Origin of the sequence: Actinomadura flavalba DSM 45200 (genome assembly GCF_000374305.1) — a bacterium.
Taxonomy (GTDB): Bacteria; Actinomycetota; Actinomycetes; order Streptosporangiales; family Streptosporangiaceae; genus Spirillospora; species Spirillospora flavalba.
The window spans coordinates 1-43022 of record NZ_KB894106.1 but is presented as its reverse complement, the minus strand read 5'-3'; the positions used below and the strand labels follow the sequence as shown (position 1 = coordinate 43022).

At 73.4% G+C, this 43022-nt stretch carries 63 protein-coding genes; 47 read left to right on the top strand and 16 right to left on the bottom strand.

The window, feature by feature from the left end; all coding sequences use genetic code 11:
• On the top strand, positions 1–186 hold a 186-nt coding region (locus tag C229_RS0128340; protein WP_026314237.1), incomplete at its 5' end, for a peptidoglycan-binding domain-containing protein.
• 10 nt (positions 187–196) lie between these two features.
• Here C229_RS0128340 and C229_RS0128335 read toward each other — a convergent pair.
• Positions 197–370, bottom strand: a complete 174-nt coding sequence (locus C229_RS0128335; protein ID WP_155885107.1) for a hypothetical protein — start codon at positions 368–370, stop codon at positions 197–199.
• 53 nt (positions 371–423) lie between these two features.
• Positions 424–813 carry a hypothetical protein gene (locus tag C229_RS0128330; RefSeq protein WP_155885106.1) on the bottom strand — a complete coding sequence of 130 codons (390 nt, stop codon included), beginning with the start codon at positions 811–813 and terminating at the stop codon, positions 424–426.
• Between the two features lie 96 nt (positions 814–909).
• Between C229_RS0128330 and C229_RS34595 the strand changes: the two genes are divergently transcribed.
• Both C229_RS34595 and C229_RS0128320 read left to right on the top strand, forming a co-directional pair.
• A complete protein-coding gene (locus C229_RS34595; RefSeq protein WP_018658502.1) occupies positions 910–1071 on the top strand; it encodes a hypothetical protein in 162 nt (53 codons plus the stop codon).
• A gap of 30 nt (positions 1072–1101) precedes the next feature.
• Entirely contained in the window at positions 1102–1854 is a 753-nt protein-coding gene (locus C229_RS0128320) for a DNA-methyltransferase (RefSeq protein WP_018658501.1), read from the top strand.
• On the opposite strand, the gene C229_RS0128315 is transcribed toward C229_RS0128320, so the two are convergent.
• Positions 1851–2168 (bottom strand): hypothetical protein, encoded by a 318-nt coding sequence (locus tag C229_RS0128315; protein WP_018658500.1) that lies wholly within the window; start codon positions 2166–2168, stop codon positions 1851–1853. The genes C229_RS0128320 and C229_RS0128315 overlap by 4 nt on opposite strands.
• Positions 2169–2249: 81 nt before the next feature.
• Here C229_RS0128315 and C229_RS32145 point away from each other — a divergent pair, with 81 nt between their 5' ends.
• Entirely contained in the window at positions 2250–2576 is a 327-nt protein-coding gene (locus C229_RS32145; protein WP_018658499.1) for a hypothetical protein, read from the top strand.
• A gap of 174 nt (positions 2577–2750) precedes the next feature.
• On the opposite strand, the gene C229_RS34795 is transcribed toward C229_RS32145, so the two are convergent.
• The 3 genes from C229_RS34795 to C229_RS34785 all read right to left on the bottom strand — a co-directional run bounded on the left by C229_RS34795 (position 2751) and on the right by C229_RS34785 (position 3972).
• The gene (locus C229_RS34795; RefSeq protein ID WP_169513883.1) at positions 2751–3254 is read right to left on the bottom strand and encodes a PASTA domain-containing protein; all 504 of its coding nucleotides are present in this window, start codon (positions 3252–3254) and stop codon (positions 2751–2753) included.
• A 320-nt stretch (positions 3255–3574) separates the two neighbouring features.
• On the bottom strand, positions 3575–3826 hold the full coding sequence (locus tag C229_RS34790; RefSeq protein ID WP_018658497.1) for a hypothetical protein: 252 nt from the start codon (positions 3824–3826) through the stop codon (positions 3575–3577).
• Complete coding sequence (locus C229_RS34785; RefSeq protein ID WP_169513882.1) at positions 3826–3972, bottom strand: hypothetical protein; 147 nt, start codon at positions 3970–3972, stop codon at positions 3826–3828. Before C229_RS34785 ends, C229_RS34790 begins: the two co-directional genes overlap by 1 nt.
• Positions 3973–4234: 262 nt before the next feature.
• Here C229_RS34785 and C229_RS0128290 point away from each other — a divergent pair, with 262 nt between their 5' ends.
• Positions 4235–5098, top strand: a complete 864-nt coding sequence (locus C229_RS0128290) for a helix-turn-helix domain-containing protein (RefSeq protein ID WP_026314236.1) — start codon at positions 4235–4237, stop codon at positions 5096–5098.
• An 11-nt stretch (positions 5099–5109) separates the two neighbouring features.
• Entirely contained in the window at positions 5110–5325 is a 216-nt protein-coding gene (locus C229_RS33905) for a DUF397 domain-containing protein (protein WP_338029185.1), read from the top strand.
• Positions 5326–5514: 189 nt separating this feature from the next.
• Here C229_RS33905 and C229_RS32140 read toward each other — a convergent pair whose 3' ends face one another.
• The 10 genes from C229_RS32140 to C229_RS32125 form a co-directional block, all read right to left on the bottom strand.
• Positions 5515–5943, bottom strand: a complete 429-nt coding sequence (locus tag C229_RS32140; RefSeq protein WP_018658543.1) for a hypothetical protein — start codon at positions 5941–5943, stop codon at positions 5515–5517.
• Positions 5940–6578, bottom strand: coding sequence for a ParA family protein (locus tag C229_RS0128280; protein WP_018658494.1), 639 nt, complete (start codon positions 6576–6578; stop codon positions 5940–5942). Before C229_RS0128280 ends, C229_RS32140 begins: the two co-directional genes overlap by 4 nt.
• 83 nt (positions 6579–6661) lie before the next feature.
• Positions 6662–6931: a hypothetical protein gene (locus C229_RS32135; protein ID WP_018658493.1), complete on the bottom strand. Its 270-nt coding sequence runs from the start codon at positions 6929–6931 to the stop codon at positions 6662–6664.
• The gene (locus tag C229_RS0128270; protein WP_018658492.1) at positions 6928–7215 is read right to left on the bottom strand and encodes a hypothetical protein; all 288 of its coding nucleotides are present in this window, start codon (positions 7213–7215) and stop codon (positions 6928–6930) included. Before C229_RS0128270 ends, C229_RS32135 begins: the two co-directional genes overlap by 4 nt.
• Before the next feature lie 11 nt (positions 7216–7226).
• Positions 7227–7916, bottom strand: a complete 690-nt coding sequence (locus tag C229_RS0128265; RefSeq protein WP_018658491.1) for a SpoIIE family protein phosphatase — start codon at positions 7914–7916, stop codon at positions 7227–7229.
• 27 nt (positions 7917–7943) lie between these two features.
• Positions 7944–8069 carry a hypothetical protein gene (locus C229_RS35935; RefSeq protein ID WP_018658490.1) on the bottom strand — a complete coding sequence of 42 codons (126 nt, stop codon included), beginning with the start codon at positions 8067–8069 and terminating at the stop codon, positions 7944–7946.
• Positions 8062–8517, bottom strand: a complete 456-nt coding sequence (locus C229_RS0128255) for a hypothetical protein (protein WP_155885105.1) — start codon at positions 8515–8517, stop codon at positions 8062–8064. The genes C229_RS35935 and C229_RS0128255 overlap by 8 nt, the downstream gene beginning before the upstream one ends.
• Positions 8514–9107, bottom strand: a complete 594-nt coding sequence (locus C229_RS0128250) for a hypothetical protein (RefSeq protein WP_018658488.1) — start codon at positions 9105–9107, stop codon at positions 8514–8516. The genes C229_RS0128255 and C229_RS0128250 overlap by 4 nt, the downstream gene beginning before the upstream one ends.
• A 60-nt stretch (positions 9108–9167) precedes the next feature.
• The gene (locus tag C229_RS32130; RefSeq protein ID WP_169513881.1) at positions 9168–10082 is read right to left on the bottom strand and encodes a tyrosine-type recombinase/integrase; all 915 of its coding nucleotides are present in this window, start codon (positions 10080–10082) and stop codon (positions 9168–9170) included.
• A gap of 98 nt (positions 10083–10180) precedes the next feature.
• Positions 10181–10645 (bottom strand): helix-turn-helix domain-containing protein, encoded by a 465-nt coding sequence (locus C229_RS32125; protein ID WP_155885103.1) that lies wholly within the window; start codon positions 10643–10645, stop codon positions 10181–10183.
• Positions 10646–10749: 104 nt separating this feature from the next.
• On the opposite strand from C229_RS32125, the gene C229_RS34585 reads away from it, so the two are divergent.
• The 41 genes from C229_RS34585 to C229_RS32075 all read left to right on the top strand — a co-directional run.
• Complete coding sequence (locus C229_RS34585) at positions 10750–11046, top strand: hypothetical protein (protein ID WP_155885102.1); 297 nt, start codon at positions 10750–10752, stop codon at positions 11044–11046.
• 123 nt (positions 11047–11169) lie between these two features.
• Positions 11170–11760: a hypothetical protein gene (locus C229_RS33275; RefSeq protein ID WP_018658485.1), complete on the top strand. Its 591-nt coding sequence runs from the start codon at positions 11170–11172 to the stop codon at positions 11758–11760.
• A 103-nt stretch (positions 11761–11863) separates the two neighbouring features.
• On the top strand, positions 11864–12178 hold the full coding sequence (locus C229_RS0128230) for a hypothetical protein (protein ID WP_018658484.1): 315 nt from the start codon (positions 11864–11866) through the stop codon (positions 12176–12178).
• Entirely contained in the window at positions 12175–12525 is a 351-nt protein-coding gene (locus tag C229_RS0128225; protein ID WP_018658483.1) for a hypothetical protein, read from the top strand. Before C229_RS0128230 ends, C229_RS0128225 begins: the two co-directional genes overlap by 4 nt.
• Positions 12526–12883: 358 nt before the next feature.
• The gene (locus C229_RS0128215) at positions 12884–13273 is read left to right on the top strand and encodes a hypothetical protein (protein WP_018658481.1); all 390 of its coding nucleotides are present in this window, start codon (positions 12884–12886) and stop codon (positions 13271–13273) included.
• A gap of 77 nt (positions 13274–13350) precedes the next feature.
• Positions 13351–13713: an Lsr2 family DNA-binding protein gene (locus C229_RS32115; protein ID WP_155885101.1), complete on the top strand. Its 363-nt coding sequence runs from the start codon at positions 13351–13353 to the stop codon at positions 13711–13713.
• A gap of 339 nt (positions 13714–14052) precedes the next feature.
• Complete coding sequence (locus C229_RS33270; protein ID WP_026314234.1) at positions 14053–15561, top strand: hypothetical protein; 1509 nt, start codon at positions 14053–14055, stop codon at positions 15559–15561.
• Positions 15558–16217: a hypothetical protein gene (locus C229_RS0128200; RefSeq protein WP_018658479.1), complete on the top strand. Its 660-nt coding sequence runs from the start codon at positions 15558–15560 to the stop codon at positions 16215–16217. Before C229_RS33270 ends, C229_RS0128200 begins: the two co-directional genes overlap by 4 nt.
• A 26-nt stretch (positions 16218–16243) precedes the next feature.
• The gene (locus C229_RS0128195) at positions 16244–16960 is read left to right on the top strand and encodes a hypothetical protein (RefSeq protein ID WP_018658478.1); all 717 of its coding nucleotides are present in this window, start codon (positions 16244–16246) and stop codon (positions 16958–16960) included.
• Positions 16960–17310, top strand: a complete 351-nt coding sequence (locus C229_RS0128190; RefSeq protein ID WP_018658477.1) for a hypothetical protein — start codon at positions 16960–16962, stop codon at positions 17308–17310. The genes C229_RS0128195 and C229_RS0128190 overlap by 1 nt, the downstream gene beginning before the upstream one ends.
• Positions 17307–17714: a hypothetical protein gene (locus C229_RS0128185; protein ID WP_018658476.1), complete on the top strand. Its 408-nt coding sequence runs from the start codon at positions 17307–17309 to the stop codon at positions 17712–17714. The genes C229_RS0128190 and C229_RS0128185 overlap by 4 nt, the downstream gene beginning before the upstream one ends.
• An 89-nt stretch (positions 17715–17803) precedes the next feature.
• A complete protein-coding gene (locus C229_RS0128180) occupies positions 17804–18247 on the top strand; it encodes a hypothetical protein (RefSeq protein WP_018658475.1) in 444 nt (147 codons plus the stop codon).
• A 16-nt stretch (positions 18248–18263) separates the two neighbouring features.
• Positions 18264–18506: a hypothetical protein gene (locus tag C229_RS34580; RefSeq protein WP_155885100.1), complete on the top strand. Its 243-nt coding sequence runs from the start codon at positions 18264–18266 to the stop codon at positions 18504–18506.
• Between the two features lie 66 nt (positions 18507–18572).
• Complete coding sequence (locus tag C229_RS0128170; protein WP_018658473.1) at positions 18573–19556, top strand: hypothetical protein; 984 nt, start codon at positions 18573–18575, stop codon at positions 19554–19556.
• A gap of 9 nt (positions 19557–19565) precedes the next feature.
• The gene (locus C229_RS0128165; RefSeq protein ID WP_155885099.1) at positions 19566–19793 is read left to right on the top strand and encodes a hypothetical protein; all 228 of its coding nucleotides are present in this window, start codon (positions 19566–19568) and stop codon (positions 19791–19793) included.
• Positions 19794–19798: 5 nt separating this feature from the next.
• Complete coding sequence (locus C229_RS32100) at positions 19799–20224, top strand: DUF6221 family protein (RefSeq protein ID WP_018658471.1); 426 nt, start codon at positions 19799–19801, stop codon at positions 20222–20224.
• Between the two features lie 105 nt (positions 20225–20329).
• Positions 20330–20608: a hypothetical protein gene (locus tag C229_RS32095; protein WP_018658470.1), complete on the top strand. Its 279-nt coding sequence runs from the start codon at positions 20330–20332 to the stop codon at positions 20606–20608.
• A 220-nt stretch (positions 20609–20828) separates the two neighbouring features.
• Entirely contained in the window at positions 20829–21239 is a 411-nt protein-coding gene (locus tag C229_RS0128150) for a terminase small subunit (protein WP_018658469.1), read from the top strand.
• A complete protein-coding gene (locus tag C229_RS0128145; RefSeq protein ID WP_033424887.1) occupies positions 21199–22827 on the top strand; it encodes a hypothetical protein in 1629 nt (542 codons plus the stop codon). Before C229_RS0128150 ends, C229_RS0128145 begins: the two co-directional genes overlap by 41 nt.
• Positions 22828–22844: 17 nt before the next feature.
• Positions 22845–23183 carry a hypothetical protein gene (locus tag C229_RS32090; protein ID WP_018658467.1) on the top strand — a complete coding sequence of 113 codons (339 nt, stop codon included), beginning with the start codon at positions 22845–22847 and terminating at the stop codon, positions 23181–23183.
• Position 23184: 1 nt separating this feature from the next.
• A complete protein-coding gene (locus C229_RS0128135; protein ID WP_205624569.1) occupies positions 23185–24855 on the top strand; it encodes a hypothetical protein in 1671 nt (556 codons plus the stop codon).
• Entirely contained in the window at positions 24855–25343 is a 489-nt protein-coding gene (locus C229_RS32085) for a cell envelope integrity TolA family protein (RefSeq protein WP_033424886.1), read from the top strand. Before C229_RS0128135 ends, C229_RS32085 begins: the two co-directional genes overlap by 1 nt.
• A 5-nt stretch (positions 25344–25348) precedes the next feature.
• Positions 25349–27994, top strand: coding sequence for a phage major capsid protein (locus tag C229_RS0128125; RefSeq protein WP_018658465.1), 2646 nt, complete (start codon positions 25349–25351; stop codon positions 27992–27994).
• Positions 27995–28127: 133 nt separating this feature from the next.
• Positions 28128–28538, top strand: coding sequence for a hypothetical protein (locus C229_RS0128120; protein WP_018658464.1), 411 nt, complete (start codon positions 28128–28130; stop codon positions 28536–28538).
• Positions 28538–28825 carry a hypothetical protein gene (locus C229_RS0128115; RefSeq protein WP_018658463.1) on the top strand — a complete coding sequence of 96 codons (288 nt, stop codon included), beginning with the start codon at positions 28538–28540 and terminating at the stop codon, positions 28823–28825. The genes C229_RS0128120 and C229_RS0128115 overlap by 1 nt, the downstream gene beginning before the upstream one ends.
• Positions 28825–29799 carry a hypothetical protein gene (locus C229_RS0128110; protein ID WP_018658462.1) on the top strand — a complete coding sequence of 325 codons (975 nt, stop codon included), beginning with the start codon at positions 28825–28827 and terminating at the stop codon, positions 29797–29799. The genes C229_RS0128115 and C229_RS0128110 overlap by 1 nt, the downstream gene beginning before the upstream one ends.
• Complete coding sequence (locus tag C229_RS0128105; RefSeq protein WP_018658461.1) at positions 29796–30239, top strand: hypothetical protein; 444 nt, start codon at positions 29796–29798, stop codon at positions 30237–30239. The genes C229_RS0128110 and C229_RS0128105 overlap by 4 nt, the downstream gene beginning before the upstream one ends.
• A 45-nt stretch (positions 30240–30284) precedes the next feature.
• Complete coding sequence (locus C229_RS0128100) at positions 30285–30791, top strand: hypothetical protein (RefSeq protein WP_018658460.1); 507 nt, start codon at positions 30285–30287, stop codon at positions 30789–30791.
• Positions 30792–30802: 11 nt separating this feature from the next.
• Entirely contained in the window at positions 30803–31009 is a 207-nt protein-coding gene (locus C229_RS0128095; RefSeq protein WP_155885098.1) for a hypothetical protein, read from the top strand.
• Positions 31010–31498, top strand: a complete 489-nt coding sequence (locus C229_RS0128090) for a phage tail tube protein (protein WP_018658458.1) — start codon at positions 31010–31012, stop codon at positions 31496–31498.
• 26 nt (positions 31499–31524) lie between these two features.
• Entirely contained in the window at positions 31525–32031 is a 507-nt protein-coding gene (locus tag C229_RS0128085; protein ID WP_018658457.1) for a hypothetical protein, read from the top strand.
• A 2-nt stretch (positions 32032–32033) separates the two neighbouring features.
• Complete coding sequence (locus tag C229_RS0128080; protein WP_155885097.1) at positions 32034–32369, top strand: hypothetical protein; 336 nt, start codon at positions 32034–32036, stop codon at positions 32367–32369.
• A 155-nt stretch (positions 32370–32524) separates the two neighbouring features.
• Positions 32525–32701 (top strand): hypothetical protein, encoded by a 177-nt coding sequence (locus C229_RS34575; RefSeq protein WP_018658455.1) that lies wholly within the window; start codon positions 32525–32527, stop codon positions 32699–32701.
• 26 nt (positions 32702–32727) lie between these two features.
• On the top strand, positions 32728–36936 hold the full coding sequence (locus C229_RS36130; protein WP_018658454.1) for an NlpC/P60 family protein: 4209 nt from the start codon (positions 32728–32730) through the stop codon (positions 36934–36936).
• A 25-nt stretch (positions 36937–36961) separates the two neighbouring features.
• Positions 36962–37912, top strand: a complete 951-nt coding sequence (locus C229_RS0128065) for a phage tail family protein (protein ID WP_026314233.1) — start codon at positions 36962–36964, stop codon at positions 37910–37912.
• Positions 37909–39153, top strand: coding sequence for a Gp37-like protein (locus C229_RS0128060; protein WP_169513879.1), 1245 nt, complete (start codon positions 37909–37911; stop codon positions 39151–39153). Before C229_RS0128065 ends, C229_RS0128060 begins: the two co-directional genes overlap by 4 nt.
• On the top strand, positions 39154–40080 hold the full coding sequence (locus tag C229_RS0128055) for a hypothetical protein (protein ID WP_018658451.1): 927 nt from the start codon (positions 39154–39156) through the stop codon (positions 40078–40080).
• An 8-nt stretch (positions 40081–40088) separates the two neighbouring features.
• Entirely contained in the window at positions 40089–41654 is a 1566-nt protein-coding gene (locus C229_RS34570) for a hypothetical protein (RefSeq protein WP_018658450.1), read from the top strand.
• 41 nt (positions 41655–41695) lie between these two features.
• Positions 41696–41944 (top strand): hypothetical protein, encoded by a 249-nt coding sequence (locus C229_RS0128045; protein WP_018658449.1) that lies wholly within the window; start codon positions 41696–41698, stop codon positions 41942–41944.
• 16 nt (positions 41945–41960) lie between these two features.
• Positions 41961–42200 carry a hypothetical protein gene (locus tag C229_RS0128040; protein ID WP_018658448.1) on the top strand — a complete coding sequence of 80 codons (240 nt, stop codon included), beginning with the start codon at positions 41961–41963 and terminating at the stop codon, positions 42198–42200.
• A gap of 172 nt (positions 42201–42372) precedes the next feature.
• A partial coding sequence (locus C229_RS32075) for an N-acetylmuramoyl-L-alanine amidase (protein ID WP_018658447.1) occupies positions 42373–43022 on the top strand: 650 nt, incomplete at its 3' end.

Here is a 43022-nt window from a genome sequence, read left to right as displayed (position 1 = left end):
GAGGCCGTGCACACCCTGCGCGGTCTCCTGCACGCCCGCTCCCACCAGGAGATCGGCCCCGTGGAGGGCGGCTTCGACGCCAAGGTCGAGGCGGCGGTCAAGGCCGTCCAGAAGTGGGGCGGCGTCCCCGCCGACGGCATCGTCGGCCCCCAGACCTGGCCCATCCTCCTGCGCGTCCACAAGTGACGCGGCGAGCTCAGGGTTCGTCGCGGATCTGGTAGCACCTACCGCGCGAGAGTCCGGCGGCTGCGGCGATGTCGCCGGCGCGTGGCCGGTGGGCGCGTGGCTGGGTGAGCGCGCGGCGGATGGTGTCGCGCAGGTGCTGCTCGGCTGCGTCGCGGGCGGCGCGTGCGGCTGCGACGTCGTCCACCGTGATGGGGCGTGGCCCCCGCTGGGGGCGGGGGCCACGCTCGTCGTCGGCCGTCATCGCACGCCCTCGCCGGCGTAGTGCTCGGCGTAGTGCTCGGCGATGGTGGTCAGGATCTCGGTGACGGCCTGGACGGTGGCGGGCTCGGTGATGGCCTCGACCGGGTTGGGCCCCCACTGGGACGCGCCCGGCTCCCACGTCTGCGGGCTGCACAACACGTTCCCGATGAGCCCCCAGCCGAGCACCTCGACCGGCTCGCTGCGCGACGCGCCGAGGGTGATGAGCACGCCCCCGGCAACGGGGTGAACCCCGAAGCGGGCGGGCTGGACGTGCAGGCTCCCGTGCCAGGTCTCGCCGCTCACCGCCTCGTAGGTGCGGTGCGCGGGCGCCGTCCCGGATCGGATCTCGACGGTCTCGCCGGCGAGCTGCACCGTCTGAGTGATCATCATCCCGCACCTCTTGGTGTCTAGTTGATTTGACACTTTGAACGGTACGGGCCCACGCGATGACTGTCAAGCCGATTAGACAAATAGGGGGTGAGCATGGGCGATGTAGACGAGATCGCACGCGAGGCGTACGCCCGCTACTGCACGACCCGCGGCGGCGGCCTTGCCTGGCAGGACCTGTCCGCGGACGAGCGGAAGGCGTGGCGCGCGGTCGTCAACCACGTCGTGGACCGCGCGCGGCCGCCCGAAGATCCCTGACCCTTCACGACCTCCCAAAGGGGGAACGTCATGCCCTCCCATGACACCTGGACGATCCACCACGGCGACGCCCTCGCCGTCCTGCCCACGCTGCCCGACGGCAGCGTCGACCTGATCCTGACCGACCCCCCGTACAACAGCGGCGGCAGGACGGCGACTGCGCGCCGCGGCGACTCCGCCCGCGGCAAGTACGTCAGCGGCGACGCCGCCCACGACCTGGCGGACTTCGCCGGCGACAACCGCGACCAGCGCAGCTTCGGCTACTGGCTCACGCTGGTGCTGTCAGAGTCCCTGCGCGCGGCGACGCCCGGCGCGTCCGCGCTCGTCTTCACAGACTGGCGGCAGCTCCCGGCGACCAGCGACGCGCTGCAGGCCGCCGGGTGGACGTGGCGCGGCATCATCCCCTGGCGCAAGCGCATCTCGCGCCCGTGCCGGAACGGATTCAAGAGCGAGTGCGAGTACGTGCTGTGGGCCAGCAACGGGCCGCCGCTCCGCCACGTCGAGCCGATCTATCTACCCGGCCTGGTCGAGGGCTCGCAGCCCCGCGGCCGCGAGCGGCGACACATCACGCAGAAGCCGACGGATGTCCTGCGGCAGCTCGTCCAGGTCTGTCCGGTCGGCGGGATGGTGCTCGACCCGTTCGCCGGCGCCGCGTCCACGGGCGTCGCGGCCCTCGCCGAGGGCCGCCGGTTCGTCGGCATCGAGGTCACTGAGCACTACGCGACGATCGGGGCCGAGCGGCTCGCGGCGAGCAGCTCGGCGCCGGTCACGGTCTCGGGCTAGGCCACGGCGCGCGGCCGGACGGCCCGCGGCCGCGCGCTGATCAGCCCGGCGGCGTACAGGGCCTCGACCACGGCGGCCGCCCGGTCGGCGGCCGTCGCGCTCGGCGTCCAGACCATGCCCGCCAGGGCGCGCTCGGCGACGAGCTCGGCGCGGCGCACGGCAGCGACATCGCCACGCGCGGGCAGCAGCCGCGGGCGCCGCGCCTCGTCCTCGTGCCGCAGGTCCGAGGCGGCGCCGACGACGGGACGGCCGCAGACGCTGCACGCCGGGCTCGTCGCATCGGGCGAAGTGTCCAACCGGGCGAGGTGGTCCATGCGATCACCGCCTGCAGGTAGATCGACTACTACGAGTGTAGACACGGCGATGACGCTGGTCAGCGCCATTTTGGAGGCATCATGTCCGACCTCATGACCTCGATCGTCCGGGACATCGCGGGCAAGATCGTCGGGGGCGGTGTCGGCCTGGCGCTCGGCGCCGGCGTCGCCGTGCCCGCCGACCTGTCCGACCGGCTCACCGTCGCCCTGACCATCGCGCTCGCCGTCGCGGCCCAGACCGTCTACTACGTCGGGGTCCGGCTGCTGGAACGGCGGTGGCCCGGCGCCGGGCGGCTGCTCGGCCTGGCCCGCCAGCCCGTCTACCCGGGCGGTGGCGTCTCGGACGCCGAGCTGGCCCGGCTCCGTGCGGCCGCGCACCGCTCGACCGGGACCAACGGCACGCCGTAGGCTGGAACGAACTGCTCGGGCGTGCCCGGGCGCCACTCGGTACGACTTGCGATACGGCCGTCTGCCTGCTGGAGCGGCGGCCACCTCACATCCAGCGCAGTCCCGGCGCGGCCCTCGGCAGCGCCGGGACGCGAACGCCCCCGCCCTTTACGGGCGGGGGCGTTTCGTCATGCCCTAGGCGATCTTCTTCACGCGCAGGACGACCAGGGCGTGGGGCTCGATGCGGCTGCCCGCGTCCGGCGTCTGGCCCACGACGCGCCAGTTGGCCGGGAGGATGACCACGCTCGCCGAGGGGTCAGCGCTGGAGAACTGGACGTTCGTGACGCCGAGCTGGCTCAGCTTCGACTCCGCCGTAGCGCCGTCGAGATCTTCCAGGTCGGGCACCTTGACCTTCGTCACGGGCGTCGGCACGGGGGTGGGCGACTTGGCCGGAGCCGACTGGGTGGGCGACGCCGATGCCGGGATCGAGGCGGGCGAGGTCTCCGCTTGCGTGGGCGTGACCGTGAGCGTCGCGACCGGCCGTGCCTGTGGGTCCGGCGTCGAGGCGATGCCGACGCCGACGACGCAGCCGCCCATCGCGCCTAGTACCAGGCCACCCATCGCGAGCAGAGCGCCGGCGTAGCCGGGCAGGCCATGCCGGGCGGGAGGCGGGGGTGGGGGCATGGGCGGCTGGTACATGGGGTGTGACTCCTGGGATCGGGGGTTTCCGCTGTGAGACGCCGCGCGTCCCGAACGCGTTGCCGTTGGCGACACTCGTGTCACCATCCGGCCACCCCGCCCGGGACGCGGTGCCTCCCCGCCGGGGGTGGAGAGGCACCGCGCGTACAGTGGGTGGGGACCGCCCCGCCCCGGGTTACGGTCCCCACCCGCCCCCGCCCGGGTGCGTGCCCCGACAGCCCCGCACCCGGGCGGGGGTGCGGTTGTGGCCGGCCCATGGACTGGCCGGCCACGTGGTGACCGCTGCCCACCAGGCCCTCCGCTCTGGCAGGCAGCGGCGATCATGGGCCCGACACGGCGTCGAGTTCGACGCCGAGGAAGCGGGCCAGGACCGCGCGGACGTTTTCCGCGTCGGTGTCCAGGCCCGGGTTCTCCTGCTTCTCGATCGGGCCGTTCGGCAGACGCCGCGTGGCCCAGCGGCCGTCCTGCTCTCGCTGGGTGCTCGCGGCGGGCACACCCGTGGAGCTGCCGGGCTGCGTCCGGAGGACGAAGTAGTAGCCGGGCTGGTGGCGCTTGATGAGGTACGTCGCCATCAGGACGGCCAGGCGAGGGCCGAGCGGATCGCCGCGTGCATCTCGGCCGGCGTCGCGGCCTCCAGCAGGCGATCCCGCTGGCGGCCAGCCGCCGACACCACGACGGCCAGGTACTTGCCGGTGGCGGGGCCCCACCAAACGCGCACGGTCGGCGGGGACTCGCGGTCGAGGCTGCGCGCAGCTCGCGCCGCGTATTCCGGGCTATGCGTTCCTGCATTATCGTCCGCGACCGTCGTGATGCTCGGCATGATGGACCTTCCGCTAGTGCAGATGATCACCGTGCGTGTCAGGCTGTGGTGATGTTGTTAGTGTGCGCCGCAACGTTGCATGGTCGCAAGCAACGGTGCAGAAATCGCTGCAACGTTGCGGCAAAGAGACTGACCGAATATCGACGTAAGGTGACCGCCCGTGCAGGCTGTGCTCCCGACTGTCCGTCTGCGGAAACTCGTTGCCGCGCTCCGCAAACACCGCGAGGCGACGGGACTTTCGATCACTAAAGCTGCTCGCCAGCTCGGATGGTCGACCGCGAAATTGTCACGGATCGAGTCCGGAACCAACCGACCGAAACCCACCGACGTCGAGAAGATCATGGAGCTGTACGGCGTCCCAAGCCCAGAGCGCGACGCGCTCCTCGCCCTCAGTCGAGAGACGGATCGGCGAGGGTGGTGGACCGCGTTCGACCCGCTCTTCGGCAGCTCGTTCATGGCGCTGGAGGACGAGGCGGTCGCGATCACGAGCTGGGAAGCGATGCTCGTGCCGGGACTGCTGCAGACCGAGGAGTACGCCGCAGCGGTCATCAGCCGTGCGGCCGCGCTCGGCGTCGACCAGGCGGAGGTCGCTCGCCGCCAGGCGGAGGTCGCTCGCCGCGTCGAGGCTCGCATGCACCGCACGCTGCTGCTGCGCGGATCGTCGCCGCGGTTCCACGCACTGCTCGGCGAGGCGGTGATCCGGCAGCAGGTCGGGGGCGCCGAGGCGATGCGCCGTCAGCTCGCGGAGCTGTGGTCAGCGGCGTGCCAGCCGCACATCACCATTCAGATCGTCCCGTTCTCACACCCCGGACATCTCGGCCTGGATGGCAGCGTGACGCTCTTCACGTTCGATGATGACGACCCAGAGCTGGACGTCGCCCACGTCGAGGGCCAAGCCGGCCCGGTCTACCTGGAGAGTGCCTACGCGGTGGGTCGCGCCCGCGCTACTCTCGCGGATGTTGCGAGTGCGGCGATGTCCCCGGACGCAAGCCGGGAGATGCTCGCCGGACTGGCGAACGCGTAACCCACTTTGCGATGAACGGAGTGCTCATGCTGCATGAGCTATCACGCGCCCAATGGCGCAAAAGTCGGCGATCTGGCACAGGCGAAAATTGCGTCGAACTGGCGCAGGTCGTCGCCCTCATGGCCATCCGTGACTCCAAGCGCCCAGCGGCCCCGCCCATCCTCCTGCGAGCGTCCGCCTGGCGCGCGACGGCCGTGGCGATCCGCGCTGGCGCGTACGACCTGTAGCCCTCACGCAAAGGGCCCCGGCGGTGCTGCCGCCGGGGCCCTCCCACTTTGCACTCACGAGCGTAGCTTGTCCGCAGGCAAGTACTAGGGCACAAAGACCCGAATGTTCCTTCCGGGATGGTTTTCTTGCGGGCGTTTTCTGACACGATCTGACTAGTTGGCTAGCTGGCCAGCTAGCCAACTAGTTGATCAGAAGCCCCGCGCGCGCAGCCACTCGTCCAGGGCGAGGGCGATCTGGACGCGCTGCTCGACGTCGTTGAACGCGGCGTACTGCCTGCTGCGCCGCCGCAGGTTAAGCACGGCGGGCACCCGCACGCTGATCTGCTCGGTCTCCTCACGCTCCATGGGCCGGAGCACGTCCCGCGCGTCCGGCGCGGTCGCCCCGGCGAGCGTCGGCTGGGGCAGGTACCCGAACGCTCGGACCGGACCGTGCTCCGGCGGCGGCGGGTCGTGCGGGGGCGAGGCCGGGGCCGCCGCGTCGGGCACGACGGCGAGCGTTCCCCCGGACGCCTCGGTCGGCGTCGGCTGGGTCGGGGCGGTGGGCGGGGTGGTGTCGTCCACGGTGGACGGCGTGGGCGGGGCGCCGAGGCGGCGGCCCTTGCGGGGCTGGTCGCTCACGCGTTCACCGCCAGGTCCTGCTCGACCTCGGCCAGCAGGGCCTCGTACTCGCCGACGTCGGACGGCGCGGTGCCGTAGGCGCGGGAGTACAGGACGCGGGCGCCGATGGTGGTCTCCACGAGCGGGTGCCCGTCGCGCTGCATCTGCTCGCGCCAGCGGGCGGGCTCGGCCGACCGGCCGTCGGCCCGGACGATGACGACGTAGGCGAGCAGCCCGCGCCGGTTGCGGGCGGCGCCGCGCTCGGCCGACGCGAGGGTCGCGGCGACGCGGCGGGCGTCGGCGGCCGCCGGCGCGAGCGGCATCAGCAGCACGTCGGAGACCGACGCGGCCGCCTCCAGCAGGTGCGGGGCGCCGCCGCCGACGTCGACCACGACGACGTCGTGCGCCTGGGCCTGGCGGCCGATCTCGTCGGCGATGTCGTCGTAGGTGTGCCGGACGACCGTGACCGGCAGCGCGTCACCGGCCAGGCGGGCCCAGTCGTGCGCGCTCTGCGAGGTCGGGTCGGCGTCCAGGACGACGACGCGGCGCCCGCTCCGGGCGTAGCGCAGCGCGATGAACATGGCGGACGTGGTCTTGCCGCTGCCGCCCTTGAGCATCCCGAGCGTGATGACGATCGGGCGGTGGGACTCGGTCATGTGTAGGGTTCTCCGTGTCTGTGATCTGGTGATCTGGGTTTCCGGGCGGGCCCGGCGGCGCGCAGCCGCCGGGCCCGTGTCGTTCAGAGGGTGTGCGTACGCCCGTCGGCCAGCTGGATGATGGCCGGGTGGTTGCAGTCGGCTGCGCACTCGGCGCCGCACTGGTGGCACCGGTTGCAGTACGGGCTGCCGCCGCAGTAGCAGCAGTGGTCGGGCGTAACCTCGCCGCGGCCGCCGCAGGCGTCGCAGACGTCGCCGTATTCGTTCCGGTCGCCGCTGCCCTCGCACCAGCTGCAGGTGTAGGTGTCGGCGTCGTCGTCGCAGATCTCGCAGCGCTGGTCCTGCTCGGTCACGTGAGCCTCCGGCGGCGGCCCGAGGGCAGCTGCCGCTGCGGCGTCGGGCGGGGCTCGCCAGCCGTGGCGGTCGTGGTCGGCGGGTCCGCAAGCAGGTAGACGTCGCCGTACTGGAGCACCTGGCCGTCGACCTTCCGCGAGGGCCTCGGCGGCTGGGTGATGTTGACGTCGACCTGGCCCTGCGCCAGGGCGGGCAGCAGGTCCAGCAGCCGCTTCACCTCGGCGACGTCGTCGGGGTCGCCGACCATCCGCAGCTGGACCGGGCGCACACTCTTGGGGGCCATGGGACTCCTGTTCAGGGGGTGAGGACGATGACGGTGGCGTCGTCGCGGTACTCGTCCGCGTCCGGTTCCACGGCGGCGACGAGCGCGTCGGCTAGGGCCTGCGGCTCGCCGTCGCCGTGATCGCGCAGCAGCCGCTCGAACGCGCCGTCGGGCAGGCCGTCGGGGACGCCGTCGGAGGTGAGCAGGATGGTCTGCCAGGCGGAGATCTCGGCCTGGCAGATCGTCGCCGGCGTCGCGCGCCGCAGGGTCGTGCGCACCCAGTTGTCGTGTTCGGCGGCGAGTTCGAGCGGGGCGCCGTTGTGGCGCAAGAACTGGCCCATGGTGTGGACGGTGGTGGCCTGCACGAGCTCCTTGCCGTCCCAACCGTAGGCGACGGCGTCCCCGATCCAGTAGATGTCCACGGGGTCGCCGTCGCCGTGGTCGATCGCGACGACGGCGACCCCGTCCGGCGCCCAGCCATCAGCGTCGGGGGACGCGATCATCTGGTGACCGGTCATCAGCCCGGCCAGGCCGCCGCGCTGCGCCGCCACCCTCGCGACCGCGGCTGCGACCAGCCGCATCGTGTCCGCAAGGTGGCCGCTGTTGCCGATGCCGTCGATCACCACGGCGGCGGTCGTGCCGTCGGCGGCGGTGAACGAGGCCGCCGCGTCGGCGTTGTGGGGGCGGACGCCTCGTCGCGTCGCGCTGGCGATGTTCGTCATGCAGACGTTCCTCTCGGTCGTAGATGATCAGTGCCGGAGCCAGCCGACGGCGTCGCTGGCGATGATCACGGCGGCGAGCACGGCGTGCGCGACGACCAGGTCGCCAGCGCGCCGGGCCGCCGTCCGGATGATCCGGCGGGTCTCGTCACGCACGGTCGGCGTTGAACGTGTGGCAGGCGCCGCAGTACCGGTTCGCGACGTCGTCGGGGTGGTACGAGTCACGGCAGCAGCGCGGGCACATGAAGCTCGGCTGGTCACCGCGGGCCTCGGCCAGCACATCGGCCGCCGCCAGAAGGCCGTCCGTCAGCCAGGCCGGGGCGTTGCGCTGGAGGGTGTACGCCAGCAGCCGTGCCTCGGTCGGGCGGGTGATCTGGAACGGGTTGGCCTGCCCGTCACGGACGAGGTGGAGCTTCGGCGCCATCGCCTCGCCCGCCGTGACGACCTGGAACACACTGACCTCCAGGTACTCGCCGCCGTCGTTGCCGTCCGTGACCAGGACCCGATGGACGCGCAGCGTGCGGAGGCCGGAGTCGTGTCCGTTCGGCAATCGGCACCACGACGGGCACGCCGCGAGGCCCGGCGCCGAGGCGTTCGCGGTCACCGGAACGCCTCGGCGGCCTTGACGGCCAGGGCGCGGTCGGCGGCGGCCTCGGCCACCACCCACCGCACCGCGGCCCCCCGCGAGGGGAACGTGGTGTCGCCCGCGTTGCGGCGGACGGAGTAGGTGTCGGAGGTGAGGCCGACGCCAGCGCTCCACCGCAGCGCCCCGCGCTGGGTGCGGTGGTGGCACACCAGCCCGAGGACCGCGGCGGGCGTGCGCGGTGCGTCCTGGTGCTCGGTGAGGTAGTACAGGTCCGGGCCGTCGCCGGGGCGGTAGGCCGGCAGCGGCCCGGGGTGCAGCCACACCCCGTGCTGGCGGACCGGCGGCGACCCGTACCCCATGGCGGCCGTGGTGGTCAGCGTGGTCTCGTCCGGGCGGCTGTCCGTGCGGACCAGGCACGCTACGCCGCACTCCCGGCACAGGTACCGGGTGGTCGTCTCGGTGTAGTTGCCGCCGCGTTCGGCGACTCGCAGCCGCAGCTGCTCGTGCTGCGAGACCTCCCACAGGGAGGTGCCGACGCGCGAGCACTCCTTGTCGTGCTCGGCGAACGGCCGCGTGCGGAAATAGTGATCACTGGCGAGCAGGCGCATCTGGACTCCAGGTACGGGGAAGGGGCGCCGGGCCCGCCCGCAGGCGGGCCCGGTGGTGGGTCAGCTGCTCTTGCGGCGGCGGCGGACGGCGCGGAGGCGGCGACCGGGCTGGATCGCCGCGACGGCAGCGCTGGCGGCGGTGTCGCCGATCGCGGTGTACCGCGCGGTGGTGGAGGGGTCCTGATGGCCGAGCAGCTCCTGGGTGAGCCGCAGGTCGCGGTCGACCGCGTAGACGGCCGTGGCGAACCGGTGCCGGAGCTGGTGCATCGTCTCCACAACACCGCAGCGGTGCAGGTGCTGGTTGCCCAGGTAGCTGACCCTGTTGCGGGAGACGTGGCCGTTGGAGCCGTCGAGTCGCGGGAAGAGCCAGAGGCGGCGGGTGCGGAGGGTTTCCTCCAGCTCGGCCAGGACGTAGTCGCTCAGGGCGACCTGACGTTCGTGCTGGCCCTTGCCGGTGATGTGGATGAACGGCTGCGGTGAGGTGTCGTAGACGTCGCGGCGGCGCAGCACCGAGATCTCGCAGCAGCGGAGGCCGACGTATCCGGCCAGCACCAGCCAGGGCCGGATACGAGGCGGCGCGCAGTCGATGGCGTGTTCGAGCCGATCGTCGGCGATGGGCCGAGGCAGCCGACGCGGCAGCCGAGGCAGCGGCACGCCGAGCGCGGGGTTCTCGGCGAGGTGTCCGGCCTTGACGGCCCAGCTGTAGAAGCTGCGCAGGTAGGCGACGTAGGTCGTGATGGTGACGTCGGCGATCGTGAGGCTGGCACGCCACGTGACGAACGTGGGGCCGTCGACGTCCATCAGGCCCAGTCGCTGCTCGCCCTGCTGCTCCTGGAGCCAGCGGTCGAGCCGGATGATCTGGTTGCGGTAGTTGTGAATGGTGCTGTCGGCGTTGCCTTCGAGCCGCATCCAGGCGGTGTACTCCTGCACCAACGCGGCGTCGTTGCCATACCAGGTGTGCCCGTGCTGAGTCATGCTGCGTGCTCCCGTACGCGCGGTGTCATGACGGGGGCGGGTGCTGGTCCCGGGGTCGGGGCTTCCCGGGAGGCCAGCCGAGCAGCTGCTTGGGCAGATCATGCGGCCACCGCCACCGGCGAATCAAGCCCTTGAATCTGGACCGATCCCGCTGCACGCGCGGGCGCGCGATCCCACGTCCGCGCCCGTCGAAACGCGTAGAAGGGGTGGATAAAGACCAATTTGTTGTCCTCGGCATCGGGAACGTCACCCGTGCGGGGAGGCCCCTCGGTGTCGCCCAGGAGGCCGAGGGCGCCGGCGCCGGCGAAGAAGGTGCCGACCGGCACGCGGAAGATCTCGCTCAACTGCGAGACCTCGGCGACCGTGAACGCCTTCTCGCCCTTCAGGCGGTTGTACACCTGGCCGGCGCTGAACCCCATCACCTCGCCCAGCTGCGCGCCCGTCATGTCGCGCGCTGCCAGCAGCGCGCGCACCACCTGGCGCACCGCGGCGTCAGCCGGATGCTCCTCAACCGGCGGCGGCTTTCGGCGGCCGCGCTGCACGGTGCCTGTCGTCGTCGTCATGCCCCGCACGCTACCGCCGCCGCAGTCGACTTGCAAAGCTTCTTCCGAAGGTGGTTGTAAATTCCTGTTGCGAGTTCAGATTTTCTGAACTAGCTTGCGTCAGCATGGAAACGACGAGGAGCGCCACGTACCAGCTCGCCGACCTTCGGATCGACGGCGGCCTGGAGGGATTCGTGCGACCTCGGCGGGAGAACGGGGCGTCGTGGCGTCAGATCGCAAATGATCTTCGCGACCAGCAGCGTGTGGATGTCACCGAGGTAACCCTGCGCGCCTGGTTCGGCGACCAGCCGTGGGCCGCGCGCAAGCGACGTCGCGCCTCCGGCCGACGGGACCGAGCGCGGCGCCGTCCGCTGGAACACGCGCCGCCGTCGGCTGGCCGCCAGCTCGGCCTGGACGACTAGGGCCCGCCCGGCGGGCCCGCCGGGCGGGCCCGCCTGCCCCATCCCACCCCGAGACGAGGACGTATGGAGAGTATCGGTATCCGTCGACGGCGACGTCGACGGATCGACCCGGCTGGACGGTGGTTGCCGGACGGCCGACGCGAGTTCGACGCGGCGACGTTGCCGCGCCGGGTGCGGTGCGGTGCGGCCTGCGTGGTGTGCGACAAGAGCTGGCCGGCGCCTCCGGTCAAGATCGGCGCGACCACCGAGGGCGACCAGGTGCGGGCGTGCCGAGGGTGCGCCCAGGTGCTGCCGCCGCCCCCGCCGCCGGTCGCCGAGCTGCCGCCCGCTGAGCCGGTGGCGGTGGCGGCGACGTTGCTGGACGCCGCGCGCTGGTATCACCTGCGCGGACCGCAGTGGCTGCCGGACGGGCTGCCGTGCCCGTCGCAGGCGCTGCGCCTGGTCCGGCCGGACACCCACCCCGCTGGGCACGCCGCGTGCACAACGTGCGCGACGGCGGCCGCGGCGCAGATGGAGCTCGCCCGGCACATCCAGCGGGACGAGCTGCCGCTGGCGGACCCGACGCTGCCCCAGGAGATCACCGGTGAGTCCGACGCTCGCGCCTGGGTGCGGGCGTGGGCCTCGGACGTCGGCGGCATCCCCGGCTCGGAGGTCGTCGCGGTGCTGCGCACCGTGGCGGCGGCCGTGCTCGCCCGCCCCCCGGAACTGACGTGAAGGGCCGCCTGCGCCGGGTCGGCGCTGCGGTGATCACGCTCTGGCAGTACCTGGGGTGGGGCTCCATCCCCACCTCCACCACCCCCCGAAGAAGGAGACGGTGATGACGATCGCGATGAGCGACGCCGAGTACGAGACCTGGCTGCGCGGGCAGGCCGAGGGCGCCGAGGCGCGCGCGGCCGACGCCGAGCAGGCGATGCTCCGCGCCCGGGCCCTGGCCCGGCGGCTGCGCGACGAGCTCGCGCAGCGCGCCACGACCGCGCCCACCCACCGGGACCGCACGCTCGTGCCGGTGAGCCCGGCCACGCCGCCGCCCGCCCCCGCGGGGCACGCCCTCGGAACGGTCATGCCGACGAGGCCGTCCGCGCCGGACCTGCCCGAGACCAACGGCCAGGCGCAGGGCGAGGCGCGGCCGTGACGGCGGCGATCGAGGGCCGACACGAAGGCGAGCGCCGGTCACGGCTGACCTCGGAACTGCAGATCGTGGCGCACGGCCGTCACCGCCGCCGGTGGAGCATCTCGCCCCGGCAGCGGCTGCTGCTGCGGCGCCTGGCGGCCGGTGCGCTGCTGGCGGCGTGGGGCGCCGGGATCATCGGTCTGGGCGTCGCGGCGGTGCTGTGCGCCGCGCACATGGCGGCGGCAGCGTCGTGGGCGATGTGGGACACCGCCGCCGTCTCGGCGGTCGCCACGGTCCTGTCCGCCAGCGTCGCCGCGTGGTGGACCATCCGGGCGCTGGACGAGCTGGCGCTGCGGCGGCCCCGGTGACCGCGTACCTGGTCGCGATGGCGGCCTCCGGGGCGGCGGTCTGGTGGACGTTCCGCGCGGAGGACCAGCGCGCGGCGCGGCGGGCCCGGCGGCGTCCGTGAGCTCCGCGCGGTGGACGGCGCCCGCGCCCGCCGTCCACCGCGCGGCCGTCGTCCTGCCTCTCGCTCCCGTGAGGCAGGACATCCCGCGCCGCCCCCTCGCGACGCGCGGACCCGGCTCCTCCCGGGCCCGCGCGAGGGCGGCGCACGGCGCCCCCGCCCCTCTCCTTCCGGGGCGGCGGGGGCGCCCCATCCGTCCGGCCTCGCTGCCCCCAGGGGGGAGGGCAGCGGGGCCGGACCCATGCCAGCAGGAGGTGCCGATGATCCGCCGCGTCACCAGCCGTGACCTGCACGGCCTGGACCGGTGCCCGTGGGGCTGCGAACAGCCTGTACGGCGCACCACCAACACCCGCGGCCTGACGGTCTGGGTCGACGCCGCGCCGCACGACGGCGGGAGCATCGCCGTCTGGCGCGACGGCGCCGTCTGGCGCTCCCGGCACCTGCACCGCGGCGAGTCCATCGGCCGCCACGAGCAGCGCGCCATGATCCACGTCGCGACGTGCTGGCGGTACGCGATCCAGACCGGCCGCCCGTACTCCCCGCCGCCGCGCCGCCTGGGCGTCGCCCCCGACCCCGGCGGGCCGCCGCCGGACGGCCTGCTGGACGGCGTTCGTGACCTGCTCGCCCGCCTGCGCCGGGGCCGGACGTGACGGGGCAGGAGGCGCCGGGGGCGCAGCCGCCGCTCGCGCCCCGACACCACGCGGTCCTCGTCGCCGCGTGCCGCGGCGTGCAGGACAGCCAGCTGGCCCGCCGCTGGTGTGTGAGCCAGAGCCTGATCCGCTCGACCCGAAGCCAGGTCCTCGGGCTGCTCGGGGCACGGACCACGGCGCAGGCCGTCGCGCTCGCGCTCACCTCCGGGCTGCTGACGCCGGACGACGTCCACGGCACGACGCTGCCGCTGCCGCCGCTGTCGCCACGCCGCTCGTCCAGGCAGGCCGAGCGGCGCATCCCGCCGCAGCAGGCCGCGCGAATCCGCGCCTGGGCCAAGCAGCAGGGCATCCCTGTCAGGCCGACCGGCCGCTTCGCCGCCACGCTCCTGCAGCAGTACGCCGCCGCCCACCCGGACGACGCACCCGGCGGCCAGCGATGACCGCGCCCCGGCGCCGCGCGGCGCCGTACTCGCGCCCCTGCCGCCAGCCCGTGCCCGGCGGCCGCTGCGGCGCCACCCCGACCCGCCTGTTCGTCAACGGGCCCAGGTGCCAGCCGCACGCGCCGCCGGCGCCGCCCGCCCCGCCCCGGCCCCTCACGCCCAACGGCACCACCGTGCCCCACCCCATCCAGGAGCCGCCTGCCGCCTGACCAGCCGCCGCCGACCGGCGGCCCCCGCGAGACCTGACACGCCCACGCGCCGCGCGGCGGCGCGCAGGCGCAGCCCTTCCGGCCGCGCCGACGGGCGATATGAGCATGCCCACGATCGGGAGGACCCAGGATGGACACTGGGACACGGGGCACCGCAGCCCCGCACCGCGCCGCCCGGCAGCAGCGCGCCGCCGGGCACGGCCACGACGGCATCGCCCCCGCCCGCACCGGCCAGCGCACGCCGCCGCTGCTGCGCCGCGTCGCCAGGGACCGCCGCCTCACCCGCGCCGCGCTCGGCTTGGTCGCCGAGTGGTGGACGCACGTCGACGGCTGGACCTGGACGGCTCAGGCGCTGTGGCGGGCGACCCGCCACGACCCCGCCGTCGAGGGCCGCGACGCCCTCGCCGGCCTCCTCCGTGAGGCCGTGGCCGTCGGGTACGCGGTCGCGGTCGCCGGCCGGTCCGAGGACGACCTGGTGTACGCGCTGAACCGGAGCGCGGCGCCGCCCGACGACGGCTCGGGCTTCCTCCACGTGCCGTGGGCGACGGCGCGGGACCGGCGCCTGTCCTACCGGCAGCGGGGCCTGCTCGTCGCCGAGCTCGCCGACGGCGCGACCGTCGGCGGGGTGACCGTGCGCGTGCGCCGCGGCGGCGCCGCCGCGCTCGCGGGAGAACGGCGCGGTGAACGCCTGCACGCCACCACCGGTGACCTGCACGCCCTGGCCGCCGCTGGCTACGCCACCAGCGAGCCCGAACGCGACGACGCAGGACGCGTCCTGACCTGGCGCACGACCCTGCGATCCGCCCCCGCCACCCTCCCCGCCCCTGTGGAAAACCCGGCGCCGGACGCGCCCGCTCCCACCTGCGACGACACCGAATCCCCGCAGGTCACCGCCACTCCCGGAAATCCCGTCCGCGAATCTCAGAATGTGGACACACTCGCTCCCACCTGCGCCGACGCCGAGTATCTGCAGGTCAACGCCACTCCCGGAGATCCCGGCACTACAGGGGGGTTCTCTCAGGGGGGTGAGTTCAGGGAGGTGAGTGCTAAGCCTCGCGGCAGCGTGCACGTAGGTGACGCGCCCGCGAAGGAGACGCTGCGCGAGCCGAAAAACGATCATGCTCCCGATCCCGACGCACGCCCCGGGAACGCACCGGCGCCGGTGCGGCCGCCGGACCGCGCCGACGGCCGCCACCCCGGCGCCGGTGCCCCGCGGCCGCGAGCCTCCCGCGCCGCCTGGACCGCGCTGGCGGCCATGCCGCGCGCCCTGCGCGATGCCCCGCCCTGGGTGCGGGCCGAGCTCGCCCGCCGCCTGGACCGCCTCCTGGACGAGCAGCGACCCCGCATGTCCCCGTGCGCCGCGCTGACCTCCGACGTCCTGGCCGCCAGCGTCGAACGCATCGCCGCCGCCGAACCGTGGCGGCTCACCGGCCGCCACCACCTGGACCTGCTGCACGCCGCCGCCGCCCGCGCCCGCGCCGACCTGGCCGCAGGCGACATCTGCCCCACCTGCGGCGCCCCCACCGTCCACGACGGCCGCTGCTGGCCCTGCACCTGGCACGCCGCGGCGCCGCCCACCGACCACGAGCAGCGGCAGCTCGCCGCCGCCCACGCCCACCTCACCGGAAGGACACCATGACCGACCACCACGACGACGCGTTGCCGTCCCGCTTCGCGGCCTACGACCTGCCCGCCACCTGGGACCTGGACCAGCAGCTGGACATGCTCGCCGACAACCGGGCCCGGCACCAGCGCAGCCCGCGGACCGCGCTCGTCCAGGCGCAGGCCGACACCGACGCCGCGTTCCTCATGCAGCGGTTCGAGGCGGCGTTCGGCGGCCGCCCCGTCGGCGTCGGCGAGGCGATGGTGTGGGCCACATCCCAGCTCGGCTCGCTGCTGATCCACGGCGTCGACCCCGCCGAGATGCTGCTGGTCTTCGGCGAGTTCGCCGGCCGCCTGTGGGAGGCCGAGCCGGAATACCAGCGGTTCATCAGCGACGACATCGACCTGGACGCCATCCGCGCCCGCCACGCCGCCGCCAGCCGCGGCCCCCACAGCTTCACCTCGTCCGCCGTCATCTCACCCGTGGGAGACAGCGACGGCGGCCCGGCACCGATCGCCTACGTCGTCCCGCCCCCGCCGGGCGGCGACGACGAGCGCCGGGACCAGGTGGCCACCGCCAACCGCGCGTTCTTCGCGCACGCATGGGGTGACATCCGCGACCTGATCGAGACGCTCGACTCCATCGCCGCTGACCTGCAGGACGCCATGGACCGCACCCACCACATCCGCTGACCACCCAAGGGAAGGAACAACAACCCATGACCCTCCACAGCCACACCTGCACTGACCACGCCGCCTGCGACGAACGCCGCACGCGGGTCTACGACATGGTGGCGAACCTGCTCGGCGTGGACCAGGACGGCGCGACCGTCGGGCGCCTGGACGCGAACGGCGTCGGCGACGCCTGGGACCTGCCGCGCCAGCTGCAGGCCCTGGACGACAGCCAGCGTGCGAGCGAACTCATCCCCGAGGCCCGGCAGGTGATGGCGCAGTGCCTGGCCGACGTGGGCGACCTGCAGGCCCGCCTCATGCGGCAGGCTCCCCACGCCTCCATCGGGGAGACTCTGGTCTGGGTGTCCGCGCAGCTGGCCGCGCTGAGCATGCTCGGCGCCACCCAACCCGAGGTGATCATCATCCTTGGCGAGCTCGGCCGCGCTCTGATGCCGAACCCGACGGACCCGACGGACACGCCCGACGAGCCGGCCGCGGTCCAGGCGATCCGGGCGCGGCACGCCGCCGCCAGCCGAGGGCCGTGGCGACAGCACGGCGGCGCCATCATCGCCGACCACGGCGCCGACGAAGAGACGCCCGTGGCCTACGTCGCCCCGCCCCTATCGGTGCAGGACCCGATCCAGCGCGACGACCTGTACGCGGCGAACACGGCGTTCATCGCGCACGCCTGGGGCGACATCGAGGCGCTCCTGGAGCTGCTGAACCGCGCGAACCTGGCCCTGAACTACATCGGTGGCCGCTGATGGACCTCATGGTGTTCGCCCTGCTCACCCTTCACGGGTGGACGCTGGCCGCGTCCGGGCTGATCCTCATCGGCCGCGGCGCCGTGCGGGCCGGTCTGCTCTGCGTCCTGGTCTCGGCGCACGCCCTCCTGACGTGCGCCGTCCTGGGCCCGACTGCGCAGGCCAGGATCGTCCAGCTGGCGCTCGGCTTCATCGGAGCCCTCGCCTCGGCGTGGTTCCTGGCACCCCATCTGCATCTGCGTCACGAGGCCGATACCGGCCGGTGTCGGCCGTGCGGCTGGCTGACGACGGCGCCCGCCGACGAACATGAGCAGCAGACCACGGCCGCCCACTCTCGGGAGCAGACATGACCGACGACCGCCCCGCAGCGAGATCGCTGCAGGAGGCGCTGGACTGGCACGAGGAGATCACCCGACAGCTCCGGGAGCTGGGTGTCCCCGACGCCATCGACGTCCTCGCTGGCAGAGAAGCCCCCGAGTGGTCAGCCGCCGCAGCGCTCGAACGGGCCCGGTCGATGCGCACCCAGAGCCTCGCGGCGTCGGACCCCGAGCTGCGCGAGCAGGCAATGGATCACGACAGTCTCGCGCGCGTCTACGCCGAGATGGCCGTACAGGTGCTGGGCACTGAACCGAGCTTCTTCGAGGCCGCTACATGGATCACGAGTATGGTCACCGGCCTCGCAATGCGGGAATTCTCCGCCGCGCAGACATTGCACATCATGAACCTCTTCGTGTACCACCTCGATCCGCAGTGAGGGCTACCGTGCCCTCACGGTGTGGCGCCCGCCGACGAACATGAGCAGCAGCAGACCACGACCGCCACACGCACTGGAAGCAGACACCCATGACCGACAAGACCGACGCCAACGACGACCGCCCTCATCCAAGGACGCTGCTCCGGGAGGCGCTGGACCGGCACGACGAAATGACCCGTCGCCTACGCGAGGGAGGCTTGTCCCACTCCGACGGATGGACAGCCACCGGGTGGACGGCCGCAGCGACGCTGGACCGTGTCCGCATGATGCGCCCCCAGATCCTCGCAGACCCCGACCCCAAGCTGCGCCAAGCGGCCTCGCTCCACGACGACGTCGCCCGCAGCTACGCCGACGTGGCCGCGCGGGCGCTCACCGGCGCCACCCCCGTCGACATGGCCGCGTGGATCACCGCCATGGTCACCGACCTCGCCCAGCACGCCTCCCCCCAGGAGACCATGCGCATGCTGGACCTGTTCGTGTACCACCTGGATCGCGGCGGGGGCGAGCAGCGCCCCCGCCGCGATCCGCTTTGAGGGCTACCGTGCCCTCATGACCCGTGCGCCGAGCTCACCGCCCACCGGTGGTGAGCTCGGCGCCCGCGCCCTGGCGGCCGAGCTCGGCGGCGACCGGCCGGCCGCGGCCGCGGCGCTCGCCCGGCTCGCCGACGGCGACGTCCAGGCCGTCCTCGACGGCCTCGCCGCCTGCGCCGGTCTCCTGTTGCTCATCGCCCGCGCACGCGGGGTCCCGCTGCGTGATCCCGTGACCGGCGACACCCGACCACACGATCGCTAATACGTTCGACCGCCCTGCCTTCGGCGTACGATGACGATCATCATCGTCGCTGGTAGCGAGGCGCTTATGGACCCTGTCTGCGGCTGCGGCGCCCCCGCCCCGAACGCCACCCTCTGCCCCTCCTGCGCCTACCGGCTGGACGAGCACCTGGCGCGGATCGCCGAGCATCACGGCCTGGCGTGGGACCTGGACATCGCCCGCGCCGGCGAAGCCCGCATTGTCCGCAACAGCCGCGGCCGCCGCGCCGCATCCGACGACGTCGACCAGGCCCCGCTCGCCCGCGCTCCGCTCACGCTCCACGCAGGACGCTCGCCCGGCGACGCCCGCGCCTCCGACGCCGCCGCCCAGCTGCACGCCGTCCTCGCCCGCTGGGCCGCTCGCGTCGCCGACGAGACCGGTGTGCGCAGCCACCGGCCCACGCACGCCGGGCCCACCTGCCACACCCGCTACGGCACGTGCCGTCACCCGTCCTGCGCGCTGGCCCGCCGCATCCCACCGCCCCCGACCACCCTTCCCGGCCTGGCGGCCTGGCTGCGCCCCCGCGTCGGCTGGCTCCGCCACCACGCCGACGGCCAGACCGCCTACGACCAGATCGTGGAAGCCGTCCGCGCTGCCCGCCGCGCCGTCGACCGGCCCGCCGAGCAGGTGTACGCGGGCCCCTGCGACGAGTGCGACGAGGACATGTACGGGCGCCCGGGTGCCCTCATCGTGGAATGCGACGGCTGCCACCTCGTCTACGAGATCGAGGCGCGACGGGCATGGTTGCTGTGGAGCGCGGAGGACGTGCTGGCCACGGCGCCCGAGATCGCCCGCGCCATCACCCGCCTGGGCCAGCCCATCACCGCCGCCACCATCCGCGGCTACGTGCACCGCGGCCGCCTCATGCCCTACGGCCAGCGCCTGCAGAACGGCCGCCTCGTCCCGCTCTACCGGCTCGGCGCCGTCCTGGACGTCCTCACCCCACGCCACCAGCCGACCGGCCCCGTCTGCATCACCTGCCCCCACCCCAGCTGCGCGAGCATCCGCGCCACCCATCGCCATCCCAGCTAAGGACAGCATGTGCCTGACCGAGGACGCATGACCGTCGCGTGCTCTCATCACCGCGCCGTCCCCGTCGAGTCCGGCGGGGCGGTCGTCGCCGCGCTCTGCCCCGACTGCGACCAGCAACTGCCCGCCGAGTGGCTCACCTGCAGTCACATCGCCACCGTCGACGTCACCGGCCTCGGTCAGCGCCACGCACAACGGCGCTGCCTCGGCTGCGGCGCGCAGTACTCCGAGAGAGGATGAGCGGCATGGACCTGATCGAGTTCGTCCTCGCCCGACTGGACGAGGACGAAGCGGCAGCGCGAGCAGCGGTCGACTTCGACCACGGCGTTACCGACTGGACCGACGACGGCGACCCCACCGACGTCCACATCGCCCGCCACGACCCAGCGCAGGTGCTACGCAGCGTAAGCGCCACCCGGCGGCTGCTCACGCTGCACCCCCACATCACTCACCGGCAGGACCTGGAACGCAACCCCTTCCCGCTGTCGGAGAGGGATCTGCAGCTCTCCTACCTGGACAAGTGGTACTGCACGCGCTGTGACGTGGACGACGGCATCCTCACGCGCGTCGGCGGCGCGTGCGAGACCGTGCGCGCCGTGGGCGAAGCGTGGGCCACGCACAGCGAGTACGACGAAGCGTGGAGAATCGACGCAGCCAGAGACGACGAGTGACCTCGCGCTCGACGTCGACCTGCGCGAACGCTACTCTCTGATCCACTGGGAGATCTGCAGCCGAGGCCCGCCGCGTGCGGGCCTCACCCATGTCCGGGAGGTGCCATGCCGACGCCGGGTTCGACACACGCGCGCGGCTATGGCCACGCTCACCGCCAGCTCCGCGAGCAGCTGCTGCCCCAGGCGTACGGCCAGCCCTGCACCCGATGCGGTGAGGTCCTGGTCGAAGGCGAAGAGCTCGACCTGGACCACACCGACGATCGCGGCGCCTACAACGGCTTCGCGCACCGCAGCTGCAACCGCCGTGCCGGTGGCCGCAAGCGCGCCCGCCAGGCCGCCGAGGCAGCGGCGGCGGCCGAGCCCGGCGGCTCGGGCCGCTGGTGACAGTCCGTCACCGCCACCGGCTCACGCTCCCGTGCTCCCCGCGCTCGCCACGCGGCGCTCGGATTCACCGTCCGGCGCTCTGACCTGCTACGACGTGGCGCGGCACCCCCGGGGGTGATGTTCCGTTGCTGGTCGGGGTCAGGGACCCCGCCACCAATCAATCTCTCTCCCCCCGCGTAGGGGGTGGGGGTCCGAGCGTCACGCAGGGTGGTGATCGCCGGTGGGCCGACGTCTCACGCCCGCGCCCGAGCCCGAGCCGCGGCCGCCCGACCTGCGCGACGCCGTCGCCGAGGCCCTCGAGGAGATGCCGTGGCTGCGCCCGTCGGACCGCGCGGTGGCCGCGCTGGCGCTGCGGCAGGCCACCGAGATCGAGCGCGCGGCCGACCGTGCCGCCGAGCTTGCCGCGCTGCGCCGCGAGTTCGCCGGTGAGCAGCACGCGATGCAGCGGCTCAAGGCGCTGGAGGCCGAGTGCGAGGTGGCCAAGCTGGTGGGGTGGCTCGGCCCGCAGTTGCAGCTGACGCTGCGCGACCTGGGCGGTACCCCGGGCGCTCGGCGCAAGATCCAGCCCGAGAAGAAGGCGGAGGGTCGGCTTGCGCAGCTCCGCGCGGCTGCTGGGCAGCACGACGCCTAGGCTCTGGACGCCGCCGCTGGCCACCGGACCGTCGGGGCCGTGCGGGTGCGGGTGCGCGTTGACGCCGGCGACGTCGCTGGGGTTCTCGGCGATCGACTTCGCCGAGAACCCGGTAGGTGTGCCGCCGCTGCCGTGGCAGCGCTGGCTGCTGATCCACGCGCTGGAGCTGGCGCCCGGCGGCAAGTTCCGGTTCCGCACGGTGTTGATCATGGTGGCGCGGCAGAACGGCAAGACCACGATCATCGAGCTCAAGAACCTGTGGAAGATGTCGGTGCTGCAGGTGGGCCTGGTGCTCGGTACCGCGCAGGACCTCACGACCAGTGAGGAGTCGTGGGAGCACGCGGTGGAGATGTGTGAGGCCACCCCGGAGCTGGCGGCCGAGATCGCGCGCGTCGACAAGACCAACGGCAAGAAGACCCTCAAGCTGACCAACGGGGCGCGGTGGAAAGTGGCCGCACCGACCGGTGGTGCGGGCCGCGGCCTGGCCGTCGATGATGTGAACCTGGACGAACTGCGCCAGCATCACACCTATGCGGCCTGGGGCGCGGTCACCAAGACGACCATGGCGCGGCCGCGGGCGCAGATCTTCGCGTTCAGCAACGCCGGCGACGACCGCAGCGTGGTGCTGAACGAGCTGCAGAAGAAGGGCCGCGCGGCGGCCAAGCACCCGGCGGCGGCCGACCCGACGCTGGGACACTTCGAGTGGTCGGTGCCGGACGACGTAGCGTGCACGTGCGGGCGGCCCGACGATGCGCACACCGATGAGTGCCAGCTGGCCGACCGGCGGTTGTGGGCGATGGCGAACCCGTCGCTGGGCTACACGATCACCGAGCAGGCGCTGGCATCCGCGCTGAGCACTGACCCGGACGCGGTGTTCCGCACCGAGTGTCTGTGCCAACGAGTGCCGTCGCTGGCGCCGGACTGGTCGGTGATCGGTGAGGCGTCGTGGTCGGCGCTGGCCATCCAGCCGCCCAGCAAGCGTGCGATGCAGCCGATCGCGATCGGGGTGGACACCACTCCGGAGCGGTCGCACACCTCGATCGCGGTGGCGGGCGAGGTCGACGGCCGCCTGGTCGTGGAGGTCACCGAGCACCGGCGCGGGACGGCGTGGGTACCGGCGTGGCTGCAGACCAGGGTGGACATCTACGGGTACGAGGGCCGCGTGCCGGTGCCGGTCGTGATCGGCAAGAGTTCGCCGGCGTGGTCGCTCATTCCGGCGATCGAGGCCCTGGGCGTCGAGGTCACCAAGCCGTCCAGCGCGGATGAGGCGCAGGCCGCCGGGGCGTTCGCCGACGACGTCACCCCGGACAGCGACGGCGTCGTGGTCCTGGCACACCTGGACCAGCAGGTGCTGAACGACGCGGTGAAGGGCGCGGTGAAGGGCCCCGTCGGCGACGGCGCGTGGCGCTGGTCGCGGAAGAACAGCGCGGTCATCTCCCCGCTGGTCGCCGCGACCCTCGCCCGGTGGGGATACGAGACCCGCCCCCGCGAGACCAAGCCGCCCCCGGCGACCGCACGCCAGCCCGGCACCCAGCAGGGCGACCGAGCCGCCGACATGTTCCGGCCCGTGCAGCGACTGGTCCTGTGACCTGTGAGGAGACCCACGTGAAGATCACCGTGCACGTGCCGAGCGTTCCGCCCGGGGCGCTGTCCAACCTGGTCGGCCTGGCCGGTGTCGCCGCCGTGGTGGCGGCGGTGGGCGGGCTGACCGGCACCTGGTGGTGGTCGTTGCTCGCGGGCGGCCTGGCCGCCGTCGCGTTGGCCGCCCTCGCCCAGATCGGTGCCGAGCCCCCGACTGCGGCGGCCGCCGCGACGACGCCCCCGACGTCGCCTGCGGCCGCCGCTCCGCCCGCCCGCGAGCCCGAGCAGTCGCGGCCGCTGGCTGAGGAGTTCGACGCGGCCGAGCGGGCGGCGGCGCTGGCGCGGCTGAACGGCGCCCGCTGACGTGCGTAGCTGGTTCGCGCCCGCCCGCCGTCCCGCGCCCGCTCCCGTGCGGGCGGTCGAGGGGACGCTGGACACCGTCGTGGCCACCGGCGCCGCCGGAGGCGCGTGGGGCACCGACCCGATCGACAGCGACCGCGGCTGGCGCCCGGCGGGCAGCACCGGCCGCCAGGTGCCCGAGTGGACGCTGGAGAAGGCCCGGATCTACTCGACGGCGGCCTACCGGTCGAACCCCATGGCGACCGCCATCGTGGACACCTACACCTCGTTCTGTGTCGGCGACTCCGGGCTCACCGTGCAGGCCGCGAACCCGGACGTCGCGGCGGTGGCGGATGAGTTCTGGGCCGACCCGCGCAACGATCTGGCGGCCCGGCAGGAGCTGCTGTTCCGCTCCCACCTGATCATGGGCGAAAGCCTGTACGAGCTCATGACCGGCAAGGTCAGCGGAGTCGTGCGGTACGCGCCGCTGGACCCGGGCCGCATCCTCGGCATCGACCTGGACCGCGGGAACCCGCTGTGGCCCGCCCGGGTGCGGTTCGCGCAGAGCGATCGTGATGACCTGACCGTCGCGCAGGTGTCCGACGTGACCGGCCTGCGCACCGGCGACGCCATGTTTTGGCCGTCCTTCCAGGCCCTGGACACCGATGTCAGGGGTGCCCCCTTCTTGCTGTCGGTGTTGGACCAACTCGACAGCTTCGACACCATCCTGTCGAACTTGATCGACCGGACTGCGCTCGCCCGCTACCTGGTCTGGGACGTGACCGTGGACGGCGATCAGGACGCCGTGGATGCCTTCGTGTCGGCGCGCGGTGGGCTGCACGTCCCCCGCTCCGGATCGGTCGAGGTGCACAACTCGGCGGTGACGTGGGAGCCGCGGCACGTGCAGACCGGCGCCTACGAGGACAGCGCGGCCGCGCGGCAGATCCTCACCCAGGTCGCCGCCGGCAGCGGGCTCGCCAAGACTTGGCTAGCCGACCCCGAGGACAGCAACCGCGCGACCAGCGTGACGATGGCCGAGCCGGTGCGGCGCCGCGTCGGCGGCGTGCAGCGCATGTGGCTCGCCCGGCAGACCGAGTTCGTCCGGTTCGCGGTCGACCAGGCGGTGGCGGCGCGGCGGCTGCCGCGCACGGTGACGGCGACCGACCCGCGCACCGGCGCCGAGTGGCAGGTCCCGGCGGCGCAGGCCATCACGGTGACCGGCCCGGAGATCGCCGCCGCCGACGCGCAGCTCAACGCCCAGGTGCTACTCAATTTGTCCACGGGCTTGGAGAAGCTCGTGGAGGTGGGCGTCCTGTCCCGCGAGGCCGCCCGCGTCGCCGCCCGCAAGGCGTGGGAGAGCTACGTGGGCGTGCCGTACACCGCGGAGCTGGACGTCCCGGACGGAGACGCCGACGACCGCGACGAACTGGCGACCGCCATCGAGGAGGCCGCCGAAGCGCGACGCCGCGGCGGCCGCGACGCGGGCGCCGAGCGGCTGCACCACTACTGGACCAAGGGCAAGGGCCGCGCCAAGTGGGTGGGCAAACCGCACCCCTGGACGGAGCTGTACAAGCACCTGCTCAAGCACATGCACGGCGACGACGACCTGGCCCGCCGCACGGCGGCCACCTGGTACCACGACGTCCACGGCAAGTGGCCCACCGAAGGCCACCGACGATCGAAGGTGAGCACGTGATGAACGACGACATGCGGGCCGACATCGCCCGGGTCATGGGCATGAAGCCGTCCGAGATCCTGGCGGCCGAGGATCACGACCACGGGTGGCTGGTCACCACCCACGACGGCCAGCACACCTACGTCACGGCCGACGGCAGGGTCCACCCCTACGAGCCGGGCGGCCTCGTCCGCGCGGCGCGCACACAGACCGGCGTCCCCTACCAGCCGAGCGACCCGACGCCGAACCCGAAGCCGGGCCCGGTGCCGGGCGGCGAACCGACGCCGCCGCCGGTGGTGGACCCGGGGGCACCGGCGCAGCCGCCCAGCCCGATCCCGCAGGACCCCGAGGACCCCGCCGGTCTGCCGCCGGACGGGCCGGTCGAGCAGGTCCTCACCTGGGTCGGTGAGGACCGCGGCCGCGCCGAGACCGCCCTGGTCGCCGAGCAGCAGCGGCCCACCCCCCGCAAGTCCCTGATCACCCAGCTGCAGCAGATCATCAGGGACTGATCACGATGACCATCGGGCACGATGCCACCCGGTGCGGCGGCCCCGCCCTCTGCCAGGAGTGCGCGCAGGCCGCCGCGACCGAAGCGTTCAACGCCTCACAGGGGCAGGGTCGGCAGGAGGTGACGTGCCCGAACTGCGGCCACCGCTTCGTCCCGGACGCGCCCATCCGGGCGACCGAGGCTGCGGCCCCGTCGGCGCCGGCGTCGACGGCTGAGACCGTCGCCGCCGTCGAGGCCCTCGTCAACGGCCGAATGTCGTTCAGCGACATCGGCGACGCCGTCCAGAGCGCGCTGCGGCAGCGTCTCGCCGCAGAGCACCAGGGCCGCTACGCCTGGGTCGGGCTGGTCGACCTCACCGCGTCCGACGTCGTGTACGCCCCACACGTCGACGGACAGGACCGCACCGGCCTGCCGACGCTGAACGAGTGCTCGTACTCGATCACCGAGACCGGCGAGGTCACCCTGGGCACGCCCCGCCAGGTCGTCCGGTCCTACGCCCCCGCACCTGCCTCGGCCGACGACGGCGACGGCGACGGCGGCCAGGCCGCAACCGAGAGCGAGCGGGTGAGGCACTTCGGCCGCGTGGTCGAGGCGCTGGACGACGACCCCGACGGCGGCAGGGTGTTCAGGGTCCGCATCCTGGCCTACGGCACTTCGAGGAACGGTCGCCGCTACACCGAGTCGGTGATGAGCGAAGCCGCCCCGATGTACGAGGGCGCCCGCGCGTACGACCACCACCGCACCGCCGAGGAGATGCAGTCCTCCACGATCGCGGGCCTGGTCGGCTACTACCGCGACGTGGAGGCGGAAGCGGACGGCCTGTACGGCGACCTGCACCTGCTGCCCTCGGCGGTGCATGCGGCCGAGGCGCTGGACGCCACCCTGGCCGCGCAGGAACGCGGCCTCCCGCCGCTGCTGGGCGTCTCCCACGACGTCATGGCGCACTACCGGCCCGTCATGTCCGGCGGCCGCCGCGTCCAGGAGGCCACCGCCATCGCCCGCGTCCACTCAGCGGACCTGGTCGCCGACCCCGCCGCCGGCGGGCAGGCGACCCGCATGGTCGCCGGCGGAACCGACGACCCCACCACCACGGGCACGCAGCCCGACGACACCCAGGAGGACGACGTGCCCCCGACCCCGAAGGACGTCCTCGCCGCGCTGCGCGAGGCCACCGCCGACGACCTCGCGTCCGTGGGCCTCGTCCGCGCGCCCGAGGCCGACCCGCCGACCACGCCGCCCGCCCCGGCGCCGACGCCCGCGACCGAGAACGAGCAGGGCGGTCAGCAGGGCGAGCGGGCGACCGAGTCCACGCCCAAGACGGGCTGGCTCGCCGCCGCGATGATCCGCGCGAAGGTGTCCGACGCGGGCCTGCCCGAGGCCGTCACCGAGTCGCTGACCGAGGCCCTGCCCGACCGCATCACCGAGGCCGACGTGGACCGCAGCATCGCGGCCCTGAAGGCGACGCTCGGCACGATCGAGCGGGCCGGTCTCGCGCCGACGACCGGCAACGTCCAGGTCACCCAGGAGGCGCGGGACAAGAAGATCGCCGCGCTCGACTCGTTCTTCGCCGGCAACTTCGTCGAGGGCTACCGCAGCTTCCGGCAGGCATGGTCGGACTTCACCGGGCACCGGCCCGGCGCCTGGGACGAGGACATCGCCAAGCGGATCATGCGCGAGTCCGTCGGGTCCTACGACTCCGGCGACCGCCTGGTCCGCGACGGCGACGCCGTCCGGCTGCGCGAGGCGATGGACACGGCGACGTGGAACCTGGTCCTGGGCGACTCCATTACGCGCCGCATGGTCGCCGAGTACGCGCGCCCGGACCTGGGCACCTGGCGCCAGATCGTCAGCTCGATCGTGCCGGTGAACGACTTCCGGACGCAGCGCATCGACCGGATCGGCGGGTACGGGCTGCTGCCGAGCGTGCCCGAGGGCGCGCCGTACCAGCCGCTGACCTCGCCGCCCAACGAGGAAGCCAACTACCAGCTCGGGAAGAAGGGCGGCACCGAGAGCATTACGTTCGAGATGATCGCGAACGACGACATCCGCGCGATCTCCCGCATCCCGGCCAAGCTCGGCCTGTCGGCGTCCCTGACCCTCTACAGGTTCGTGTGGGACTTCCTGGTCTTCAACGCCGCCACCTCCTACGACGCCACGGCGCTGTTCCACGCCAACCACAACAACACCGGTAGCAGCGCGCTGTCGCACTCCGCGCTGAGCACCGTCCGCGCGGCGATGCGCCGCCAGGCCAGCTACGGAGACGCCGTCGACATCCTGTCGATCGTCCCGCAGACGCTCGTCGTGCCCGCCGGTCTGGAGGACCTGGCGTGGCAGATCGCGACGTCGGCGGTCGCGATCCCCGGCAGCGGCTCGTCGTCGGACCTGCCGAACATCCACAACCGGATGAACCCCCCGGTCGTGATCGACTACTGGACCGACCCCAACGACTGGTTCACCATCGCCGACCCCTCGCGCGTCCCGACGATCGAGATCGGGTTCTACGGCGGCCGCCAGGACCCGGAGCTGTGGACGCAGTCCGACCCGTCGATCGGCTCCATGTTCGACGCCGACAAGATCACCTACAAGCTGCGGCACATCTACGGCGGCACGGTCCTGGACCACCGCGGGTTCTACCGCAACGTCGTCGCCTGACCCTGAGCCGCCGTGTCCCCGGGGCCGTCATCCTCGCCGTCCCCGGGGGCGCGGCCCCACCGGACCCCACCGATCCCGGACCGCTCCGGACCGGACCACTCGTCCCAATGACCTGTTCAGGGAGATGACACAGATGACCCAGATGCGAGAGATCCGCGGCGACCACGCCGTGACGATCGCCGTCCCGGCGGCGGCCGCCGGCTCGGCGGTCGGCGGCGCGTGGATCGCGCCGTTCCGCGCCCGCATCGCCGCCGCCCGGTGGGTGCCCGGCGGCGCCATCACCGCCCACGCCACCAACTACGCCACCCTCAGCTTCCGCAACCGGGGCGCCGCCGGCGCCGGGTCGGTGCAGTGGGCGACCGCCCGGTCCTACGCCTCGGGAAACGGGGCGCTCTCGACGCCGGAGACGCTGACGCTTTCGGGCACCGCGGCGAACTTGGAGGTCGCCGAGGGCGACGTCCTGGCGGTCGAGGTGACCCACTCGGGTACGGGTCTGGCGCTGCCCGGCGGCGCGGTGCTGCTGACGCTGCGGTCGCTGGGCTGATGGGGCGCGTGATGGTCACCGCCGTGGGCGTGACCGGCGCCGACCAGGTCGTGTCCACGACCGGCGCCGTCTACGCCGGATACGCCCTGACCGCCACCGGCGGGCAGGCCGCCACCGTCAAGATCTGGGACAACCCGGCGACGGGTGCTGGCGTGCTGCTCGACGTCGTGCAGCTCGCGTCGGGTGAGACGGCGTCGACGTTCTACCCCGGCGGCATCCGCGCCGCGACCGGCATCTACGTCGACGTGACGGCCGGTGCGGTCGAGGGCAGTGTCCGGATCGCGTGATGGGACTGGCCCGGGTGCAGCGCACCCTGCCCGCGCGGCTCACGCACCAACTCGAAGTCGGCGAGGAACTGGTCGACGCCGACGGGCCGGTCACCGTCACCGTCACCGACGCCGACGGCGACGTCCTCGCCGAGGAGACCGCCGCCCGTACGGCCCTGGGAACCTACTCCGTTGTGCTGTCGGGCCAGCCCGACCTCGGCGTCCTCACCGCCACGTGGTCGGCCGACGTCACCGGCTCGGCGATCACGATGACCACGCACGTCGAGGTGGCCGGCTCGTTCTTCTTCACCCTGGCCGCCGGACGCACCAGCGACGAGAGCCTGGCCGACGTCGACCGGTACCCGGCGTGGCTGCTGGAGCGGGCGCGGCTGGAGACCGAGGCCGAGGCCGAGGCGATCTGCGACCGCGCGTTCGTGCCGCGCGGCGTTCGCATCGTCGCCGACGGGACCGGGGACGGGCAGCTGGTGCTGTCCCATCCGGACCCGGGCCGCACCATGGCGCACGTCCGCCGGATCGTCGCCGGCACCGTCACCGCCTACCCGGGCGCGGTCCCGCGCGTGCTGCCCTCGTGGGAGCTGGCGGCGTTGACCGTCGGCGACGACGCCACCGTGCGGCGGCCGCCGGGCCACGTCTGGCCGCGCGGCCGCGGCAACGTCGTCCTGGACGTCGAGTACGGCCTGGACACCCCGCCGCCGGATCTCGTCAGGGCGGCGTTGGTCGCGTTCCGCGCCCGCGTCCACCAGCCGCGCAGCAGCATCCCTGACCGGGCGAGCTCGTTCACCTCGTCCGAAGGCGGGACGTACCGGCTCGACATGCCGGGCGCCACCAAGACCGGCATCCCGGCGGTCGACTCGGTGTACGCGCGGTACTCGCGCCGGTCGACGTCGGGGCCCGGCGGCCGCAAGGTCGCCGCGTCCCGGACGATGGACTACGACCCGCAGCGCGGCTCGCTGTTCCACGGCGGCCGCCGATGATCCCCGGCGTCGACGTCGTCGCCGTCAAGCGCGCCGTCATCGCCGTCGCGGCCGCGCTCGCCGACGGCGGTCCCCTGGACGGCGTGCAGGTCGCCTACGCCTGGCCGGGACGGCGGATGGACCGCGAGTGCGTGCACGGCGGCGCGATGGACTGGGAGACCTCGCCGGCCAGCCTCGCCAACGGCGAGGACGTCGCGCTCGTCATGGACGTGCACATCGTCATCGTCCGGCCCGGCGGCACCGTCGAGGAGACCGACGCGCGCGCCGCCGAGCTCGGCGCCGCCCTGGCCGCCGCGGTCCACGCCGATCCGTCGCTGGGCGGTCAGCCCGGGGTCCTGGACGCCGCGGTGGTCGGCGGCGACCTGGACCACGGCGCCGACGACGACAGCGCGACCAGCGTCCTGACGCAGCGGATACGCGTCGGCTGCTACCAGCAGTAACCACTCCGCGCCCGCTGCGGGCGCACCATCCACAGGGAGATGCGCATGACCGTGAACAGTCGCGTCGCGCTGGATCTGATGGCGCTGCTGACCGGCGCCCACGATTTCAGCCCGCCGTCGGCCCAGATGCAGATCGCGCGATCCTGGCCGCTGGCGCCCGGCACCGGTGCCCGCCAGGCCGACCGCGTGTTCTCCGACCGCCGCACCCTGGCCGCGTCGGCGTCGGAGAACCTCGACCTGGCGGGCGTGCTGACCGACGCGTTCGGCGCCGTGCTCACCTTCGCGCGCGTCCGCGCGCTGATGATCGCGGCCTCGGCCAGCAACACCAACGCCGTCGTGGTCGGCGGCGCGGCCTCGAACGCGTGGGCGACGCCGTTCGGCGACGCCTCCGACAAGGTCAACGTCCGGCCCGGCGGCGCGCTGCTGCTCGTCGCGCCCGACGCCACCGCCTACGCCGTGACCGCCTCCACCGGCGACGTGCTGCAGGTCGCCAACGGCGGATCGGGCACCGGCGTCACCTACGACGTGGTGATCCTGGGGGCCAGCGCATGAACACCGAGCGCATGAACACCGTTCGCCTGCATCACCCCGGGATCGACGCCTACTACGACGCGCCGGAGTCCGCAGCCGGTGTCCTGGCCCGCTCCGGATGGGTGCCGGCCGACTCCGCCGTGCCCATCGTCACCACCCCGCCCGCCCTGCCGCCCGCCCCGCAGGACGACCCACCCAGCCCGCGCCGCGTTCGGCGCGGCAGCACGGAGGAGAAGTAGATGGCGCCGCCGCCGCTGAACCCGCACACCCGCTACGTCGCCAAGGGCCGCACCAAGTGCTACTGGGTGCCGTTCATCGCGAACATCCTGGCGCCGACGCGCACCGAGATCGACGCCGGGATCGACCTGTCGCCGCAGCTCATGTCCGCTGAGGGCTGGCAGATCGAGTCCGAGGCCGCGCCGACGCCGAACCTGGCGACCGAGTTCACCGGGTCGATCCCCGCCGGCACGAGTGCGGAGGACTCGTCCATCACGATGTACCAGGACCGCAACGGGCAGGACGTCCGGCAGGTGCTGCCGCGCGACACCCCCGGCAACATGGTGTGGATGCACGGCGGCGACATCCCGGGAAACCCGACGATGGACGTGCACCCGGTGCGGATCGGCAGCCTGGGCAAGCCGGTCACCCTGGACGCCGAGGCATCGTCCATCCAGGTCAACTGCAACATCACCGACGAGCCCGCCGAGAACCTGGTCATCCCCGCATGACCGGCGAGCCGGGTCCGGAGTAGATCGTGGACCAGGACCTGCTCGCGGTCCACGGCGCCGAGCAACTGCGGCGCCTGGCCCGCGACCTGCGCAAGATCGAGGGCGGCAAGGAGATCCGCCAGCAGATGGTCCGCGAGATGAAGGACGCCGCGCGTCAGCTCGCCGCCGCCGAGAAGACGGCCGTGCTGGCGTTGCCCTCGCGCGGCGAGAACGCGCGGCGCGGACGGCGGTCGCTGCGGCGGGCGATGGCGACCGCGACCGTGGCGCAGGTCCGCAGCAGCGGTGACCGGGCCGGCGTCAACGTGCGCATCAACCCCAAGCGGATGCCGCCGGGCCAGCACAACCTGCCCGCCTACCTGAACGACGAGCCCGGCTTCGGGCGGCTGCGGCACCCGGTGTTCGGGACCGATACCTGGGTGCAGCAGGCACCCACTCCGTGGTTCTACGCGACCGCCGCGCCCTACGAGCGCGTCACCCAACAACGGCTGCTGGCGATCCTGGACGGGGTCGCCGCACAGATCGAGCGAGGATGATCATGAGTAAGGCGCCTGACGACAAGCCGTTCGACTTCAACCTGGACTCGGTCCGGGTCGAGAAGGATCTGCGGCCGTTCCGGTTCCGCTACGACGGCCAGCGGTTCGAGATGGCGCACCGCGAGACGCTCGACCAGATCAAGATGATGGAGGCGGTCGAGGCCGCCGGTGAGGCCGGGGGGACGCTGGCGTCGCTGCGCCTGGCCCTGGGCGACGACCAATGGCGGGAACTGCGCAAGATCGGCCTGCGCGGCACGCAGCTGCAGAAGCTGTCGGACGCCTACGACGCGTTCTGCGGCACGACCACGGGGGAATCGCCGGCCTCTACGGACTCCTGACCGAGTTCGGCGAGGCCGTCGACTTCGACCTTCGGTCCCTCTGGCCCGGCTACCGGCTCGCCGACCTGTGGGAGCCGCCCGCCGGGCGGCTCACCCACCGGGCCCTGATCTCCTTCATCTGCCATCTGCCCCGCAGCTCGGCGACGTTCCGGGCGGTGAACGGCGAGGCGTCGCTGTGGTCGCCCGAGATGTGGCGGCTGACCGACCTGGCCGACCTGATCAAGGCGGGGAACTGGCAGCGGGGCGGCGGCCGCGGGCAGCGGCCCAGGCCCGAGCGCCGCCCGAGCATCCCGCAACGCGCTGACGACCACGACGACGATCCGGACGGCTAGCCGTTCAGGCGCCGAGGGGGTGAGCCGTGGCCCGCTCGGTGATGCTCAACCTGATCGGCAACAACCGCACCTCGGCGGCGTTCCGCGGCGTCGCGCGGGACGCCGACCGTACCGCGGACCGCGTGGACCACCTCGGCGGCCGCGCCGACAGCACGTCGGGCAAGCTCTCGGGCCTGGGCCGCGTCGCCTCGGCCGTCGGCCCTCGGCTGCGCGGCGCGGCCAGCGGGACGACGGCGCTGGTCGCCGGGCTGGTCGCGGTGGCACCCGCCGCGCAGGCCGCTACCGCGGCCGCCGTCGCGGGCGCTGGCGCGATGGTCGCCGCGTTCGGCGCGGCCGGTGTCGCCGTCGGCGCGTTCGCCGCGGCCGCCGGGCCACAGTTGGGCGCGGTCGGTGAGGCGGTCAAGGCGGCGGAGAAGGGCAGCGCCGAGTACGCCGCGGCGCTGGCCAAGCTGTCACCCGCCTCGCGGGAGACGGCCAAGGCCCTGATGGGCCTCAAGCGTGAGCACCGCGAATGGTCCGACGCGCTGTCGGCCGACACCATGCCGGTGTTCACGCGCGGGATCAACGTGCTGCGCGTCCTGATGCCCAAGCTCGGCGGGCTGGTGTCCTCGGCCGCCGACTCGCTGCACGACTTCATGGGGCAGCTCGGCCGCGACGTCAAGTCCCGGTCGATGGACCGGTTCCTCGGCCGCCTGGAGGACGCGTCCCGCAAGGTTCTGCCGCCGCTGCTGCGGTCGGTCCGCAACGTCGCCGCCGGACTGGCCGGCGTGGTCGACGCGTTCCTGCCGCACGCGCCCGGCATGGCCCGCGGCGTGGAGAGCCTCACCGCCCGGTTCGCCCGGTGGGGGCAGAGCCTGCGCGGCTCCGAACGCTTCGCGGCGTTCATGGACTACGTGCGGGCCCACCTGCCCGCCCTGTCCACGACGTTCGGGAACCTGGTCCAGATCGTCGTCAACCTGGCCACGGCGTTCGCGCCGATGAGCGGGCTGTCGCTAGAACTGGTCAAGGGGTTCACGGCCATGCTGGCGGCGTTGCCGCCGCCGGTCGTCACCGCGCTGGCGACCGCGTTCGTCGCGGTGACCGCGGCGCTGCGGATCTGGATCCCGCTGCAGACCGCGCTGAACGTGCTGCTGTCGGCCAACCCGATCGGATTGGTCGTCCTGGCCGTGGCCGGACTGGTGACCGGGCTGGTCCTGGCCTACAAGCACTCGGAGACCTTCCGCCGCATCGTCGACGCCGCGTGGAAGGGCGTGCAGGGCGCGGTGTGGACGGCGTGGACGCAGTTCATCCAGCCCGCTCTGCGCGGGATGGGCCGCGGGCTGCGCGCGGTGCGCGACGCGTGGACCGAGGTCTGGGACAACCACCTGCGCGGCGCGGTCGCCGAGGCCGGCGTGTGGTGGCGCGAGAGTCTGGTGCCCGCGCTGGACGGCATCGCCGACGCGCTGAGCGGCGTTGCCGACAAGGCGGGATCGGTCGCCGAGAAGCTCGGCCTGGTCGGGTCAGGGTTCGACGGCGCGAAGAGAGGCGGCAACGACTTCCTGTCGTGGAGCACGCTGTGGGGTGCCGCGATCGGGGCGGCGTTCATGGGCCCGCTCGGCGCGATCGTGGGCGCGGTGGTCGGCGGGTTCTGGCCCCAGCTCAAGCAGGGGTTCAGCGACGGCTGGTCCAACGTGCGGGGCGGCATCACCGGCCACTACGACTGGTGGAAGCGGCAGAGCGCCACCAAGGGCCGCGAAATCGTCACGGCCACCGGCGTCATGCTCGCGCAGCTGCGCGAGCGGCTGTTCGGCGGGCTGCCGCCCCTGCGCGCGAGCTGGTCGAGCCTGTGGAACTGGATGATCGGGTTCACCCGCAACGCCAAGGACGTCGTGCTCGACGTCGTGCATCAGCTGACCAGCGGCGTCCGCACCTCGACCTCCCGCGGCGTCGACGCGATGAAGTCGGCGTGGAGCCGCCTGCCCGGCGCGGTGAAGATCCCCGTGAACTGGGTCATCGAGCGGGGATACAACGCCGGAATCCGGCGGCTGTGGAACCGGGTGATGTCCTGGCTGCATCTGCCCGGGGGGCTGCAGCTGGGCGAGATCCCGGCGCTGGAACGCGGCGGCACCCTGGCCAACCCCGCCCCGGCGCGGCCGATGAAGACCCGCGGTGCGATGGCGATCGTCGGCGAGGGCCGCAAGGCGTGGCCGGAGTACGTGATTCCGACCGATCCCCGCTACCGCGACAGGGCGCGCGGCCTGTGGGCGGCCGCGGGCGGCGACCTGCAGATGCTGGAGCGCGGCGGCGTCCTGGGCGACGTCCTGGGCGGCATCAAGCGCGCCGCCGGGAAGATCCTCGACGTCGGGCGCGGCGGCCTGGCGCTGCTGGACGACCCCCGCCGGATCTGGGACCAGCTCACCAAGACCATGGTCCCCGACGCCGGTGGGCTGGCCACCGACGCCTGGGGCACCGGAATGTCCCGCGTGCCGCAGGCGCTGCTGGCCCAGGCGTGGACCGCGGCTGACGCGATCATCCGCGCGTTCAAGGACGGCTTCGGCGGTGGTGGCGGTGCGGGCGGCGTGGTCCGCGCGGCCCGCACCCAGATCGGCGTCCCCTACGTCTGGGGCGGCACCGCGTGGGGACGCGGTCTGGACTGCTCCGGGCTGACGCAGGGCGCCTGGCTGCGCGGCGGGAAGCAGCAGATCACCCGCACGACCTACACCCAGCGCGCCCACATGAAGACCATCGCGGGCCCCCGCCCCGGCGCGGTCGGCCAGCCCCACGCCGGGCACACCTACCTGGCCAGCCGCGTGCAGGGCGGCAAGGTCTGGGTGGTCGAGGCCCAGCGCACCGGCACCCGCATCAGCGAGCACCTGCTGACGCGGCCGACGCCGTGGTGGGGGTGGCCGCCGGGCCTGGCGACCGGCGGCGTCCTGGGCCGCCTGATCACCCCCGTCGGCCGCGACCTCCTCGGCCGCCGGTTCGTCGCCGGTACCGACCGCGACGGCCTGGCCAAGGCCCTCGGGGTCGCGGGCGACCCGGGCGGGATCTTGCCCGGGTACGGGCCGCTCGGCGCGATCCGCACCGCAACCTACGATCGCGGCGGGCTGCTGCAGCCCGGGTGGACGCTGGCGTTCAACGGCACGGGCGTCGCCGAGCCGGTCGTGGCGATGGCCAAGGGCGGCCTGGTCCCCGGGACCACGCCGTTCTCCGGGCCCACCACGTCGCGGACGGCGCGGGCCAAGGCCGGGGCCGCGCTGCGGTCGGCGCTGCCCGGCGCGCTCGGCGACGCGGGCAAGCTGACCGCGTGGTTCGCGGACCTGAACAAGCAGATCCGGGCTGCGTTCGGCGGCGCCGCCGAACGCAGCCTGCTGAAGTGGTCGAGCAGCATCCAGAAGGCGATGAGCGCCGCCGCCGCCAGCGCGTCGCAGGTCGCCTCGCAGATCGCGGCCGCCAAGGAGTTCGCGGGCAGCGTCACCTCGGCCGCCAAGGAGTTCGCGAACCTGTCGGGCCTGTCGGCCAAGGGCACCGCCGGCGACATCGTCGCGGGCCTGTCCGACCGCGCCGCCGCCCTCACCGGGTTCGATCAGCAGATCGCCCAGCTGGGGCGGCGCGGCCTGAACAAGAGCCTGCTGGGCCAGATCATCGGGATGGGAGCGGGCGAGGGCTCCAAGGTCGCGGCCGCGCTCCTGGCCGGGGACCAGAACACCCTCAACCGCGCCAACCAGCAGCAGCTGCGCATCGACTCCATCGCGACCAAGCTGGGCCTGACCTCGGCCGACGCCATGTTCGACTCCGGCGCCAAGGCGTCGCAGGGGTTCCTGACCGGCCTGTACGGGCGCCAGGCCGAGCTGAACAAGCTGATGGACCAGCTCGGCGGACGGCTCGGCGCCGGAGTCGCCAAGGCGTTCGGGCTGCCCGCACCCGGCAAGAAGCCCGCGCTCATCCCCGTCACCAAGCCGGGCCCAGCCCCGTCCAAGAAGCCCGCGCTCATCCCGGGCAAGATCCGGATCGCCAAGTTCGACAGCGGCGGCATGCTGCTCCCGGGCGCGACGCTGGCGATCAACGAGACCCGCCGCCCCGAACCGGTGTTCACCAGCATGGACGCGGCGGCGCAGTACGCCGCGGACGGGGCGCCGACCATCGTGATCGAGAACCTGAACGTCAACCACGTCCCGGGCTACTCCACCCCCCAGGACCTGCAGCACGGCATCGCCCAGGCCGAGCGCGAGCTGCGCCGCCACCGCCGCAGCTGACCCACCCGTTCCCGAGGAGGTGTTCGTGCCGATCCTGGCCGGCGTTCCCACGCCACCACCGCCGCCGGTGCCCTCACGCCGTCCACGGCGGCCGCCCAAGCGCATCATCTGGACCTCGACCACCGGCGACGTGCTCGACCTCACCGGCGGAATGGGCTACGAGATCATGCCGGGCCGATCCGGGTTCGGCCTCGGACCGCGGGAGAACGTCCACGACCCCGACCCCGACGGCGGCGCGCAGCTGCGCGCGATCGTGGACCAGGTCCGCCTCATGGCCGTCCCGCTGGCCGTCCGCGGATCCACCCCGGAGGAGTACCTGGAACGGCGGGCCCGGCTGCACGCGGCGATGCGGCACCGCCGCGGCGGCGTCGACGTCCCCGGCACGCTGACCGTCGAGCTGCCCGACGGCACCCGCCGCCACATCCTGGCCTTCTACAACGACGGCCTGGACGGCGAGGAGGACGTGCTGGACGACGTCATCCTGACCTACCAGCAGTACCCGCGGTTCGAGCTGCTCGCGATGAAGCCGTGGTTCACCGGGGACGAGACCGTCGCCCAGTCCTGGACGTCGGACGCAGGCGTGCCCTGGCTCGGGGCGCTGCCGCTGCGGCTGTCTCCGGCTGCGGTGCTGGGCGAGGTCACCGTGGTCGTCCCGGGCGACGCCGACGCCTACCCCGTGTGGACGATCACCGGCCCCGGTGCGCCGATCGCCCGCAACCTCACCACCGGCCGCGAGTGGGTGTGGAAGCCCGCCGAGCCGATCGCCAGCGGCCGGACGGTCACGATCGACACCCGCCCGTCCGAGCTCACCGTGGTCGATGACCTGGGCAACGACCTGTACACGCAGCTGGAGCCCTACCCCGACCTGTGGGAGCTGGAGCCCGGCGTGAACAACCTGCAGATCGAGATCACCGACTCCACCGCCGGATCGTCGGCCGGACTGCACGCGCAGGTGCGGTGGCAGGCGGGATGGTGACCGGCCCCCTGGACCCCGGCACGGCCGCCGGCACCGGGCAGGCCGCCGGGATCCGCACGTTCCTGCGCGGCTCCACCCTCGCCCTGGCCGGAGAGATCCGCGGCTGGACCCGCCTACAGGTCTCCCTGCTCTACCGGCGCGCCGGATCCTGGCTGATCGAAGGGCCCGCCGACGGACCGCTGTCGCGCATGGAGCCCGGCATGGGCCTCATCGTGGTCGACCACCGCGGCATCCCGATCTGGGATCCCGACGGTGTCCTGATCTCCGGTGACCTGGACACCCAGGGGCCCTGGTCGTGGTCGGCCGAGGGCGGCGCCGCCGGTGGCGGCACCCTCCAGCTGACCGGCGGCGACGACCTGCAGGTGGTCGCCGACGAGCTCGCGTTCCCCGTGCCGACCGCGCCGGTGTCCTCGCAGACCGCCGCCGCCTACGACGCCCGCAGCGGCACCGCCGAAGCCGTCATCAAAGCGTTCGTCGCGGCGAACGTCGGGGCGGCGCGGCACGCGAGCCGAGGCGACGCCGACGTGCCGAACGCCCGGACCCTGACCGTGGCGACCAACCAAAACCGCGGGTCGGCCACCTCCTTCCAGGCCAGGTGGGATCCGCTGATGGACATCGTCCGGCAGCTCGGCTCCACCAGCACGCCCGAGCTGGGCGTCCGCGTCACCCAGTCCCCAGGCGGGCCGCTGACGTTCGAGGTGTACGAGGCCGTCGACCGGTCCGACACCGTCGTGTTCTCCCCGCGCCGGGGCCTGCGCTCGGCGACCGTCCAGCGTGCCGCGCCCACCGCCACGCACGTCGTCGTCGCCGGCGCCGGTGAGGGGTCGGTGCGCGCGTTCCGCGAGCGCCGCGACCTCGCCGCGGCGCAGCAGTGGAGACGGATCATCCGCACGTTCGTGGACGCGCGCCAGACCGATGTGCCCGCCGAGCTCGACGCCGCGGGCGACGAGGAGCTAGCGCGCGGCCGCCGCACCGGCGTGATGGCCGCCACCGCCATCGACCACCCGCGCTGCCGGTTCGGCCGCCACTTCACCCTCGGCGACTGGGTCACCGTGCTGGCCCCGTCCGGCGTGGCCTACGTCGAGCAGGTCACCGGCGCCACGATCACTGTCACCGACAAGGGCCGCGACCCCACCCAGCTCATCCTCGGCAACCCCGACGGCGCCGAGGACACCCCCGAATCCTGGGCCAAGGCCGACCGCGCCTTGGACCTCATCGGCGCGCTGCAAAGGAGGTACTGAGTGACCGAGATCAGCGGACCGTTCGACGCCGGCGAAGGCGCGAGCCTGACGGAAGCCGACTGGGAGCTGATGCTGCAGGAGCTCGTGGACGGCGTCATCGGCGTGCCCGGCTCCAGCGCGCTGGCCGTCACCGCCACCGGCACCCGCGGCGTCAGCCTGGCCACCGGCAACTCCCTGGCCCGCGCCCACTGGTACAAGAACACCGCCGCCAAGACCTACTTCTCCGACTCCAACCCCGCCGGATCGGCGCGCGTCGACCGGCTGGTGCAGCGCGTGGACCGGACGGCGAACACCGTGCGGTCGGTCCTGGTGAAAGGCACGGCGGGGGCGGGCGCACCGGCGCTGACCTCGACCACGACCGTGACCGACCGGCCGCTGTGGCGCTGGACCATCGCCCCGGGCGCCACCGCGATCTCCGGCCTGGTCGACGAGCGCCAGTGGATCGGATCGCTGATCCGGCCCTGCACGTCCGGCAACCGCCCGTCCGGCCCGCGCCCCGGGCAGATGGCCTACGAGACCGACACCGGCCGGTGGATCGGCTACACCGGCACGACCTGGAAGATCCTGCACGGCGACACCGACCCCGTCGCCCTGCCCGTCAGCTGGACGACCGTCTGGGTCTCGGCCGGAACGATGGAGGCGCAGATCCTCGGCGGCCTCATCGTCGGCACGGTCGAGGTCACCCGGATCGGCAGCACCTATTCCCGGCTCGACAGCGACGGGTCGCTGCTGACCGTGCTGCCCCCCGCCGTGCGCCCCGGCAAGTACCGGTACTGGACCGCCCAGGCCACCGGCTCATCCACCAGCGGCGGCGTCACCGTGCGGATCATGTTCAACCCCACCAACGGCGAGGTTCGGCTCGGCGCTGCCGACGCCGACATCCCCGTGGGCCGCCACATTCGTTTCTCCTTCTCCATCGCGCCGTAGGGGGCCTTGTGACACGACACATCTTCGGTGGCGGTCCGGCCGACTGGACGTTCCTGGTCGGCGGCGACGGCGTCACCCCGCAGCTGTACTCGGTCGAGCTGACGCTGTGGTCCGCGCAGACCGCCGGCGAGCAGTACACAGACCTGCTCTCCGCATCCGGCGCAGCCATCACGACCGTGACCAGCAGCGACGGCAGCGTGCTCCCGCTCGGGACGATCCCGCCGTTCTTCGGACCGGACCGCCCCGACGGCCAGGACGTCACCGTGCTGTGGGCCGACGCCGGTACCGGATCACGGCTGGCCCTGCAGGCCAGCACCGCGGCCGCGCTCGCCGCCCAGGCCCGCACCCTGGCCACCCAGGCGCAGGCCACCGCCCAGGCCGCCCTCGCCGCCGCCGGGTCAGGCGGTGGTGGCGGCGCGGTCGCGAGCGTCAACGGGCGGGCGGGCAACGTGATCCTGGACGCCGCCGCGGTGAGCGCCGTCCCCACCGGCGGCGGCGGCATCATCCGCGTCGCCGAGGGCGACACCACCACCCGGGCCCTGGCCGTCCGCATCCCGGCGGGCAACCGCGCGACGGCGCCGGACACGATCGCGATCGAGCTGAACGTGGGCACCGCCGAGGCACCGGTCTGGCGCCGGGTCACGTTCGTCAACGAGTACGGGCTGCCCCGGGTCATCGCCGCCACCCCCGCCGACGTCATGCTGCGCCTCAAGCTGTACGGGCCGTCGCACAGCGCGGACGCCTTCCAGCTGACCGACCTGGACAACAACCCGCTGGCCGGGCTTCGCGCGGACGGCCGCTGGTACGGGCCGAACGTAGGCAACGCGAGGCTGAACCAGGGGATGAGCCAGCCCGCGTCCCCCTCGGTGGGAGACGTGTGGGTGGACCGCACCGCGTCCCCGCCGGTGCTGCGGACGTGGACCGGCGCGCAGTGGGTCATCGTCGCCGCCGCGACGGGCGGTGAAGCACCCGCGCCGCCGGCCGCGGCGCCCGCGTTCATGGCCAAGACCCAGCTGTACGCGAACGCCACGACGTTCACTCCGACGATGCCCGCGGCCGACACGGTCCTGGCGTGCCTGTCGTGGGGCACCGCCGAGGCGCCGACGGTCCCGGCGGGATGGACGCTGGTCTCCGAGCTGGTCACCTCGGCGGCCCGGTCGGGGATCTGGGTCGCGTCCGGATCGGTCTCCACGCTGACGTGGAGCTGGGCCACGGCGACGAAGGCGTCCGGGGTACTGGCCGGGTACGAGGCGTGCAGCGTGGGAGCCGTGGTCGAGGCCGCCGAGACGCTGGTGGACAACATCCACACCGCACCGGCGGTCGCGGCGGCGGTCGCGCCCGTGCGGGCGGTCCGCGTCTGGTGGGACAAGGCGTCCACCACCACCGGCGTCTCGCTGCCCGGTGGCGTCACCTCCCGCGCGGTGCAGTACGGCACCGGCGGCGGCGCGCCGTCGATCGCCGTAGGCGACGAGCTGGTTTCGGCGACCGGCACCGTCCCGGCGCGCGACGCGACGTTCACGCCGGCGAACTCGGCGCAGTCCGGCGGGCACTCGATCCTGCTCGTCAAGACCTGACAGAGGGTGACAGCTTGTGGAGTCCATCGACGCTGCGCGCGGTGCGCGAGATCGTCCGCGACCTGGTGTTATTGGCCGTTGGGTCTTTCGGGATCTTGTGGCAGCAGATCACCGGCGACTACAACGTCACCCTGCTGATCGTCTTCACGGGCATGGTCGGGGTGCCCGGTGGTCAGGGCCTGCTGCGCCTGGTCCTGCGCGCGGCCGCAGTCGAAGCGGAGCAACAGCAGTCCGTGCCGGGATCGCCGTCGTCTCCGCCGCCCTCACCGCCTGGGGCGCCTGGGCCGTGATCGAAGCGGTCAGCCGGTGACGGGGCCGGTTCGCCGCGCGCAGCTCGTTCGCACCGCCGCCTCGATCGCGGCGTCGCTGCTGCTGCTCGGCGTCTGGGTGGTCGTCTACACCGCCCACGCCCAGCGCGAGGCCGACCGCCGCTGGTGCCGCACCCTGGCGGCGCTCGACTCCCCGGATGCACCCGCGACCACACCGCGCGGCCGCCGCGTCCAGGAGGAGATGCAGCGCCTGCGCACCGACTTCGGGTGCCGGTGACGCGCCCTGCCCGCCCCTCCGTCGCTGTCGGCCTGGCCCCCGCCACCCGAGCGGCCGATCACCCCCGCCGGCCGCGAGGTCCTGGCCGTGGTCGACCGGCTCGCGCGGCTGCCCGCTCTGACCGCACCTCAGATCGCCGCCCTCACGTTCGCCCATTTCACGGGAGATCAGCATGGACATCGTCAGCCGTAGCCAGTGGGGCGCCGCCCCACCCCGGTCCCGAGTCACCACCACGTGGTCGGCCCGACGCTACTTCGTCGTGCACCACAGCGAGGGGCCGATCACCCAGACCGTGAAGTCCATCCAGTCCTTCCACATGCGCTCCACCCGAAGCGGCGGCCGCGGCTGGAGCGACATCGGATACAACTTCCTGGTCGACCACACCGGCCGTATCTACGAGGGCCGCGGCTGGACCGTCGTCGGCGCGCACGCCACCGGCTACAACACCACGGGCATCGGCGTCTGCGTCATCGGCCGCGACGGCACCGACATCACCGCCGCCGCCCGACGCGCCGTGCGGTGGTTGTACGACGAGGCGGCCCGGCGCGCCGGCCGCCCGCTCGCCGCCCGCGGCCACGGCCAGCTCGTGCCGTCGGACTGCCCCGGGGACACGCTGCGCGCGTGGATCCGCGACGGCATGCCCGCCACCGGCGCCGCACCGGCGCCGTCATCCTGGATGGAGAAGGCTGTGAAGAACCTGCCCCAGCTCAAGCGCGGCTCGACCGGTGAGGCCGTGCACACCCTGCGCGGTCTCCTGCACGCCCGCTCCCACCAGGAGATCGGCCCCGTGGAGGGCGGCTTCGACGCCAAGGTCGAGGCGGC

Excerpts from the sequence above, each read along its gene's own strand:
- C229_RS0128330 (WP_155885106.1), bottom strand. The coding sequence starts at position 813 with ATGATCACTCAGACGGTGCAGCTCGCCGGCGAGACCGTCGAGATCCGA.
- C229_RS34595 (WP_018658502.1), top strand. The coding sequence starts at position 910 with ATGGGCGATGTAGACGAGATCGCACGCGAGGCGTACGCCCGCTACTGC.
- C229_RS0128320 (WP_018658501.1), top strand. The coding sequence starts at position 1,102 with ATGCCCTCCCATGACACCTGGACGATCCACCACGGCGACGCCCTCGCC.
- C229_RS0128315 (WP_018658500.1), bottom strand. The coding sequence starts at position 2,168 with ATGGACCACCTCGCCCGGTTGGACACTTCGCCCGATGCGACGAGCCCG.
- C229_RS32145 (WP_018658499.1), top strand. The coding sequence starts at position 2,250 with ATGTCCGACCTCATGACCTCGATCGTCCGGGACATCGCGGGCAAGATC.
- C229_RS34795 (WP_169513883.1), bottom strand. The coding sequence starts at position 3,254 with ATGTACCAGCCGCCCATGCCCCCACCCCCGCCTCCCGCCCGGCATGGC.
- C229_RS34790 (WP_018658497.1), bottom strand. The coding sequence starts at position 3,826 with ATGGCGACGTACCTCATCAAGCGCCACCAGCCCGGCTACTACTTCGTC.
- C229_RS33905 (WP_338029185.1), top strand. The coding sequence starts at position 5,110 with ATGAACGGAGTGCTCATGCTGCATGAGCTATCACGCGCCCAATGGCGC.
- C229_RS0128280 (WP_018658494.1), bottom strand. The coding sequence starts at position 6,578 with ATGACCGAGTCCCACCGCCCGATCGTCATCACGCTCGGGATGCTCAAG.
- C229_RS0128270 (WP_018658492.1), bottom strand. The coding sequence starts at position 7,215 with ATGGCCCCCAAGAGTGTGCGCCCGGTCCAGCTGCGGATGGTCGGCGAC.
- C229_RS0128265 (WP_018658491.1), bottom strand. The coding sequence starts at position 7,916 with ATGACGAACATCGCCAGCGCGACGCGACGAGGCGTCCGCCCCCACAAC.
- C229_RS0128250 (WP_018658488.1), bottom strand. The coding sequence starts at position 9,107 with ATGCGCCTGCTCGCCAGTGATCACTATTTCCGCACGCGGCCGTTCGCC.
- C229_RS32130 (WP_169513881.1), bottom strand. The coding sequence starts at position 10,082 with ATGACTCAGCACGGGCACACCTGGTATGGCAACGACGCCGCGTTGGTG.
- C229_RS32125 (WP_155885103.1), bottom strand. The coding sequence starts at position 10,645 with ATGACGACGACGACAGGCACCGTGCAGCGCGGCCGCCGAAAGCCGCCG.
- C229_RS34585 (WP_155885102.1), top strand. The coding sequence starts at position 10,750 with ATGGAAACGACGAGGAGCGCCACGTACCAGCTCGCCGACCTTCGGATC.
- C229_RS0128230 (WP_018658484.1), top strand. The coding sequence starts at position 11,864 with ATGACGATCGCGATGAGCGACGCCGAGTACGAGACCTGGCTGCGCGGG.
- C229_RS0128215 (WP_018658481.1), top strand. The coding sequence starts at position 12,884 with ATGATCCGCCGCGTCACCAGCCGTGACCTGCACGGCCTGGACCGGTGC.
- C229_RS33270 (WP_026314234.1), top strand. The coding sequence starts at position 14,053 with ATGGACACTGGGACACGGGGCACCGCAGCCCCGCACCGCGCCGCCCGG.
- C229_RS0128200 (WP_018658479.1), top strand. The coding sequence starts at position 15,558 with ATGACCGACCACCACGACGACGCGTTGCCGTCCCGCTTCGCGGCCTAC.
- C229_RS0128195 (WP_018658478.1), top strand. The coding sequence starts at position 16,244 with ATGACCCTCCACAGCCACACCTGCACTGACCACGCCGCCTGCGACGAA.
- C229_RS0128190 (WP_018658477.1), top strand. The coding sequence starts at position 16,960 with ATGGACCTCATGGTGTTCGCCCTGCTCACCCTTCACGGGTGGACGCTG.
- C229_RS0128185 (WP_018658476.1), top strand. The coding sequence starts at position 17,307 with ATGACCGACGACCGCCCCGCAGCGAGATCGCTGCAGGAGGCGCTGGAC.
- C229_RS0128180 (WP_018658475.1), top strand. The coding sequence starts at position 17,804 with ATGACCGACAAGACCGACGCCAACGACGACCGCCCTCATCCAAGGACG.
- C229_RS34580 (WP_155885100.1), top strand. The coding sequence starts at position 18,264 with ATGACCCGTGCGCCGAGCTCACCGCCCACCGGTGGTGAGCTCGGCGCC.
- C229_RS0128170 (WP_018658473.1), top strand. The coding sequence starts at position 18,573 with ATGGACCCTGTCTGCGGCTGCGGCGCCCCCGCCCCGAACGCCACCCTC.
- C229_RS32100 (WP_018658471.1), top strand. The coding sequence starts at position 19,799 with ATGGACCTGATCGAGTTCGTCCTCGCCCGACTGGACGAGGACGAAGCG.
- C229_RS32095 (WP_018658470.1), top strand. The coding sequence starts at position 20,330 with ATGCCGACGCCGGGTTCGACACACGCGCGCGGCTATGGCCACGCTCAC.
- C229_RS32085 (WP_033424886.1), top strand. The coding sequence starts at position 24,855 with ATGAACGACGACATGCGGGCCGACATCGCCCGGGTCATGGGCATGAAG.
- C229_RS0128125 (WP_018658465.1), top strand. The coding sequence starts at position 25,349 with ATGACCATCGGGCACGATGCCACCCGGTGCGGCGGCCCCGCCCTCTGC.
- C229_RS0128120 (WP_018658464.1), top strand. The coding sequence starts at position 28,128 with ATGACCCAGATGCGAGAGATCCGCGGCGACCACGCCGTGACGATCGCC.
- C229_RS0128115 (WP_018658463.1), top strand. The coding sequence starts at position 28,538 with ATGGGGCGCGTGATGGTCACCGCCGTGGGCGTGACCGGCGCCGACCAG.
- C229_RS0128110 (WP_018658462.1), top strand. The coding sequence starts at position 28,825 with ATGGGACTGGCCCGGGTGCAGCGCACCCTGCCCGCGCGGCTCACGCAC.
- C229_RS0128105 (WP_018658461.1), top strand. The coding sequence starts at position 29,796 with ATGATCCCCGGCGTCGACGTCGTCGCCGTCAAGCGCGCCGTCATCGCC.
- C229_RS0128100 (WP_018658460.1), top strand. The coding sequence starts at position 30,285 with ATGACCGTGAACAGTCGCGTCGCGCTGGATCTGATGGCGCTGCTGACC.
- C229_RS0128095 (WP_155885098.1), top strand. The coding sequence starts at position 30,803 with ATGAACACCGTTCGCCTGCATCACCCCGGGATCGACGCCTACTACGAC.
- C229_RS0128090 (WP_018658458.1), top strand. The coding sequence starts at position 31,010 with ATGGCGCCGCCGCCGCTGAACCCGCACACCCGCTACGTCGCCAAGGGC.
- C229_RS0128080 (WP_155885097.1), top strand. The coding sequence starts at position 32,034 with ATGAGTAAGGCGCCTGACGACAAGCCGTTCGACTTCAACCTGGACTCG.